Origin of the sequence: Streptomyces sp. NPDC047022 (assembly GCF_040644155.1) — a bacterium.
GTDB lineage: Bacteria > Actinomycetota > Actinomycetes > Streptomycetales > Streptomycetaceae > Streptomyces.
In genome coordinates this window covers 1-57,393 of the sequence record NZ_JBEYVV010000017.1, presented here as the reverse complement: position 1 = coordinate 57,393, position 57,393 = coordinate 1, and the positions used below count along the sequence as shown (strand labels likewise).

The window sequence follows — 57,393 nt, the reverse complement described above, 5'->3', positions numbered from 1 at the left end:
AACCGTACCGGTTGCCCTGACTACCGTGGCTGGACTCCGATTCGTTCCGTTGTCCCTGCCCCATCCGATTTGGATCCCGACACTCCCGCGACCACACGTTCGTGGGACCTGTGAGAGAGCGTGCCCTGTGGCTGACGTACCCGCCGATCTTGCCGCAGTGTGGCCGCGAGTACTCGAGCAGCTTCTCGGTGAGGGGCGGGGACCGGGGGTCGAGGCCAAGGACGAGCACTGGATCAAGCGCTGCCAGCCTCTCGCGCTGGTGGCGGACACCGCCCTGCTCGCGGTGCCGAACGAATTCGCGAAGGGCGTCCTCGAGGGCCGGCTCGCACCGGTCGTCAGCGACACGCTGAGCCGTGAGTGCGGCCGTCCCATCCGTATCGCGATCACCGTCGACGAATCGGCGGGCGAGCCCCCGGCCGCGTCCCCGCCGGCCCAGCCGCGCTACGAGGAACCTCAACTTCCGCCCCATCAGAGCCGCGACCCGTACGACGGCCAGGGCGGCTACGAGGGATACGGCCGCCATCGTGTCGAGGGCCACCGCGTCGGGCGCCCGGAACAGCTCCCCACCAACCCCGGCGACCAGCTGCCCACCGCGCGTCCGGCCTACCCGGGCGAGTACCAGCGTCCCGAGCCCGGTGCCTGGCCGCGTCCCGGTCAGGACGACTACGGCTGGCAGCAGCAGCGTCTCGGCTTCCCCGAGCGCGACCCCTACGCGTCGCCCGCACCGGACTACCGCACGCAGTCGCTGGACCGGCCGCCCTATGAACAGCAGCGCCCGGAATACGAGCAGCCGCGACCCGACTACGACGGCGCACGTCCCGACTACGACCAGCCACGGCCCGACCGGCGCGAGCTGCCGGACTCCTCCTCCGGCAACGGCCAGGTACACAGGGGCGGTCCGGTCGGGCGGGGCCCCACCACCGGCGCCCCGGGTCCACTGGCCGCACAGCCGGCTCCGGCCACCGGACCGGGCGAGCCCACTGCGCGCCTCAACCCGAAGTACCTCTTCGACACATTCGTCATCGGCGCCTCCAACCGGTTCGCGCATGCCGCCGCTGTCGCCGTCGCCGAGGCACCCGCGAAGGCGTACAACCCCCTTTTCATCTACGGCGAGTCGGGGCTCGGCAAGACGCACCTGCTGCACGCGATCGGGCACTACGCGCGCAGCCTCTACCCGGGCACGCGCGTGCGCTATGTGAGCTCCGAGGAGTTCACCAACGAGTTCATCAACTCCATCCGCGACGGCAAGGCGGACGCGTTCCGCAAGCGCTACCGCGACATGGACATCCTGCTGGTCGACGACATCCAGTTCCTGGCGCAGAAGGAGTCGACCCAGGAGGAGTTCTTCCACACCTTCAACACGCTGCACAACGCCAACAAGCAGATCGTGCTGTCCTCGGACCGGCCGCCCAAGCAGCTGGTCACCCTGGAGGACCGGCTGCGCAACCGCTTCGAGTGGGGACTGATCACCGATGTCCAGCCGCCCGAGCTGGAGACGCGGATCGCGATCCTGCGCAAGAAGGCGGTGCAGGAGCAGCTCAACGCCCCGCCGGAGGTGCTGGAGTTCATCGCCTCCCGCATCTCGCGCAACATCCGTGAGCTGGAGGGCGCGCTGATCCGGGTGACGGCGTTCGCGTCGCTCAACCGCCAGCCCGTGGACCTCGGTCTGACGGAGATCGTCCTCAAGGACCTCATCCCCGGAGGCGAGGACTCGGCTCCCGAGATCACCGCGACCGCGATCATGGCGGCCACCGCGGACTACTTCGGGCTCACGGTGGAGGACCTGTGCGGCACCTCCCGCGGCCGTGCGCTCGTGACCGCCCGCCAGATCGCGATGTACCTGTGCCGCGAACTGACGGATCTGTCGCTGCCGAAGATCGGCGCGCAGTTCGGTGGCCGCGACCACACGACGGTGATGCACGCCGATCGCAAGATCCGCGCGCTGATGGCCGAGCGGCGCTCCATCTACAACCAGGTGACCGAGCTGACGAACCGCATCAAGAACGGCTGACGGCCGCACCCGCGCGACACCGAGGGCGCCCCGGGACTCTCCCGAGGGCGCCTTTCCGCGTTCTGGTGCTCAAGGCGCCGGACGCACTCCGCGCTTCCGCGGGACACCCGGTGTTCGAATACTCGCCGGGTTACGGCCACTCTCCACAGATCTGCCGACTTTCTTCCGTCCACACCCTGGGGACTGCGGAGTTGTCCAGATCGTGTCCACAGGCAGCAGGGTCGGCGAACTGTCCGCCCAGCTCAGCGGGTTGTGGATTCGTGGATGGACGATCTCCACAGGTTGTGGACGAAACGGAGATCCACAGGCTGTGCATGAAGTTGTCCACCGGCAACCCACAGGCTGCGGCCGGTTGTCCCCAGTGTTCCCCAGCTTCTCCACATGCCTGTCCACTGTTCGGCAACGAGACGCGCCCTCTCACCGGCGCGAGTGAAAGCCGTCACACCAAGGTGCTGGGTTGGCCTGTGGGAAAGGTGGGTAAAGCTGGGGACGACACTGGGGAGAAGTGACCCCAGGCTGTGCACGGGGTGTGCAGAACTTTCTGTTCTCCACAGAAACCCCGGGTTGTCCACGGGCTCCACCCACAGGACCAGTGGACAAAATTTCGCCTCTGACCTGCGACAACGCGGTTATCCACGGTATCCACAGGCCCTACTACTACTCCCAACTAGAGATAGCTGGGATTTCGCTTCGAAGCGGGCCCTGTGCACAACTCGCTCTCCGGCTCCCGACTGCCCCTCGTCACGACTTGACCCCGAGAGGCACCTACTGTCAGTGCCGTGCGTCAGACTGTTCCCCGGTGTCCTTCCCCTCACAGGGATCCCCGACACCGAGTCAGACGACGAAGGCCAGGCAGGGCGAGAACGCCGGCAACAGCAGGAGGCGGCTTACGGTGAAGATCCGGGTGGAACGCGACGTACTCGCGGAGGCAGTGGCCTGGGCGGCGCGCAGCCTTCCGGCTCGTCCGCCGGCGCCTGTCCTCGCCGGCCTGCTGCTGAAGGCCGAGGACGGCCAGCTGAGCCTGTCCAGCTTCGACTACGAGGTCTCGGCGCGTGTGTCCGTGGAGGCGGAGGTCGACGAGGAGGGCACGGTGCTCGTCTCCGGCCGCCTGCTCGCCGACATCTCCCGCGCCCTCCCCAACCGCCCGGTGGAGATTTCCACAGACGGTGTACGGGCGACGGTGGTCTGCGGCTCCTCGCGGTTCACACTCCACACCCTGCCTGTGGAGGAATACCCCTCCCTGCCCCAGATGCCGAACGCGACGGGCACGGTCCCCGGCGAGGTCTTCGCCTCCGCCGTCCAGCAGGTCGCCATCGCCGCCGGCCGTGACGACACGCTGCCCGTCCTGACCGGTGTGCGGATCGAGATCGAGGGCGACACTGTCACCCTGGCCTCCACCGACCGCTACCGCTTCGCGGTCCGTGAGTTCCTGTGGAAGCCGGAGAACCCGGACGCGTCCGCCGTCGCCCTGGTGCCCGCCAAGACCCTCCTGGACACCGCCAAGGCGCTCACGAGCGGCGACAGCGTCACCCTGGCGCTTTCGGGCTCGGGTTCGGGCGAGGGCCTGATCGGCTTCGAGGGCGCCGGACGCCGGACGACGACCCGTCTGCTGGAGGGCGACCTCCCGAAGTACCGCACGCTGTTCCCGACAGAGTTCAACTCGGTCGCCACCATCGAGACCGCCCCCTTCGTGGAGGCCGTCAAGCGCGTGGCCCTGGTCGCCGAGCGCAACACACCGGTGCGCCTCAGCTTCGAGCAGGGCGTGCTGATCCTGGAGGCCGGTTCCAGCGACGACGCACAGGCTGTGGAAAGGGTCGACGCCAACCTGGAGGGCGACGACATCTCGATCGCCTTCAACCCGACCTTCCTGCTGGACGGTCTGAGCGCGATCGACTCCCCGGTCGCCCAGCTGTCCTTCACGACGTCCACGAAGCCCGCTCTGCTCAGCGGCAAGCCGGCCATGGACGCCGAGGCGGACGTGGCGTACAAGTACCTGATCATGCCGGTGCGGCTGAGCGGCTGAGGGCCGCGCACAGGCGAGGGGCCGCCATCCGCGGCCCACGTCTGAGCGCTTATGCCCACAGATGTGCGTGAGCGTCCGGGTCTAGGCTCGGACACAGGTACGAAAGTGCCCCTCATGCCACATCGCACCCTAAGGAACACCTGATGGAGCTCGGTCTCGTCGGCCTCGGCAAGATGGGCGGCAATATGCGCGAGCGGATCCGCCGCGCAGGCCACACCGTCGTCGGATACGACCGCAACCCGGACCTCGCCGATGTCCAGGGCCTCGAAGAGCTTGTGGACAAGCTCGCGGCACCCCGGGTGGTGTGGGTGATGGTCCCGGCCGGCGCCCCGACCCAGTCCACGATCGACGAGCTCGCCGAACTCCTGGAGCCCGGCGACATCGTCGTGGACGGCGGCAACTCCCGCTGGACGGACGACGAGAAGCACGCCGCCGAGCTGGCGGCCAAGGGCATAGGTTTCGTCGACTGCGGCGTCTCCGGCGGCGTCTGGGGCCTGCAGAACGGCTACGCGCTGATGTACGGCGGCGACGCCCGCGATGTCGCCAAGGTGCAGCCGGTCTTCGACGCCCTCAAGCCCGAGGGCGACTTCGGCGCGGTGCACGCGGGCAAGGTCGGCGCGGGCCACTTCGCGAAAATGGTCCACAACGGCATCGAGTACGCCATGATGCAGGCCTACGCCGAGGGCTGGGAGCTGCTGGAGAAGGTCGACTCCGTGGAGAACGTCCGCGAGGTCTTCCGCTCCTGGCAGGAGGGCACGGTCATCCGCTCCTGGCTTCTGGACCTCGCGGTCAACGCCCTCGACGAGGACGAGCACCTGGACAAGCTGCGCGGCTGGGCGGCCGACTCCGGCGAGGGTCGCTGGACCGTGGAGGCGGCCATCGACAACGCCGTACCGCTCCCGGCGATCACGGCCTCGCTGTTCGCCCGCTTCAGCTCGCGGCAGGACGACTCGCCGCAGATGAAGATGATCGCCGCGCTGCGCAACCAGTTCGGCGGCCACGCCGTCGCGAAGAAGTGATCGTCGCGAAGAAGTTATCCACGGACACGAACACGTGATCCACAGCGAGAAGAAGTAGTCCACAGGACCGCCCGGCGGTCCACAACCACTGGGGGAGGTCGGCGAACGACCATGCACGTCACGCATCTGTCGCTGGCCGACTTCCGCTCCTACGCCCGGGTCGAAGTCCCGCTCGACCCGGGCGTCACGGTGTTCGTCGGTCCCAACGGACAGGGCAAGACGAACCTGGTCGAGGCCGTCGGATATCTGTCCACACTCGGCAGCCACCGGGTCTCCTCCGACGCCCCCCTGGTCCGCATGGGCGCCGAGCGCGCGATCATCCGCGCGCAGGTCAGACAGGGCGAGCGGCAGCAGCTGATCGAGCTGGAACTGAACCCGGGCAAGGCCAACCGCGCCCGTATCAACAGGTCCTCGCAGGTCAGACCGCGTGATGTGCTCGGCATCGTACGGACCGTCCTGTTCGCCCCCGAGGACCTCGCACTGGTCAAGGGCGACCCAGGCGAACGGCGCCGATTCCTGGACGAACTGATCACCGCGCGCTCCCCGCGCATGGCGGGCGTGCGCTCCGACTACGAGCGGGTCCTCAAGCAGCGCAACACCCTGCTCAAGTCGGCCGCGCTGGCGCGCCGCCACGGCGGGCGCTCCCTCGACCTGTCCACCCTCGACATCTGGGACCAGCACCTCGCCCGCGCCGGCGCCGAGCTGTTCGCTCAGCGGCTCGACCTGATCGCCGCCCTTCAGCCGCTCGCCGACAAGGCGTACGAGCAGCTGGCACCCGGCGGCGGCCCGGTGGCCCTGGAGTACAAGCCCTCCGCCCCGGGCGAGGCCCATACGCGCGAGGCCCTCTACGAGCAGCTGATGGACGCGCTCGCCGGGGCCCGCAAACAGGAGATCGAGCGCGGCGTCACCCTTGTGGGACCCCACAGGGACGAACTGCTGCTCAAGCTGGGGCAGCTGCCCGCCAAGGGGTACGCGTCCCACGGCGAGTGCTGGTCCTACGCGCTGGCGCTGCGCCTGGCCTCGTACGACCTGCTGCGCGCGGAGGGCAATGAGCCCGTGCTCGTCCTCGACGACGTCTTCGCCGAGCTGGACGCCCGCCGCCGCGAACGCCTGGCCGAACTGGTCGCGCCGGGGGAGCAGGTCCTGGTGACCGCCGCGGTCGAGGACGACGTACCGCATGTTCTGTCGGGGGCGCGGTATTCCGTGTCCGACGGCACCGTGGAGCGCTCATGAGCACCGACCAGCCCGCACCCGAGCCCGCCCCGAAGAAGACCCCCGAGCTCTCCGGGGTGGACCTCGCGCGTGTGGCGCTCAGGGCCGCGAAGGAACAGGCACGCGCGCGCGGGGACGCGGCGCAGCAGAAGAAGCAGGCACGGCGAGGAGGCTTGCGCTCCGGCGCCCGCGCCGACGGCCGTGACCCGATGGCGCTCGGCGCGGCCATCAACCGGCTGATCACCGAGCGCGGCTGGGAGACCCCCGCCGCGGTGGGCGGAGTGATGGGCCGCTGGCCGCAGATCGTCGGCGAGGGCCTCGCGGGGCACTGCGTACCCCAGCGGTACGACGAGGACGAGCGCGTCCTGACGGTGCGGTGCGACTCCACGGCGTGGGCCACGCAGCTGCGGCTGCTGGCCCCGCAGCTGGTCGCGCGTCTCAACGAGGACCTCGGGCATGGCACGGTCCGGCTGATCAAGGTCCAGGGTCCTGGTGGCCCGGTCCAGCGCTACGGGCCCCTGCGCGCCCCCGGAAGCACCGGTCCCGGCGACACGTACGGGTGACGTACTTCACGCTCAGGGCCTGTCCGGCGACCTCTCAGGCCGCCGGTGGCAAGGCTCCGGCGGCCCTTTCGCCGTACCCGCGTGCGGTCGCGAACACGGACGTGACTCCTCGGTAGCCAAGGGTTGACAGTCGAAGGCGCTGAGTGCCTCTTAGAGCCTCTTGGAGCCCCGTTCCGTATATGGGGAGTCGGGCGAGACCGGTTGAGGGCGGCACATGCGGACTCAGGTACCCGCAAACCCCCATCACTGTCGGCGCTACCGGTAGACTGGGAGACAATCCCGCCCCACTACTGGGGACCGTCCGGGAAAAGCTGAGCAACGCTGATCAAGGCTTACCAACGCAACATGCCGCAGCCGCTCCGGCAACCCGCCGACGAGCCCGGCTCGTGCTGTGCCAGAAAGGGCGCTTCGTGGCCGATTCCGGCAACCCCAACGAGAACATCCCGTCCACCGACGCCGACCCCAGCGGCGCGGACACCACCTCGAGCGGCGAGGCCACCGCGTCGTACGACGCGAGCGCCATCACCGTCCTCGAGGGTCTGGACGCGGTCCGCAAGCGACCCGGCATGTACATCGGCTCGACCGGTGAGCGCGGTCTGCACCACCTCGTGTACGAGGTCGTCGACAACTCCGTGGACGAGGCGCTCGCCGGCCACGCGGACACCATCGACGTGACGATCCTGGCCGACGGCGGGGTGCGCGTCATCGACAACGGCCGAGGCATCCCGGTGGGCATCGTGCCCTCCGAGGGCAAGCCGGCCGTCGAGGTCGTGCTGACCGTGCTGCACGCGGGCGGCAAGTTCGGCGGCGGCGGCTACGCGGTCTCCGGTGGTCTGCACGGCGTCGGCGTCTCCGTGGTGAACGCCCTGTCCAGCAAGGTGTCGGTCGAGGTCAAGACCGACGGCTACCGCTGGACGCAGGACTACAAGATGGGCGTCCCGACGGCTCCGCTCGCTCAGCACGAGGAGACGGCCGAGACGGGCACGTCCGTCACGTTCTGGGCCGACCCGGACATCTTCGAGACCACCGAGTACTCCTTCGAGACGCTCTCGCGGCGCTTCCAGGAGATGGCGTTCCTCAACAAGGGCCTGACGATCAGGCTCACCGACGAGCGCGAGTCGGCGAAGGCCACGGCCAAGGCGGACGAGGCGGGTGCGGACGAGACCCCCGAGGTCAAGACCGTCACGTACCACTACGAGGGCGGCATCGTCGACTTCGTGAAGTACCTCAACTCCCGCAAGGGAGACGCGGTGCACCCCTCCGTGATCGACCTTGAGGCCGAGGACAAGGAGAAGAGCCTCTCCCTCGAGGTCGCGATGCAGTGGAACAGCGGCTACAGCGAGGGCGTGTACTCGTTCGCCAACATCATCCACACCCACGAGGGCGGCACGCACGAGGAGGGTTTCCGCGCGGCGCTGACCTCGCTCATCAACAAGTACGCGCGCGACAAGAAGCTGCTGCGCGAAAAGGACGACAACCTCACCGGCGACGACATCCGCGAGGGCCTGACGGCGATCATCTCGCTCAAGCTGAGCGAGCCCCAGTTCGAGGGTCAGACCAAGACCAAGCTCGGCAACACCGAGGCGAAGACCTTCGTCCAGAAGGCGGTCTACGAGCACCTCGCGGACTGGCTGGACCGCAACCCGAACGAGTCCGCGGACATCATCCGCAAGTCCATCCAGGCGGCCACCGCGCGTGTCGCGGCCCGCAAGGCACGCGACCTCACGCGGCGCAAGGGACTCCTGGAGACCGCGTCGCTGCCGGGCAAGCTGTCCGACTGCCAGTCGAACGACCCCACCAAGTGCGAGATCTTCATCGTCGAGGGTGACTCGGCCGGCGGCTCGGCCAAGTCCGGCCGCAACCCGCAGTACCAGGCGATCCTCCCGATCCGAGGCAAGATCCTCAACGTCGAGAAGGCGCGGATCGACAAGATCCTGCAGAACCAGGAGATCCAGGCGCTGATCTCCGCCTTCGGCACCGGTGTGCACGAGGACTTCGACATCTCCAAGCTCCGCTATCACAAGATCATCCTGATGGCGGACGCCGACGTCGACGGCCAGCACATCAACACGCTGCTCCTGACGTTCCTGTTCCGCTTCATGCGGCCCCTGGTCGAGGCCGGACACGTGTTCCTCTCCCGCCCGCCGCTCTACAAGATCAAGTGGGGCCGTGACGACTTCGAGTACGCGTACTCGGACCGCGAGCGCGACGCGCTGATCGACCTGGGCCGTCAGGGCGGCAAGCGCATCAAGGACGACTCGGTGCAGCGCTTCAAGGGTCTCGGCGAGATGAACGCCGAGGAACTGCGCGTCACGACCATGGACGTCGACCACCGTGTCCTCGGCCAGGTCACCCTCGACGACGCAGCCCAGGCCGACGACCTCTTCTCGGTGCTGATGGGCGAGGACGTCGAGGCGCGCCGCGCGTTCATCCAGCGCAACGCCAAGGACGTCCGCTTCCTCGACATCTGAGTCGGTCTCAGCTGACCGCACCAGGAAGGATCTTCACCAGCAATGGCCGACGAGAACACTCCCGTGACGCCTGAAGAGGGCGGCGAAACCACCCTGCGCATCGAGCCCGTCGGGCTCGAGACGGAGATGCAGCGCTCGTATCTCGACTACGCGATGTCCGTCATCGTCTCGCGCGCGCTGCCCGATGTGCGGGACGGTCTCAAGCCCGTGCACCGCCGCGTCCTGTACGCGATGTACGACGGCGGCTACCGGCCCGAGAAGGGCTTCTACAAGTGCGCCCGTGTCGTCGGCGACGTCATGGGCAACTACCACCCGCACGGCGACTCCTCGATCTACGACGCGCTGGTCCGCCTCGCGCAGCCGTGGTCGATGCGGATGCCGCTGGTGGACTCCAACGGCAACTTCGGTTCTCCGGGCAACGACCCCGCCGCCGCCATGCGCTACACCGAGTGCAAGATGGCGCCGCTGTCCATGGAGATGGTCCGCGACATCGACGAGGACACCGTCGACTTCACGGACAACTACGACGGCCGCTCCCAGGAGCCCACCGTCCTGCCGTCCCGCTTCCCGAACCTGCTGATCAACGGATCGGCCGGTATCGCGGTCGGTATGGCGACCAACATCCCGCCGCACAACCTCCGCGAGGTCGCGGCGGGTGCCCAGTGGTACCTGGAGAACCCGGAGGCCTCCCACGAGGAGCTGCTGGACGCCCTGATCGAGCGCATCAAGGGCCCCGACTTCCCGACCGGCGCTCTGGTCGTCGGCCGCAAGGGCATCGAGGAGGCGTACCGCACGGGCCGCGGCTCGATCACCATGCGCGCGGTGGTCGAGGTCGAGGAGATCCAGAACCGCCAGTGCCTGGTGGTCACGGAGCTGCCCTACCAGGTCAACCCGGACAACCTCGCGCAGAAGATCGCCGACCTGGTGAAGGACGGCAAGGTCGGCGGTATCGCGGACGTCCGCGACGAGACCTCCTCCCGTACGGGACAGCGCCTGGTCATCGTGCTCAAGCGGGACGCGGTCGCCAAGGTCGTCCTGAACAACCTCTACAAGCACACAGACCTGCAGACGAACTTCGGCGCCAACATGCTGGCTCTGGTCGACGGCGTTCCGCGCACCCTGTCCCTGGACGCGTTCATCCGCCACTGGGTGACGCACCAGATCGAGGTCATCGTCCGCCGTACGCGCTTCAGGCTGCGCAAGGCCGAGGAGCGCGCGCACATCCTGCGCGGCCTGCTGAAGGCCCTGGACGCCATCGACGAGGTCATCGCTCTCATCCGGCGCAGCGACACCGTCGAGATCGCGCGCGAGGGCCTGATCAGCCTTCTGGAGATCGACGACATCCAGGCGAACGCCATCCTCGAGATGCAGCTGCGCCGTCTCGCGGCCCTGGAGCGGCAGAAGATCGTCCAGGAGCACGACGAGCTGCAGGCGAAGATCCGCGAGTACAACGAGATCCTCGCGTCTCCGGTGCGCCAGCGCGGTATCATCAGCGAGGAGCTGGCCGCGATCGTGGAGAAGTTCGGCGACGACCGCCGCAGCCAGCTGATCCCCTTCGACGGTGACATGTCCATCGAGGACCTCATCGCCGAGGAGGACATCGTCGTCACGGTCAGCCGCGGCGGCTACGTCAAGCGCACCAAGACCGACGACTACCGGGCGCAGAAGCGCGGCGGCAAGGGGGTGCGCGGCACAAAGCTGAAGGAGGACGACATCGTCGACCACTTCTTCGTGTCCACGACGCACCACTGGCTGCTGTTCTTCACCAACAAGGGCCGCGTCTACCGCGCGAAGGCGTACGAGCTGCCCGACGCCGGCCGGGACGCGCGCGGCCAGCATGTCGCGAACCTGCTCGCCTTCCAGCCGGACGAGGCGATCGCCGAGATCCTCGCCATCCGCGACTACGAGGCCGCGCCGCACCTGGTGCTCGCCACCAAGGGCGGTCTGGTGAAGAAGACGCCTCTGAAGGATTACGATTCGCCGCGCTCCGGCGGTGTCATCGCGATCAACCTCCGGGAGATGGAGGACGGATCGGACGACGAACTGATCGGTGCCGAGCTGGTCTCGCCCGATGACGATCTGCTTCTGATCAGCCGGAAGGCGCAGTCGATCCGCTTCACGGCGACCGATGAATCGCTGCGTCCGATGGGCCGTGCCACCTCGGGCGTCAAGGGTATGAGTTTCCGTGAAGGCGACGAGCTTCTCTCGATGAATGTTGTACGGCCGGGTACGTTCGTGTTCACTGCCACCGACGGCGGGTACGCGAAGCGGACCGCTGTCGACGAGTACCGCGTCCAGGGGCGTGGCGGCCTCGGTATCAAGGCCGCCAAGATCGTCGAGGACCGCGGCTCGCTCGTCGGCGCGCTGGTGGTCGAGGAGAGCGACGAGATCCTCGCCATCACGCTGTCGGGCGGTGTGATCCGTACGCGGGTCAACGAGGTCAGGGAGACGGGCCGTGACACCATGGGCGTCCAACTGATCAACCTGGGCAAACGCGATGCCGTGGTCGGTATCGCCCGTAACGCCGAGGCGGGGCGCGAGGCGGAGGAAGTCGACGGTGACGAGACCGGGGACGAGACCGCCGAGGGCACCACGGCCACCGGCACGGACGAGGGTGAGGCGCCCTCGTCCGAGTAAGCACGAGGAGTGAGTGAGCGTGAGCGGAGCCACGGACACCGGACCGGCCGGCATGGAATCGGACGGCGGCGGCCATGGCTCCGCCATCGGCTCGGAGCACTCCCAGGACACGCAGGGATCCCAGGGGGGAACTGTGACGGAGACGCGGGGCCAGGGAGCCCGGCAGCAGATGTCCGGCTCCGCGCCCGCGGCAGGCATGGGCGAGCCGGCGGCCTCCCCCATGCCGGGTGAGCGCCCGTCCCCGCAGGCGGCGGGTCCCTACCACCCGCCGCAGGCGTACCCCGCGCAGCCGCCGGCGGGCGCGGTACGCCGTCCCCGGACCGGTGCGCGGACCACTCCGCAGGTCCGCAAGGCGCGGTTGAGGGTGGCGAAGGCCGACCCATGGTCGGTGATGAAGGTCAGCTTCCTGCTGTCCATCGCGCTCGGCATCTGCACGATCGTGGCGTCGGCGGTGCTGTGGATGGTCATGAACGCCATGGGCGTCTTCTCGACGGTCGGCGGCTCGATTTCGGAGGCCACGGGCTCGAACGATTCGAACGGCTTCGACCTCCAGTCGTTCCTGTCCCTGCCGCACGTCCTGATCTTCACGACGGTCATCGCGGTCATCGACGTGGTCCTGGCGACCGCTCTGGCGACCCTCGGGGCGTTCATCTACAACATCTCCGCGGGCTTCGTGGGCGGCGTCGAGCTGACGCTGGCCGAGGACGAGTAGAAGCCGCTCCAGGCGCCCTGGGCGCCCCACGCCGTCCGGTGGAGCCGGACCTGAGAGCGCACCCCGGACGGGGTGCGCTCTTGCGCTCCCGGGACAGCCGCGACCGCGTCCTGGAGCGGGGCAGCGCGAGGCCCTCGATATCGATTTTGGGACTTCCCACCTCGTGCGCTAATCTTCAGGGGTCAGCGCGCGGGACACACACCGCAGAGCGCGGCGGGGCTATAGCTCAGTTGGTTAGAGCGCATCCCTGATAAGGATGAGGCCACAGGTTCAAATCCTGTTAGCCCCACCAGTGAAAAGACCCCCAGCCGATACCGACTGGGGGTCTTTGACATCCATGGCTGACATCAGCCGATGAGTGGATCTTCCAAAAGCTCCGCGAGCATGCCGACCGCTTCCCGCTCACTGTCGCCGACCACGTGCGTGCAGACGTCCATGGCATGCTGATCTGGCTGTGCCGAAGGATCGCCTGAGCGCCACCTTGGGGTGCACCTTCAGAAAGGCCAGCAGGGTGCCGCAGGTGTGCCGGGCGAGGCGAACCGTGATCCGGCTTCAGAATGTGGACACGGCGTCATCTGAGGGCGCCCGGCCCGTGCCGCGCGCTCGCCGCCTCGGCTGTGAAAATCACTGTCCGGTTGTCGGAACACGGTGATAGAGAGTCCATGTGACAACGACACTTACGTTCCCGTTCTGTTGCGACTGATCGACGAACGGTCGAGCGCCTTCCGCGCCGCGGTCGCCTCCGCGCCCAGCCTCGACGTACAGGTGCCCGCACCGGAGAGCGCCCCGGCTGGGCCTCGGGAACGCGAGGCCCTGCTGGCCTGGTTGGCGGAGTCCACGGAGCAACTGCTCGACGCACTGCGGGAGGCCGGCCCGGATCGCGGTTGCTGGACGTGGTGGGGTGCGTCCAGTCGCCGCAGACCTGTGGCGCCGTCGCCCGGCACCAGCTCCAGCAGATCGCGGTGCACACCTACGACGCCCAGGTCACTGTGGGTGCCCCGGAGCCGCTGCCGGATGAGGTGGCACTCGACGGTGTCGAGGAGTTCCTGTTCACCTGCGTCGCAACGACGAGTGCCTGGCCGCACAAGCCCACTGCCTTCGACTTCCACGCCGTCGAGGGCCACTCCTGGCGCCTCACGGTCGACGGCGACGGCGCACGCTCCACCCGTATCTCCGCGCCCGGCACGACGCCTGTCGCCGCTGCCGACGAGGGCCCGAACGCGGCTGGCGTCTCCGTTCGCGGCACGGCCAGTGAGCTGGTTCTCTTCGTGTACGACCGTATCCCGGCGGACTCCCTGCAGATCGAGGGAGACGCAGGCTTGTTCGACCTGCTCCGCGCGTGGGACCCGGAGGAGTAGTCAGCCCCACCAGTGAGAAGACCCCCGGACCATCTGGTCCGGGGGTCTTTTGGTATCACCGGCGGCCGAGGACTTCGCTGTGGCGGATGCCGAGCACCAGGACTCGGACAGGCCGCGTGGAAGCGGTGTGCAGGGGAGGGGACTGCATGAGCGGCTGATAGGTCGGCAGTCAGGCGGACACGGCGACCTACCCGGTCACCGAGGTGACCGGGACGACGGGCACCCGGTCAGGGGTGATCGTGAGGGAGCCGCCGTCGTTGTGCCTCCCGGCGTGGACCTCGGCGCGAGAAGCGGGCGGACTCCTCAGTTCCGTGCGGGCGGCTTCCGGATGAGACCCCGTTTCGCCGCTTCCTCCGGCGAGGTGCTGGAATGTCGACTGTGCGTCCCGGTGCTCTGCAAATTACTTCAGGGTCATATTCTGAGAGTCTCAGGGGGAATTAAGAAATCCTGCCACCCTTGCGGGCGGCGCACGCCCCCGGGTGATGCCACACCGGATGTTCGGCGGCGACTCCCCGCGACACGAGGGTTTCAAACCCCGCTGATCGCGATTTCAAGCCGCTTCGACCGTATATGGTCATGCTCGCTCGCGTCGCAGTAAGTATCACCGTCCGAAAGGAAACGGCTATGTCCATTTCAAGGCGTTGCCTGGCTGTGGCTTTGATGATCTCACTATCGGCAATCGGAGGCTCCGCCTCTGCGACCTCGAAATCCCGGTCCGGGAATCATGAGGAAGCGGCCACGGGCTACGAAGTGATCAAACTGCACGGGAAGATGACGCATTTCAAGTCGAGCCGTAGTGCAGGCAAAGCGGTCGGGGTGGGCGATCAGGTTCTCATCACGGAAAAACTCTTCCGCAACGGGCGTAAGTACGGCTTCTCCGCAACCATGTGCACGCAGGTCGGAGGGCCCGTGAATCCCACCCCGGCTAATCCGTCCACCCAGCTGTGCACGGGTGTCTACAGTCTCCGTGACGGGGAGGTGACCTGGGAAAATACGCTCGCTTCCACGCGGCAAGGGACTCCGCCGCCATGGAAGACGGCTATCACCGGCGGCACGGGCGCGTACGCAAATGCGCGTGGCTATATTCTTGTTGACGGGACTAAGCACAACTATATGGTCTATCTCGTACGCTGAAGTTGAGATGCCTTGAAGGCCTGCCGGCGTTCCGCCTTCGGGTCTCGCTCCCGAATCCGAGGTGGCGACCTTCAAGGCATTGATGGAGTCGGTTCCCGGTGGAAGGGCATGTTCCGCACGGAGTCGGCGAAGGTACGGCCGAAGCGCGGCAGGGCGATGTACTCGTCGATCAATCCTGTTGCGACGGTGCGGTGTTACCGATTCCATCCTCGAACTGCAGAAATCACAGAGCCCTGGGGGCTCAGTGTGCTCGGCGCAGGGAACGTGTCGGCGGAGTCCCGACCGGCCCAGGCAAGGCTTGCGGTCGACCTCCTGGCACCGACACCCAAAGAAGCCTTTGAACAGGCTGGAGCTGCGGTTGTCAGGCCGCGGACCGTGCTGCGCGAGCATGGGGTACCCGACTCCGAAATATCGGGGTCGCGCCTCGCTCTCAAGTCGGATTTCAAGGGCTACGACGCGGAGCGGACGTTCCTCGGCTATCGCTGCGAGGCGACGTACATCGTGCAGACCGAAGACCTCGATCGGCTCGGACTTCTGATAGAGGACGCCGTCAGGGCCGGTGCGAACCGAGTCGACGAGGTGTCCTTCGACGTACTCGACAAGCCCGCGCTCCGGGACGAGGCTCGCCGCAGGGCGGTCCGGGCCGCACGGCGCAAGGCCGAGGTCTACGCGGATGCCTGCGGTGTGCGGCTCGGCCTGTCATACACATTCAGGACGTCGACCCGGAGCCGCTCGGGCTGCGCAGTCATGGGACTCGCATCGGAGGGGACCCCGAATCCGCCGGTGACACGCCCTACCGCCTGTCGTGCTTGCTTCCGCATGCCGGGCAGGGACCGGGCTTACCGCATCCCATGAAATTATGTGCCGGTATATCGGCTTGCTTCCGGTATGCCCTGGCCGGGTTCAGTGCTGCCGTGCCGCACCTGGACCGACGGCTCATCAGTCCCCCGGGGTCCATGCCGCGAGCTCGTTGCCACCCGGCTCCCGGAAATGGAAGCGCCTGCCGCCGGGGAAGCCGAACGCCTCGACCGTGATGGTGCCGCCCGCCTTGAGTACCGCGCTCCGCGTCGCCTCCAGGTCGTTCACCCGGATCACGGCGAGCGGCCCTGCCGGGGCCTCCGAGCGGTCCTGCTGGAATCCGAGGCTGACTCCGTTGCCGCAGTCCACATCGGTGTACTCCGGGCCGTAGGCAGTGGCCGCCCAGCCGAAAACGGACTGGAGGAACTCCGCGGACTCCCGGGCCGAGGTAGTGGGGAACTCGACCATCGAGAAATTCTCCATACCTTCGATCTTAGGGAGGGCGAGGGGCTGTTGAGGCCCTGTCGGCCGGACGGGAGCGTGCCGGATCCGGCACGAAGCGGCCCTGACCGCTTGAGGGTTGCCGTGCGTCAGTTCGGGACGTGGGCGACACCGATGGCCCGGCGCCTGTGGGGCAGGTGCCGGGCCGTTCGCCGGGAGGGCGTTGTACGCAGATCGCCCGTGGTGGTGCCGCAGTACCCCTGCGAGGGGCGGTGGTGCTGGAGAAGAGGGGCTCTGGATCCTCTGGATCAGTGAGTCAGCGCTGGAGCCTTGTGCCCGGCTCCACGAGCGGGGGCACGGGATCGGCGCGGGGCCGGAGGGCGGAGCGGGCGAGTGGGGTCGTGAGGGCGGTGGCCGCCGTGATGCCCAGCGCGGGCTGGTGCTGGCGGGAGCCTGGAGAGGAGCCGTGGGCCTCGGCGCTGATGCGTTGCTTCATCGTGGGGGGTAGTGACGGATCGCGGGTCCAGGTCCCCCGTGACTGTGTCGGCAGCGTCACGCGAGGGATGCTGTCGGGTTCCGCCAGAGACTGGCCGCTTTGGAGCTCCGGCTCGGGCCGGCTGCTGTTGCGCTCCGGGTCGGGCTGGGGTACCGCGGCGGTGGCGGTCGTGGTGATGAGTCCGAGCGCGGTGCACAGGGCGAGGAAGGCGGTGACGACCGCGTTCCACAGCTTCGAGACCTTGTTCAGGGCCATGTCCCCTCACATTCGGGTCGAGCGATTTGCGTACTTTCCTCATGATGTGTATGAGAGCGAGGAAGTGGTGGACCGACGCCCGCGGCGCCGCGATCTTCGGATGAACACCACTCGTATGGACGCAAGAGGTCCGGAAAGTCATGGAAGGCGAGGGTGGGTGGCCAAAGTCACCTTCTGTGAGGAGTGGTCACCCCGAGGCGACGGTGGCGGTCACCCTTCGTACTGCGTTGTGCCGGGCCCGAGTTGAGGGCCGACTCAGGTCACCGATCGGTATCGATCGGTGTGTATAGTCGGGCGCCAGAGGTCCCCTACGTCAAGGAAAGACGAGGTCGCGCGGTGAAGAAGCTTCTCCTGGTCGCACTGGCCGCCATCGGCGGGCTCCTCGTGTACCGCCAGATCCAGGCGGATCGCGCCGAGCAGGATCTGTGGACGGAGGCGACTGACTCCGTGCCCACGGGTTCGTGAGGTCCCACAGACAACAGATTCGGAGCAAACCCCGGCCGCTGGTGCGGTCGGGGTTTTGTGTTGTACGGGCCGTGGGTCCCCCGCCCGTTCGTGGTGCCGAAGGAGGGGGACGGGGCCGGGCAAGGGAAGCCTTTCGGCCGCTTGTACGGAAATCGCGGGTGCGGCTGTGGCGCGCGAGGCAGGATGGCCGTCCGGGCTGGGTACGGCGAGGGGGCGCGTGATGGGCAGGCGCACGGGGGCGCGGCAAGGAGTGCCCGGATGTGCTCGTACAACGGTGCGTACGGCGCTGAGCTTGTGTGCGACCGTGGTGCTCACGGCGCTCACGGCGACCGCCGGGGCGCCTGCGGCGGGGGACGCGCCTGTATCCGAGACTGTCTCCACGCTCTACAGCGGCGCCTCGGCCTCGGCCGCGTCTTCGCCGCCTCCGTATGCCTTCGCCCGTGACGCCAGGAGCGTCGAGGGCGCCACGGGCACCACTGCCGCGGCACTTCTGGAAGCCGGACGCGCCTACAGAAGTTCCCTGCCCGCCGTGGGCAAGCGCTACTACCGCCTGGAGCTCGATTCCGCGGAGAACGCCTATGTCTCCGCGACGGCCGTTCCCGGTGCGGGCGCGCAGGTCACGTCCTCCGACGGGCTGAAGGTGTCCGTCCAGGACGCCGACGGCACCACCTGCTCCACCGGAATCGCACACTTCGGCCCCACCCAGAGCCCCCATCCGATCGTCGCCTCGGCCTCACGCGAGACCGGTCCGGACACCTACGGCTGCGCGGTGGGCGCAGGGGTGTATTACGTCGTCGTGGAACGGCGCGCCACGGCGGGTTCCCCGGCCGCGTCCGGCGACTGGAGCCTTGAGCTCGGCTATGTGTCCGAACCAGCCCCACGGGGGGCCGGTGCGACGGCCCCGCCCGGGTCCTGGAACTCCGCGAGCCCGGAGCCCGTCCTGGGAGACGCCCGGCGCCGGGCGGGAGGGGCGGGCTTCGCCACGGCCGGCGCCCTGGGGCAGGGCGTCTGGCAGGACGCGATCAAGCCCGGGCAGACCGTCTTCTACAAGGTGCCCGTCGACTGGGGGCAGCAGCTCTCGGCCGTCGCCGAGCTCGGCAGCTCCACAGGCGGGGACGGCGGCGGCTATGTGGGCACCGCCCTCGCCATGTCGCTGTACAACCCGGTGCGCGCCCACGTCGACGACGCCGGAGCCGGTTACAGCGGCGCCCAGGCCTCGGCGGCCCTCGATCCGCTGCCCCCCGTCGCCTACGCCAACCGGCGGGCCGTCAGCGACCGCGTGGGCGCGATGCGGTTCGCGGGCTGGTACTACCTCGCGGTGCACCTCGGCGCACCCGTCGCGGGCAGGTTCGGGGACGGGCCCTTCGGGCTGACGCTGCGCGTGCGCGTGAGCGGGACGCCGGCCGCTGCGCCGCAGTACGCCGGGCGGTCGGTGCCCCGCGATGTCTTCGAGGTCACGGCCGCGGACCGGGAGGAAGCCGCGCCGAGGCCGGGGGAGACGGTCGGCGCGGGTGGCGGCTCGGCGGCATCCGGTGCGGATGCGCCGAGAAGAGGCGGTACGCCTGGAGGCGGCGCCCCGGCGGGCGGCGGAGTGGCCGCCGGACGGGCGGACAAGCCCCGCGGCGCGATGGAGCTGGTCGCCGCGGGGGGAATCGGTACCGGCGGCGTCCTGGTCCTGTGGCTCGGACTGTGGACGGTGGTCGCCCGTCGGCGGGCGCGAGGCGGGTGGGCCGGATGACCGTCGTCCAGATGTCTCGTATGCCTTGAACGTGTGTGATCCGACAGGTGCGACGTCGTACGGGTCAGATGCGCGCCAGGGCCCAGAAGCCCACCGCGAAGCACAGTAAGGCGAGCAGCAGGACCGGTACGGCGACCTTCGCCGGGGGGCCCGGGCGCCGGGCCGGCCTCCTGGCGTGCCGCACCGTCTCACGCGGCCGGGGGGGTGTGTGCGGCGACACGTCGGCGTACGTCTGGGCGGACTGCCGGACGGCGAGCGCCGGGACAGCGGTCTGACCGGTCGCGGGCATGGACGTGCGGGCGAGGTGCGGAGCCTGGACGGGAAGGGCGTGGGCCGGGGCCGGAAGCACAGGTGATGCGGGCGGTCCCTGAGGCTCGCGCGGCAGTGGCAGCGGAGGCGGGAGGTGGAAGCTCCCGGTGTCCGACATCCCGGGCGACCGCGGCGGTGGCGTCGGGTCGGACGCCGGTCTGGGCGGTACGACGAGCGGCGCGGACGGGGGCCGGTGCGTCGGCGGAGTGGGATGAGCCGAGGCGGCAGAATCCGGCGGCACCGCGACCGGTCCGGGGACGGCTGACCCGTTCGTGCCGGGTGCGGAGAGCGCGGAGGGTTCGGAGGGTGCGGTCGTGCCGGAGGCTGCGGGCGCGGTCGTGGGCGGCGGCGGTATCAGACCGGTCGAGGGCCGCAACGGTCCGCTGCCCGTCCCGGTGCCGCCCGTTCTTCCCGCGGTGCCGCCCGCAGGTGTTCGTGTTCCCGAGGATGTGCCTGCCCCTGCCCCTGCCCCTGCCCCGTCGGCCACCGTGCCCGTGACGGAGGGCGGCGTGCGCAGCGGACCCCCGGGGCCGAACCCCTCCGGGAGCGGCCCGAGCTGGTCGAAGATCTCCACCTGCTCGACGTCGTCCTCCGGCTCGGGCAGTAGTTCCCTCGCCGCCGCCAGGGCCTTGCGCGCCCCCGTGGCGCTGCGGAACCGTGCGGCCGGGTCCGGCTGGAGGAGGGTCGCCACGACCTCCCACAGCGGCTCGGGCACACCGAGCGGCGCTCCTGGTGTGCCGTTGGCCGTGAAGTACTCGACCAGCGCCTTCGTATCCGGCTTCGCGCCCTGCAGCAGATACAGCGCGACCAGTCCGACGCCGAACAGATCGGCGGTGAAGTCCGGGTCCGACCCCATCAGTTGCTCGGGGGCGAGATAGCCGGGCGTGCCCACCACATAGTCGGTCTCCGTCAGACGCGGCTCGCCCAGGCGCATGGCGATGCCGAAGTCCGAGAGCCTGAGGCGCGGCCGGGCGGTGCCGGTGGCGTCGAGCAGCACGTTGGCGGGTTTGATGTCGCGGTGCACCACCCTCTCCGCGTGCACGGCTGCCAGCCCGGACAGCAGTTGGTCCAGCAGGGTGCACACGACGGCCGGCGGCAGCGGGCCGTAGTCCTGGACGAGATGGACCAGTGAGCCTCCGGCGACGAGATCCATGGTGAACAGGACCTTGTCGTCGTCCGCGGCCCAGCTGGCGGGCGCGAGCACATGCGGGTGGTCGATGCGCAGCGCCTGCTCCCGCACGAACCTGAGGAGCGTGTGGGCATCGCTCTGCTGCAGGACCTTGGCCGCCACATACCGGCGCCTGCGGTGGTCCCACGCGCGCCAGACCGCCCCGACTCCCCCGCGCCCGATGGGGTCGACCAGCTCGTACCGTCCGGCGAAGACCTCACCCATGGTCGTGCGTCGCTCCCCCTTCCGTACGGCGGTCAGGACTCCCGCGCACCCCCCGGCGCGAGAGTCCCCTGCGGCAGGTGCCGGCTCAGTTCTGGTGGGACTGGTAGTGGGCGACCGCGTCGGAGGTGCGGCCGGCCCCGTACACCCGGAGGAACTCTGCCAGTTCCGGGTGGCTCGAGGCGAGGGTGTCCGCCGCCTCGATGATGTCCCCCGCCGCGGCGACCGAGCGCAGCAGCGACTGAATCTCACGGACCACCCGTTTGACCGTGGGTACGCCCGAACTGTTCGTCGTCTGCGTGGTGTTGCTGAGCACGGATCCCCCCTGCGACTTCCTGATCTCGTCCATCCGATCCGTCGCCTCGGCAGCGCTCACGCTGCCGTCCGCGACCTGCCCTGCGAGGTCCTGCAGCAGCTGCACCCGCTGAACCACCGCGGGATTGCCGATCTTGGCACGTTGACCGCTCATCAGCTGTGACAGCATCGGTGCGGACAGGCCCAGCACCCCGGCGAGCCGGGCCTGGTTGAGCCCGAGATCCTCGATGAGCCTACGGAACAGGGCTCCGAGCGGCTCTCCATACCAGTTCCGCTGCAGCTCCCGCGCTCTTGCGGTGGCTTCTTGCTGTGCGGCGTCCATTGCGTCTCCCCAGCGCTTCCCCAAATACCGTGGTTCGCTCCAGCGAACCACGACGAGCATCTTACGGAGAGTGGTCGCCCACCGGGACCCCCCAATCTTTTGTGAGATACGGGGGGTGACCCGGTACTCTAGTCCGCAGCGCCCGTCGGCAGCTGGTTCTGCCGGGCGGACGCATCCCTTTCGGGGCCTTAGCTCAGTTGGTAGAGCGCTGTCTTTGCATGGCAGATGTCAGGGGTTCGACTCCCCTAGGCTCCACTTGGTAAATGCCCTTTGATCTGCGGAAACGTGGTTTCGGAGGGCTTTTTTCATGGCTGCCGCATGCCCGGCCGTGCCCACCGCGTGCCCAGCGTGGGTGCATCCGGTTCATCGGGAGCGGGGCCCTTGAACTCAAGGGTTTTCCCGATGGCTCCCTCGTCCTCCGGGTCGCCTCGGCACTTCTCGTCTCGTCTCGCCCGTGCCTGGACTCGAAGTGATCGCGCCGTGCGCGTAGTTGTGGCCGCTTGGTCGGGGGGCCTGGCCCGTACGCAAGGGCTGCGACGACCGCGCCGACGGTCGGCCCGCCTTTGGTGACGTGGGTCGTGTCACACCCTGGCGCCTCCCTGGTGCGTTTGGGGCACATCAAGAGATTTGCAGTCGTTGCATTCGTTTGCACGGGCTCCTGGGCGAGGTAGCGGTCCGTGGCGTGCCGTACCGGTGATCGGTGTGGTTCGCGGGGCGTGTGGCGTGAAATGGGCAGATTCGAGGTGACTTGAGTAGGGTGCGGCACTCGAGGTGCGTAAATGGAAAACTGCGCTCCGTAAGTGAAGTCTCCACGGAACTTGCACAGATAGTGCGTTGCAAATGTCATCACAGGGGAAGAAGCGAACGCCGTGCGGTGGATGAGCGGTGTGTCTGAGAGCCTGCGGCGTTCCACGTGAAACATCACCGCGGGGCGGGAGACCACACGTCTCCCGCCCCGCGGGTGGTCGCTGACCGGTGAGGTGGAGGTTGGAGGGCCGGCCGGGGCTCAGGGGCGGTTGTCGTCGTCGGTGGAGTCGTCCTCGGCCTGCTTCGCCTCCACGTCGGGGTCCAGGACGCTCGGCCCGGTGCCGTCCACCGACGCCAGACGGTCGCCCGGCGGGACGTCGGTCGCGGCGGGAGGCTCGACAAGCCAGTCCGGGTTCGCCTGCTTGTCCCACCACTTCCAGGCGGCGAAGGCGCCGCCCGCCAGGACGCCCACCATCGCCAGGCCCTTGGCGATGCGGCCCGCCTTGGCCCGCCGCTGCTGCTTGCGCACCAGCTTCTGGATCTGCCGCGGTGAGACCTGGCCGCGCAGTGCGGCCAGCGCCGCCGCTCCTCGTGCGGTCGCCTCCTCGCGCGCCGGGCCGGCCGCGGCGACCGCCTGCTCGATGCGGGGGCGGGAGTACTCGGCCGCCTGACGGGCCGCCTTGCGGGTGATGGCGGCGGCGTCCTGGGCCGCCTGGTCCACCCGGGGCGGCACATGAGTCCGGGCCTGTTCCAGGCGCGGCGCGAGGTGGGCGTCGTACTGGACGCGGGCCTGCTCGGCGGCCTGCGACATCTTGGGTGCGAGGCGGATACGCGCCTCTTCAGCGGCCTGCGACACCCTGGGTGCGAGGCGGACGCGCGCCTCATGTGCGTAGTGGGCTGCCTTGTCCTTGGCCGTGTCGGCGTAGGGCGCCACCACTTCCGCGGCATGCAGCACGCTGTCCTTCGCCGAACCGGACGCGGCACGCACGCTGTCGATGCGGGTCACGGGTTCCTCCTCCTCGGTGGCGTACGGTAATTCGACTTTCCCGCCTTTTACGGATCATGCCTCTCGCCGAGCCCTCGAGCATGCGACGACGGGCATCCGGGTCACATCCGGGTCATGGGCGCTCGGTGGACGACGCCGACGGTTGCGAAAGCGGTTGAATACGGGGCAACAGGAGCTTGTCGACGACAATGCCACGGATCGCCGCCCGCCGCTTCCGTGACGGGATGACTCGTCCGGTTTTCCTCGCGTCCTGAGCGGGTCCTGAATGGGTCCTGACCGCGTCGTGAATGTGCCTTGAGCGCGTCTTGAGCGCGCACAGCTCCGCCGACGGTGCGCCGCTCCGGTGCTCCCGCGAGCGGGCCGCGTGCCGTGCGAGGATCAGGGAATCACAGAGGACAACGGAAGGCAGATCGTGGCTGAGCAGCTGTACGCCACCCTGAAGACCAACCACGGCGACATCGAGGTCCGGCTCCTGCCGAACCACGCGCCCAAGACGGTCCGTAACTTCGTCGAGCTCGCCAGGGGCGAGCGTGAGTGGACCCACCCCGCCACCGGTGAGAAGTCCACGAAGAAGCTCTACGACGGCACGGTCTTCCACCGGGTGATCAGCGGGTTCATGATCCAGGGCGGTGACCCGCTGGGCAACGGCACCGGCGGCCCTGGCTACCAGTTCGAGGACGAGTTCCACCCGGACCTCGCTTTCGACAAGCCGTACCTGCTGGCCATGGCCAACGCGGGGCCGGGCACCAACGGCTCGCAGTTCTTCATCACGGTCGCGTCCACGGCCTGGCTGAACCGCAAGCACACGATCTTCGGCGAGGTCGCCGACGCGGCCAGCCAGAAGGTCGTTGACGCGATCGCCGCCACCCAGACCACGCGTACGGACCGCCCGGTCAACGACGTCGTGATCGAGTCGGTCGTGGTCGAGACCCGCGAGGGCTGAGCCCCGCGGGGCACCCCGCACGAGGGAACAAAAGCGCCCCGCCCGTCCGTCCAAGGAAGGGCGGGGCACCCCGTCGTACGGAGAGTGAGGGGACCGCATGGACCAGGCTCCCGGCAGCCCGCCGCAGGGCCCGCCGAACGAGGAACCGCACGGAGCGCGCGAGCTTCCGGGCTGCTACCGGCACCCGGATCGCGAGACCGGTATCCGCTGCACCCGCTGCGAGCGCCCCATCTGCCCGGAGTGCATGGTCAACGCCTCGGTCGGCTTCCAGTGCCCGGACTGCGCCCGTACGGGAGGCTCTGGCGGCACGGCGCGCTCAGCGGCCGCCTCCCGGCCGCGCACGCTCGCGGGCGGCACCATGACCGCCGACCCCCGGCTGGTCACCAAGATCCTGATCGGGATCAACCTCGCCTTCTTCCTGGTCCAGCTCTCCATGGGCAGCGACTTCACCAACCGTTTCGAGCTGGTCGGACAGGCCCGGTTCTCCGGCTTCGGCCCGCTCGAGGGCATCGCGGAGGGCCAGTGGTACCGGCTGCTGACCTCGATGTTCCTGCACGCCAACTACGTCCACATCCTGTTCAACATGCTCAGCCTGTGGTGGATCGGCGGCCCGCTGGAGGCGGCCCTCGGCCGGGCCCGCTACACCGCGCTCTACTTCGCCTCAGGGCTGGCCGGCAGCGCGCTCACCTATCTGCTCGCCGACCCGGTCCAGCCCTCGCTCGGCGCGTCCGGGGCCATCTTCGGGCTCTTCGGGGCCACCGCCGTGCTGATGCGACGGCTCCGCTACGACATGCGTCCCGTCATCGCGCTGCTGGTGATCAACCTGATCTTCACCTTCAGCTGGGGCAACATCGCCTGGCAGGCCCATATCGGCGGGCTCGTCGGCGGCGTCGTCGTCGGCTACGCCATGGTCCACGCCCCGCGTGAACGGCGGGCCCTGGTGCAGTACGGGGTGTGCGCGCTGGTGCTCGCCCTCGTCGTGGTCATGACGGTGCTCAGAACGGCCCAGCTCACCTGATCGGCCGATGTGCACAGGCCGTAGCCCGAGGTTGTACCCAGCGTTGTCCACAGTCCTCGGCGGATCGTGCACACGCAGGTGAGAATAACCGCGCCCCCTGTCACCGACCGGAGTTTTCCCAGGTGGGACAGGGGGCGAACAGGTTTGCGGAGGCTGGTGATTCCGTCATACCAGCGTCAATGCTCAGCGGGTTATCCACAGATCGTCGTTCTTTTTCCACCGACCGACGCCTCTGTGGACAAGGCTGTGGATAACTTAGCGCAGGGGCATGGGCAGAGCCGGCCGCCAACGGGCGGAGGGCCCTACTTCCACTGGGTGGAGACGCCGAACCCCGCCGCGATGAACCCGAAGCCCACCACGATGTTCCAGTTGCGCAGGGCGTGGATCGGCAGCGAGCCGTCGGTCACATAGAAGACGACGATCCAGGCGAGCCCGATGACGAACATGGCCAGCATCACGGGCGCGACCCAGCCGCGGTTGTTCAGCTTGATGGCCGTCGCCTGCTTGGACGGCGGCGGCGTGTAGTCGGCCTTCTTGCGGATACGTGACTTCGGCACGAGGGTCTCTCCTGTCGATGCGCTGCGTGGCCGCGCAGGGAACTGGGTCGGGCTCCGGGGCAGGGTACAAGGGGACACTGAGCACTCCCCCGGGCGTCCGTTAGCGTAGTGCTTCCGCGGCGCCGAAGGAGATAAGGGTACGTTGAGCAATACTGCCGACTCCCCCGAAAAGGGTCCCGGTACCCCGCAGACGGAGTCCCCTTCCCCCCGTACGGGCCGGTTCAGGCCCGGCCGTGTCCTCACCGCGGGCGTCTTCGCCCTGGCAGGTCTCCTTTTCATCACGAGCTTCAACACGGCCAGGGGCACCAACATCCGCACGGACTCCTCGCTGCTGAAGCTCTCCGACCTCATCCAGGACCGCAGCCACAAGAACGCCCGGCTCGACGCGTCCGACGCCGCGCTGCGCGACCAGGTAGAGGCTCTCGCCAAACGCACCGGCGGCGGCATCAGCAAGGCCGACGAGGCCCGCCTGACGGCCCTGGAGGGCAACGCGGGCACCCAGAAGCTCACCGGCAGGGCCGTCACCGTCACCCTCAACGACGCCCCGCCGAACGCCACCGCCAAGCTGCCCGGCTACCCCGAGCCGCAGCCCGACTACCTGGTCATCCACCAGCAGGACCTGCAAGCCGTGGTGAACGCCCTGTGGCAGGGCGGCGCCCAGGGGATCAAGGTCATGGACCAGCGGCTGATCGCCACCAGCGCCGTGCGCTGCGTCGGCAACACCCTGATCCTCCAGGGCCGCGTCTACTCGCCGCCGTACAAGATCACCGCGATCGGGGACCCGGACAAGCTGCAGCAGGCGCTCGCCGCCTCCCCCGCGATCCAGAACTACATGGTGTACGTCAACGTCTACGGGCTCGGCTGGAAGGTCACCGACGACGGGACGGTGACTCTTCCCGGCTACTCGGGCACAGTGGATCTGCACTACGCGAAGCCCGTGGAGTAGACCCCGGGAACAGCTGCCGCTGGGGGGCCGTGCCTGTGCGCGTGATCGTCAGGACCGTCAGCGAACTGTGCATCACCGTCGGCGCCCTGATCGTGCTCTTCGTCGTCTACATCCTGTTCTGGACCGGGGTGAAGGCCGACAGCGCGATGAGCGACCAGATCGACCAGCTCCAGCGGCAGTGGTCCCAGGGGACGGTGCGGCAGGCGGCCCCGTCCCAGGGCCCGGCGAGCCCCCCGAAACCCGCGCCGTACGCCGCCGGCAAGCCGTTCGCCGTCATGTACATCCCGCGCCTCGGTTTCACGTGGAACAAGCCGGTCCTCGAGGACACGGCCGTGGGCACCCTCCAGAAGGGGCTCGGTCACTACACGGGCACCGCCCAGCTCGGGCAGGAGGGCAACTTCGCGGTCGCAGGCCACCGGCGCACCTACGGCGATCCCTTCAAGGACTTCCCCGAGCTGAGGCCCGGTGACGCGGTCGTCCTCACGGACGGGACCACCTGGTACACGTATCGGATCGACAAAGGCCCATACAAAACCGTGCCCACGGACGTTGAAGTAATCGACGCTGTGCCACGTAAGTCCGGGTATACGCGCCCAGGCCGCTATCTGACGCTGACCACGTGCGATCCCGAATGGGGGCACAGTCACCGGCTGATCGTCTGGGGGCACCTCGATTCCACAGGGCCCGTGGAGGCAGGAAAACCCGCGGCGCTGCGCCGTTAGTCTGGTGGTGTACGGCGGGAGTCTGTGCCGTGGTGAGACGGAAGGGACAGCATGTACGGCTGGATCTGGCGGCATCTGCCGGGCAACGTGTGGGTGAGGGCGCTGATTTCCGTCTTCCTGGTGCTGGCCGTGGTCTACGCCCTGTTCCAGTACGTCTTCCCCTGGGCCGAACCGCTGCTCCCCTTCAACGATGTGACGGTGGACAACCAGTGAGCGCGCGCATTCTCGTCGTCGACAACTACGACAGCTTCGTCTTCAACCTGGTCCAGTATCTGTACCAGCTGGGCGCCGAGTGCGAGGTGCTGCGCAACGACGAGGTGTCCACGGCGCACGCTCAGGACGGCTTCGACGGCGTGCTCCTCTCGCCCGGTCCCGGCGCCCCCGAGCAGGCCGGCGTCTGCATCGAGATGGTGCGCCACTGCGCCGCCACCGGCGTCCCGATCTTCGGCGTCTGCCTGGGTATGCAGTCGATGCAGGTGGCTTACGGGGGCGTGGTCGACCGCGCGCCCGAGCTGCTGCACGGCAAGACCTCCCTGGTCGAGCACGAGGGCAAGGGCGTCTTCACCGGACTGCCGTCCCCCTTCACCGCGACCCGCTACCACTCCCTGGCGGCCGAGCCCGCAACCGTGCCGGCCGAGCTGGAGGTCACGGCACGCACGCACGACGGCATCATCATGGGCATCAGGCACCGAGAACTCCCCGTCGAGGGCGTTCAGTTCCACCCCGAGTCGGTGCTCACCGAGCACGGCCACCGCATGCTGGCCAACTGGCTGACGGAGTGCGGTGACCAGGGGGCCGTGGCGAGGTCGGCGGGGCTCGCCACGGTGGTGGGCAGGTCCTCGGCGTGACCGCGCTGCGCCCCGAGCGCGAGAGCGGCGCCGCCTACCGGGGCGCCGCGCCAGCCGGATCCCCGTACGGGCAGCAGCCGCACGGGGACCCGGGCGTGTGGCAGCAGGGGCAGCAGTGGTCCGAAAACGGCCCGTACCCCGCGGACAGCGGTGGCGCCGGGCACGCGGGGCAGCCCTACGGGCATCTGCCGCGGCCACGGCAACCGCAGCAGCAGCCGCCGTACGACGCGACGGCTGCCGTCCCGTACGACGGCGGCTACGGCGGCTACAACGAGTACAGCGAGTACAGCGAGTACGGTGAGTACGGAGCCCACACCGGCGCCTCCTACCGCGAACCGGGCCTCGTGGACAACGAGACCGTCGCACTGCGCGTCCCGGAGGCCGAGGAGGCCAGGCAGGCGCCTCACACCACCGATTCCACGCCCGGCGGCCGTGCCGCGCGACGCAAGGCGGCCCGCAAGCACGGAGGACGGCGGGGGAACGGGCCAGGGACGGCCGGGAAGCCCGCTGGAAGGGCCCAGGAGGCCCCCAGATCACGTATGGAGGCCAGGCGGGCGGCACGCGCCCAAAAGCCCAGCGCGGGCGTCCTGGTGAGCCGGGTGATCGGTGAGCTGTTCATCACCACCGGCGTGGTGATGCTGCTGTTCGTGACGTACCAGCTGTGGTGGTCGAATGTGCGGGCGCACGCGGAGGCGGGCAGCGCCGCGCGGCACCTGCAGCAGGACTGGGCGAACGGCAAGCGGGCACCGGGTGCGTTCGCACCCGGCCAGGGTTTCGCCATCCTGCACATCCCGAAGCTGGACGTGGTCGCGCCGATCGCGGAGGGCACCAGCAAGACGCAGGTTCTCGACAAGGGCATGGTCGGGCACTACGGAGAGGGCAGCCTGAAGACGGCGATGCCGGACGCCAGGACGGGCAACTTCGGACTCGCGGCCCACCGCAACACCCATGGCGAGCCGTTCCGGTACATCAACCTTCTCAAGCCGGGCGACCCGATCGTGGTGGAGACGCAGGACGACTACTACGTCTACAAGATGACGTCCACCCTTCCGGTGACGTCGCCGTCGAACACGAAGGTGCTCGACCCCATTCCCCAGGGGTCCGGCTTCACCGAGCCGGGCCGTTACATCACACTGACCACCTGTACCCCCGAATTCACCAGCAAGTACCGGTTGATCGTCTGGGGCAAGATGGTCGAGGAGCGCCCGCGCAGCAAGGGCAAGCCGGACGCGCTCCTTTAATCGCGCAAGGTACCTGGAACAGACAGGCAGAAGCAGTGGGAGTGACCACCGACCGGGAAGAGTGGACCGACGCGCCGTCGCCGGGCTCCCACTCCTCGTCCGTACCCCGAGGTCGCGGACGCGGCCGGATCGCGCAGGCGGTCAGCGTCCTCGGGGAACTGCTCATCACGGCGGGGCTGGTGCTCGGCCTGTTCGTCGTGTACTCGCTGTGGTGGACGAACGTGATAGCGGACCGCAAGGCCGACCGGCAGGGCGACAAGGTGCGCCACCACTGGGCGGCGCAGAAGGACACCGGGCCGGGCGCGCTGGACACCAAGGACGGCATCGGCTTCCTGCATGTGCCGTCGATGCACAACGGCGATGTGCTGGTCGAGAAGGGCACGTCCACGGACGTGCTCAACGACGGCGTGGCCGGCTACTACACGGACCCCGTGAAGGCCACGCTTCCGATGACGGGCAAGGCAGGCAACTTCGCGCTGGCCGCGCACCGCGACGGGCACGGGGCGAAGTTCCACAACATCGACAAGGTGGAGAAGGGCGATCCGGTCGTCTTCGAGACCAAGGACGACTGGTACGTCTACAAGGTCTTCGCGATCCTCCCCCAGACGTCGAAGTACGACGTGAAGGTGCTCACCGCGGTGCCGAAGGAGGCGGGCGTGACGAAGCCGGGCCACTACATCACGCTCACGACCTGCACCCCCGTCTACACATCGGAATACCGCTACATCGTGTGGGGCGAGCTGGTACGTGTGCAGAAGGTGGACAGCGAGCGGACGCCTCCGCCGGAGCTGCGCTGAACCGGAACCAGCCCCCGAGCCCGTGATCCCACGACTGAGCCCCGGCCCCCCTGCGCAGGGGGGCCGGGGCTCAGTCGTGGAACGGCTCGGTTCCCTCAGCCGCCGGTCAGCCCGCCGAACACGCCGCCGTTGTTCCCGCCGTTGTTCCCACCGCCGTTGTTCCCTCCGCCCCCGGCGGTCAGCAGGTTCACCTGGGTGCCCTGCGGGACCTGCGAGCCCGGGACCGGGTTCGACCCCACGACGGTCGCGTTGGGGTCCTGGGAGCCGGTGATGTTGCCGACCTGGAGACCCACCTGCTGGAGCATGTTCCTGACGTCCGAGAGCTTCTGCCCCACGATGGCCGGGACCTGCACCTGGCTGTTCTGGGCCTGCTTGCCGACCTGGATCGCGACCGGTGAACCCTTCTTGACCTGGCTGTTCGCCGCTGGTGAGGTCCCGATGACCTTGCCGACCTGGTTCGGGTCGCTGGTGTCCGCGTCGATGCAGTTGCCCGTCAGACCGTTCGCTTGCATCTGCTGCTTGGCCGCGTCGCAGGTCTGACCGGTCACGTCCGGCACGGGCACCGTCTCCACGGCCTTGGAGACCGTGAGGGTGATGGTGGAGCCCTTCTCCACCTCCGTGCCGAACTTGGGATCCGTGTCCAGCACCGTGTTCGGTGCCTGCGAGGACTCCTGGGTCTTAGTCACGACCTTGAACTGGTAGTCGTCGCCCTCGAGCTTCCGCGTGGCGTCGTCCACGTTCTGGTTCACCACATCCGGAACCGACACCTTCGGCGCACCCGTCGACACCACCAGGTTGACCGCGCTGCCCTTGGCGACCTGGGCCTGCGCGGCCGGGTCCTGGGAGCAGACATTGCCCTTCTGCTGGTTGTCGCAGGGCTTCCTGGTGACCGTGCCGATCTTGAGCTCGGCATTGGTCAGTTGCTGCCGCGCGTCGCTCAGACTCTGCCCCACGAGGCCCGGCACGGAGGCCGTGCCGTTGTTGGCGCCGCCGTGGCCGCTGAACATCCACTTGCCGATGAGGATCGCGCCGACCAGCACCAGCACACCGGCGACGACCAGCAGGATCGTCGAGGTGTTCGACTTCTTCTGGCGGCGGCGGTCCGGGCGGTCGTCGTAGCCGTAGCCGCCGTCGTCCGGGTTCATGGGCGGCAGCATCGTGGTGGCGCCGCCGCCGTCCGCGCGCAGGGCGGTCGTGGGCTGGTCGTCCGGGTAGCCGCCGTAGCCGACCGAGCTCATGGCCGCCGTGGCGGCGACCGGCTGGCCGTCGAGGCACGCCTCGATGTCGGCGCGCATCTCGTCGGCGCTCTGGTAGCGGTAGTCCGGGTCCTTGACCAGTGCTCTCAGCACGATCGCGTCCATCTCGGGCGTGATCTCGGGGTCGAAGAGGCTCGGAGGCTGGGGCTCCTCACGCACGTGCTGGTAGGCGACCGCCACGGGGGAGTCCCCCACGAACGGCGGGCGCACCGTCAGCAGCTCGTACAGCAGGCAACCCGTCGAGTACAGGTCCGACCGGGCGTCGACCTGCTCGCCCTTCGCCTGCTCGGGCGAGAGGTACTGGGCCGTGCCGATGACCGCCGCGGTCTGCGTCATCGTCATGCCGGAATCACCCATGGCGCGGGCGATGCCGAAGTCCATCACCTTGACCTGGCCGTTGCGCGTCAGCATGACGTTCGCGGGCTTGATGTCGCGGTGGACGATTCCGTTGCGGTGGGCGTACTCCAGGCCCTGGAGGATGCCGATGGTCATCTCCATGGCCCGCTCCGGCAGCAGCTTGCGGCCGCTGTGAAGAAGCTCACGCAGTGTGGACCCGTCGACGTACTCCATCACGATGTACGGGATCGAGACCCCGTCGATGTAGTCCTCGCCCGTGTCGTACACCGCGACGATCGCGGGATGGTTGAGCGAGGCGGCCGACTGGGCCTCCCGGCGGAACCGGGCCTGGAACGACGGGTCGCGTGCGAGGTCCGCCCGCAGCGTCTTCACCGCCACGGTGCGGCCGAGCCGGGTGTCATGCGCGAGGTAGACCTCCGCCATGCCACCACGGCCGAGCACCTGGCCCAGCTCGTACCGGCCGCCGAGGCGACGCGGCTCTTCCATAGCTTCCTACCAGCCCTCTCCGTCGTTCCGGATCACATCCGCGTGTGGTCCGGCGGTGTGCTGTCCGGGCATACGGTACCCGGATTGCTCTGTGTGACCTGGTCGCATCCGTCACCCGATACAGGACCGGTATCGCAACGTGCACCGATGTGAAGGAGGCGTGACAGGCGTCACTTCTTGCTGTTGAGGACCGCCTCCATGACGTTCTTCGCGATGGGGGCCGCGAGACCGCCACCGGAGATGTCCTCACGGTGTGCGTTGTCGTCCTCGACCACCACGGCGACGGCGACCGGCGAGCTGCCGTCGGGAAGCTTGGCGAACGAGATGAACCAGGCGAACGGCTTTCCGCTGTTGTTCTCACCGTGCTGGGCGGTACCCGTCTTGCCGCCCACGTTGACGTTCGGGATCTGCGCCTTCGTGCCCGTGCCCTGCGTGACGACCGTCTCCATCATCGACTGGAGGATCTGGGCGTTCTTCTCGGACAGCGGCCGGCTCAGCTCCTGCGGCTGGGTCTGCGTGAGGGTGTCCAGGCTCGACGACTCCAGCTTGTCGACCATGTACGGCTTCATCAGCTTGCCGTCGTTGGCGACCGCCGAGGCGACCATCGCCATCTGCAGCGGGGTGGTGGCCGTCTCGAACTGCCCGATCGAACTGAGCGCCGTCGACGCCTGGTCCATCTTCTCGGGGAAGTTGGAGGCGACGGCGCGCACCGGCACGAACTGCTCGGAGTCGAAGCCGAACTTCTTCGCTTCCGCCAGCATCTTGTCCTTGCCGAGATCGGCGCCGATCTTGCCGAAGACGCTGTTGCAGGAGACCCTCAGCGCTTCACGCATGTTCACGTTCTTGCACTGGATGCTGCCTTCGTTCTTCAGCGGCGTCGTGCTCTGCGGAAGGATGAACGGCACCGGCGAGTTGGTGGGCTGGTCGGCGCTGGTGTACAGCCCGTTCTCCAGCGCCGCCGCAGCGGTGACCACCTTGAACGTGGAGCCCGGCGGGTAGGTCTCGCGCAGCGCCCGGTTCAGCATCGGGTCGCTCGGGTCGTTCTGCTTCTGCAGCTTCGTCCAGGCCTTGGAGTCGATCGTCGTGGAGTTGCCCGCGAAGGACGAGGGGTCGTACGACGGGTAGGACGCCAGCGCCAGGATCGCTCCGGTCTGCGGGTTGAGCGCCACCGCCGCGCCCTTGCCGCCGACCTGCTTGAGACCGTCGAACGCGGCCTTCTGCGCGGCGCCGTTCAGCGTGGTGACGACATTGCCGCCCTGCCGTTCCTTGCCGGTCAGCATGTCGAGGGTGTTGCGGAAGAACAGCTGGTCGTCGTTGCCGGTGAGGATGCCGTCCTCGATGCTCTCCAGCTGGGTGGCGCCGAACGCCTGCGACGCGTAGCCGGTGACCGGCGACCACATCTCGCCGTCCTTGTACGTGCGCTTGTACGCGAAGTCGTTGAGGCTGTCGGGCGACGTCTTCTTCGACCCGGTGATCGGGCTGCCGTCGACGATGATGTCGCCGCGCGGCGTCGCGTAGCGGGTGATCAGGACACGGCGGTTCTTCGGATCGGTCCGCAGACTGTCGGCCTTGACGTACTGGAGCCAGTTGTCGCGGATGAGCAGCGCGAGGACGAGCAGCCCGCAGAAGATCGCGATCCGGCGCAGGGGCTTGTTCACGGGCGGACCACCTGGGTCATCTCGGCGTCGGGGTTGGAGGCGGGGGTGGGAGCGGGCCTTCTCGCGGTGTCGCTGATGCGGATCAGGATGCCGATCAGGGCCCAGTTGGCGATGACGGACGAACCGCCGTACGCCAGGAAGGGCATCGTCATACCGGTCAGCGGGATGAGCCCCATGACACCGCCGGCGACCACGAAGACCTGGAGCGCGAAGGCCCCGGACAGGCCGACGGCGAGGAGCTTGCCGAACGGGTCGCGGGCGGCGAGGGCGGTGCGTACGCCGCGCTCGGTGATCAGCGCGTAGATCAGCAGCAGCGCCATGAGGCCCGCGAGGCCCATCTCCTCGCCGAACGTGGCCAGGATGAAGTCGGAGTTGGCGGCGAACCGGATCAGGTCCGAGTGGCCCTGGCCGAGGCCGGTGCCCAGGGTGCCGCCGGAGCCGAAGGCCCACAGGGCCTGCATGGCCTGCTCGGAGTGCCCCGCGATGCCCTTCTGGCTGAGCGTGTACTCCTTCATCGGGTCCATCCAGGCCTGCACACGCTGCTGCACATGCGGCTCGAAGGACGCCACACCGACGGCGCCGACCGCGGACATCAGCAGACCGAAGACGATCCAGCTGGTCCGCTCGGTGGCGACGTACAGCATGATGACGAACATTCCGAAGAACAGCAGCGACGTACCGAGGTCGGTCTCGAAGACCAGGATGAGGATCGAGATCGCCCAGACGACGAGGATCGGGCCGAGGTCCCGGCCGCGCGGCAGGTACAGGCCCATGAAGCGGCGGCTCGCCAGGGCCAGCGCGTCGCGCTTCACCATCAGGTAGCCGGCGAAGAAGATCGCGAGGACGATCTTCGCGAACTCACCGGGCTGGATGGAGAAGCTGCCCACGTGGATCCAGATCTTGGCGCCGTAGATGTTGGCGCCGAGGCCCGGGACCAGCGGCAGCAGCAGCAGGATCAGCGCGCCGACCATGGAGATGTAGGTGTAGCGCTGCAGGACGCGGTGGTCCTTGAGGAAGATCAGTACGGCGACGAAGAGCGCGATGCCCAAGGCGGTGTACAGCAGCTGGCGGGGCGCCGCGGCGCCGGCCTGCTTGATGTGCTGGAGCAGCTTGGACTGGTCCAGGCGCCAGATGACCACCAGGCCGAGCCCGTTGAGCAGGGTGGCCAGCGGCAGCAGCAGTGGGTCGGCGTACGGGGCGAACTTCCGGACGACGAGATGCGCCACACCGGCCAGCAGCCCGAGCCCGAAGCCGTAGCTCAGCAGCCCGGGTGGCACCTTGCTGTTGATGGCGAGGCCCACGTTGGCGTAGGCGAAGACCGGGATGATGACGGCGAACACCAGAAGCGCCAGCTCGGTGTTGCGGCGGCTCGGTGCGCCGATCGCGCCGATCGTGGACGTGTGATGCGTCGACGTGTTCGTACTGCTGCTCATGGTGTGACAGGGCCCCTCACGGCTTGCTTACTGCTTACCGCACAGTGGGACGACCTTTTGCTCTTCCTCCGAGAGGCTGGGGCCGGGCGCGGGAGTGGGTGCGGTCTGTGACTTGGACGCCGAGGGGTTCGGCGCCGGTGTGGCCTTGGACGTCGATGGGGTCTTCGTGGTTCCCGTGGCGGGCTTGGAGCCGTTCTTGCTCTCCGCCTGCTGGCGCTCGCCCTCCTTCTTGCACGCGGACGCCTGCAAGGCCAGCTCCGAGACCTTCGCCTGGGCCGCCACGAGACCGCCCTCCGCGATGGTGGCCTTGACCTGCTTCTGCTGGTACGCGGGCAGGTACTTGAGTTCGATCTCGGGGTGGTCCTTCTCCACCTTCGACAGCGAAACCCAGGCCAGGTCCTGGCTGATGCCGCGGTACAGCGCCACGTGCTCGCCGTTCGCGCCGACGTAGTACTGCGTCTGGGTCCACTGGTAGGCGCCGTAGCAGCCGCCGCCGATCAGGGCGAGCACCAGGACGGTGAAGAACGATCTCTTCAGCCACCTGCGCCCCTGGCGCGGCTTGACGAAGTCCTCGTCGGTGTAGGTGTCGAAGCTGCCCGCAGGGACATATCCGGTGGTGTCGCCGCTGCCGGGCGGGCCGAACTCGCCCCCGCCGCCCTGTCCCGGCACCTGGCGTCCGAGGCTGGAGGCGCGGCCGGCGGGCGTCTGCATGATGCCGTTGTCGTGCAGGTGGTGCTGGTTCTCGGCGACCGCACCCACCACGACCGGGGTGTCGGACAGCTGGGCGGCGAGCGTGTCCCCGGTGTCCAGGTCGAGCACGTCGGCCACGATGACCGTGATGTTGTCGGGCCCGCCGCCGCGCAGCGCGAGCTGGATCAGCTCCTGCACCGTCTCCTGCGGCCCCTGGTAGCTGGCGAGGGTGTCTTCCATCGTCTGGTGGGAGACGACCCCGGACAGTCCGTCGGAGCAGATCAGATACCGGTCCCCGGCGCGCACCTCGCGGATCGACAGATCGGGCTCCACATGGTCCCCGCTGCCCAGCGCCCGCATCAGCAGGGAGCGCTGCGGGTGGGTGGTGGCCTCTTCCTCGGTGATGCGGCCCTCGTCGACGAGTCGCTGCACCCAGGTGTGGTCCTGGGTGATCTGCGTCAGGACGCCGTCCCGCAGCAGATACGCGCGGGAGTCGCCGACGTGGACGAGGCCGAGCCGCTGGCCGGTCCACAGCAGGGCGGTGAGCGTGGTGCCCATGCCCTCGAGCTGGGGGTCCTCCTCGACCATGGCCCGCAGCTGGTCGTTGGCGCGCTGCACCGCGGTGCCGAGCGAGGTGAGGATGTCGGAGCCGGGGACGTCGTCGTCGAGCGGGACGATGGTGGAGATCACCTCGGAGGAGGCGACCTCGCCGGCGGCCTGGCCGCCCATCCCGTCGGCGATCGCGAGCAGGCGCGGACCGGCGTAACCGGAGTCCTCGTTGCCCTCGCGGATCATGCCTTTGTGCGATCCGGCGGCGAAGCGCAGTGACAGACTCATGCGCACCTCGCCTGTCGGCTCCGGGTACATCCGCACGGTGCCCACCCTCCGGTCGGGAGCGCGCCGGGGCCCGGGCTGTGGGCCGCCGCTGCGTGCTCGCTCCGCTCGCTCATTGTCGTACTACTTCCGCAGCTCGATGACGGTCTTGCCGATGCGGATCGGCGCACCCAGCGGTACCGGTGTGGGAGTGGTCAGCCGGGTCCGGTCCAGATATGTGCCGTTGGTGGACCCGAGGTCCTCGACGATCCACTGACCGTCCCGGTCGGGGTAGATCCTGGCGTGCCTGCTGGAGGCGTAGTCGTCGTCCAGCACGATCGTGCTGTCGTGGGCGCGGCCCAGCGTGATGGTCTGGCCCTGGAGCGCGACCGTCGTGCCGGTGAGGGAGCCCTCGGAGACGACCAGTTTCGTGGGCGCGCCGCGGCGCTGACGGCCGCCGCCCGATTGCTGGCGCTGCGGCGGGGGCGCGGCCTGGCGGGCCGTCTGCTGCGGCCGGCCGCCCTCCCGGCGCGACCCGCGCTGTGTGACACGCGTACCGAACAGGTCGCTGCGGATGACCTGCACGGCCACGATCACGAACAGCCACAGGACGGCCAGGAAACCCAGCCGCATGACCGTGAGGGTCAGCTCTGACATTGCCCCCGCTTCACCCTTCGGCTTGCCGGAAAATGATGGTGGTGCTGCCCACGACGATCCGCGAGCCGTCGCGGAGCGTAGCGCGGGTGGTGTGCTGCCCGTCCACCACGATGCCGTTGGTGGACCCGAGATCCTGGATCGTCGAAGGCGTCCCGGGCCGGATCTCGCAGTGCCGGCGCGAGACGCCGGGGTCGTCGATCCGCACGTCGGCCTCGGTGCTGCGGCCCAGCACCAGCGTCGGGCGGGAGATCTGGTGGCGGGTGCCGTTGATCTCGATCCAGGAGCGGGTGCGCCCGCCGGCCGCGGCCGGTCCCGAGGAGCGCTGGCCGTAGGGCGAGACCCCGCCGGGGCCGCCGGCCGGGGGCGCGGACGGCATGGGAGGGGCGCCTGCGGGTGCGGCGTCCGGCGGGTAGCCGTAGCCGCCGCCGGGGCCGCCCTGCCGCCCTGCCGGGGCGGAGGCGGGCGCCTGCTGGTTCGCGGAAGAGGCGAGCGTACGGCTGCGCACCCGGTACAGACCGGTGTCGAGGTCGTCCGCCTTCTCCAGGTGGACCTTGATGGACCCCATGAACGTGTAGCGCTGCTGCTTCGCGTAGTCGCGCACCATGCCGGCGAGCTCGTCACCGAGCTGCCCGGAGTAGGGGCTCAGGCGCTCGAAGTCGGGCGCGCTGAGTTCCACGATGAAGTCGTTGGGGACGACCGTCCGGTCGCGGTTCCAGATGGTCGCGTTGTTGTCGCACTCACGCTGGAGCGCGCCGGCGATCTCCACGGGCTGGACCTCGGACTTGAACACCTTGGCGAAGGTGCCGTTGACCAGACCTTCGAGACGCTGCTCGAACTTCTTCAGGACTCCCATGGGGCACCTCCTCCTTCGCTGCCGTCCTGCGTACTGCTCTTCGTACTGCTCGCCCGGTACTGCTTACTGATCGTATCCACGTGCCGGAAAATCGGCTGGTTCCCCCTGTCGGCCCTGTCGACGGGTGTCGACGCCTGCGGAGTTCCCTGCGGACGGCCCCTTCGAACGCATCCCCGGCGTACTCCTTGGTCGTAGTCCTGGCATGGATCGTAGAGGCGGCTGCAGACCAGTGTCCCGCACCTGGCTGTGGACCCTGCCTTCTCCTGGAGAGATGAGCGGGACCGGTACGAGGTTGATACGTGAACAGAGACACGTCGAGACGTTGTGGGAAGGGACACGTACCGGGGTATGTACGGGCAGGGAGACGGGCGTGGCGATGGGCGCGGGACGGGGACCGGCCCGTGCTGCCCACGGCCGCCCCGCTGCGGGTCCTGGCCGGTCGGCGGGGGTTCCCGGGAGTCGGCCCCCGGGCCTGGGAAAAGGGATGTGAAGGCACCCTCCGGCCCGTGCTAATGTTCTGCATGTCGGAAGGCGTCGGCACCGCAAGGGGCCGGGAGCCGGAGGACACACCCAATGCGCGGGTGGCGGAATAGGCAGACGCGCTGGATTCAGGTTCCAGTGCCCGCAAGGGCGTGGGGGTTCAACTCCCCCCTCGCGCACTCTGAGAAGCCGACGAAACGGGTCTCTACCGGTGACGGAAGTCACGGTGGGGCCCGTTTCTCGTTGTGTCCCGGGTTTGTGGGGACCGCACAACCTGCAGATGAGTACAGCCGGCTCGGTCCGTGAGTGATGTCACGGACCGAGCCGGCTGTGTTTCTCGCGGATGGCGTGCTGCTGGGGGTGTTCCGGTCAGGCGGCGGGTGCGAGGTGCCCGGTCGGGGTCCAGGCCTTCGGTTCCTTCGTCCGGCGGCGGTGGTGAGTGCGCCGTCGTGGGCGCTCGCCGCCCAGCGACAGGGTGTCCAGCCATTTGTTGATCTTGCGGCGGTTGGCGTGGGCCAGTTGGAAGGCGAGCAGGATCGTCTGTGCCGCGATGCCGCGGATGCGGCGGGTGCCGGCGGACTCGATGCCTTCGGCGAGGGGGTTCTTGGCGTAGCCGTTGTACCCCTCGATGCTGTTGCGGAGCCGGAAGCAGACCTTCTGCCATTCCGGGCCGCCGTACTCCAGGGACTGCCAGTGTTTGGCGCCGGTCTCGGGGCTGATGGTGATGGTGCGCTGGCGGCAGACCTTGAGCGGGCCGACCGGGCTGAGCTCCGGGTCGACCAAGGGGAGGTGGATGCCGCGGCCCAGGGTGCGGGGCTTGATGGGGCACTGGGCCTTGCCTGCCTCGGCGGGGCACATCATTCGCTGGTAGCCGTCGGCGTCGGCGTTCTCCTTGGGCATCAGCCGGTAGCCGCGGCGGGCTGCGATGAGCCGGACCCAGGTGTCGCGGTCGATGCGGTCGGCGTGCAGGTCGATGGTGGCGTCGATGAGGGGCTGGGGCATGGACGGGCAGTACCAGCGGCCTTCGACGAGGATCGCGCCGTGCGTTCCGCCTTGGCGGGTGGACGGTCGGGCGGTCACCTTGACGGGCACTTCACCACACGGGTTCGCCCGGGCCAGAGGGTTGCTGTGCGTGGCGCATCGGCTGACCGGAGGCACCGGCGTCACGGCAGGGGGCTTGGCCGCCCCCTCGCGGCCGCGGCCGGAGCCGCATACCTCCATTGGGGTGACGTTGAATCAGTCACGGATCGGTTGCACCGGCAAGCTCATAGTCGCAGGTCGCAGGCACTTTGGCGGAGCGATTTGCACCGCCGTACCGGGAGATTTTGCGGGAACCGAGTGTTTAGCTAGACCTAAAGGTGGCATCCTTGAAGCAGCGGCAACACCCGCTGTAGTGACGTGAGTTGGGGGTCATATCATGAGCTTCTTTGCTCGTAGTGAGAGTAACGCCGAGTTAGCCGGCGCTCAGCTGGCGCGGCAGGCAACGGCTTCTCTGGCGGGCTTGTTGGCAGGGCTGGGGAAGTCGCGTTCGGATCTTGCCAAGGCCATGGGGGTCAGCCCTGGTCGGGTCAGTCAGATCATGTCGGGTGACGCAAACCTGACGGTGCGCACGTTGGCTGCGGCAGCGGAGGCGTTGGGGGCCGACGTTGAGATCAGGTTTTCTCCCCGCCGCCCAAACACCGCAGAGGGGCCGACAACGGGCAGCGGAGAGTCATCGCCTTTGCGTGGAAGCGGCATCCCCGCGCATCGATGAGCGCGTCCCGCTGACGACCCGTATCACGAAACCGCGGGCGCCTGGTGGGTCTGCTTCCGCGGCTAGGGGCGGATTCGGCGGAGGCTGAACCGTTGCCGTTGCTGAGGCAGTGCTGAACCGTGGAACGCGTCGTTGGACAGTGCTTTGGCGCGCATTGTCTCAAGTTCGTCCTGTTCTGTTCGGCGGCCGTGCAGGTAGGCGTACAACAACAGGTCTCCGCAGCGGTTGCGGGCTTCACCCAAGGCGCTGCGGCACTGATAGACCTCTTCGTCGGTCGGCGCCCGCATCCACGAGATGTGGATTTCACGGCGGGCCTCATCAGTCTTCGTCTGCACCTCAAGGGCTTTGATCATGCCCTTGTCCGCTGCGTCGAAGAGGCCGTTGATCGCTTTGGTGAGCGAGGGATGCCGGTCCACCAGGTAGTTCTTGAGTTCGTGTACGAACACACGGAGCTGCGTTGACTTCTCGAAGCCGTCCATGAACTCGTCGCACCAGCTGCGAGCATCGAGCTGCATGCGGTACTCGAGTCGTTCCCTGAACCAGGCGATCCCGAGCGTCATGAACTTGACGTAGGGCTGAATCGTATCGTCTTGCCTCTTGCGAGGCATGGTGGTGACACCGGTGGCCAGGCCCGCGGCGAGCGGAGGCAGTTTGGCCAGGTGAGGAAGTGCCAGTCCGGCGGCGATCCCGACTGCGCCTGTCAGAGCGAGAACCAGCAACGTCAGACCGGCAGATCTCCAGCTGCCCAGCAGTCGGCCCTTGCCAACGGAATTGCGGGCTAAGCCGACCCACGCAAGGCCGGCGCTGAGGGCGGCCGGTAACGCATATCCGGCGAGCCAGCCGTGGTGATACCAGGTCATGAACGGCCCCAAGTCGTGCATGGACAGGTAGGGCCGTTGCAGGCGAGCAGAGGTGAGGCGGGCTCCCCCTCGGCGTGTGCGCCCAGCCCTCTCGCGGCGGGCCGACAGCGGGAGGGCTGCCGCGAGTACCGCAGATGATGTCACCTGCCGTTGCCGTTCGGGATTACTTTGAGCAACAAGTGACCACAGGCTGCGGTGATCCAGCCACTTTCGCCTCGCAATGGCCGAGGTCCAGGCCTACACGCCCGACTCGGACTGTGCGGCCGTAGCGAGGATCGTCGATGGTGCGTCGAGCGCTGTCTCGTAGTTGGTCGGGCCATGCTGTTCGAGGCGGCTGTGCCGACGCAGGAGTACGCCGACATGTATGCGGAGACGGCGAAGAGGGGCGGCTGAGCGCGCCGGAGCGGGTTGACCTCAAGTTTGCTTGAGCTTTTAGCGTCGTTGCCTGCCGGTCGACCGATCGGCGCGGTCACGCCGTTGGGAGCGTCCATGTCCGAGAAGCCGCTGCGTATTGCCGTCATCCTGGGAAGCGACCGTGAGGGCCGGTTCGGGCCCGTCGTCGCCAGGTGGTTCACCGAGCGCGTGCGCGAACACACCGGTGGCGAGCCGGATCTGATCGATCTCAAAGAGGCGGGCCTGCCGACGTCCCTGCCCGCGTACGGCACCCGGCCTCAGGGGGAGGTCGCCGCCGCCGTCGCGGCGGTGCGCGAACGGCTGCGGGCGGCCGACGCCTTCGTGGTCGTCACCCCCGAGTACAACCACAGCTATCCGGCCTCGGTGAAGAACGTCATCGACTGGTACAACGCCGAATGGCACGCAAAGCCCGTCGCCTTCGTCTCCTACGGCGGTCTGTCCGGTGGATTGCGCGCGGTCGAGCATCTGCGCCCGGTCTTCTCCGAGGTGCACGCCACCACCGTCCGGGACACGGTCAGCTTCCACAACGCGTGGGGCGCGTTCGACGGCGACGGACAGCCCCTCGACCCGGAGGGCCCCCGCCTCGCGGCCAAGCTGATGATCGACCGTTTGCTGTGGTGGGGCCACGCGCTCCAGGAGGCGCGCGCCAAGGCCCCCTACGCGGCCTGAGTGCTCATCACATGATGCTGCCCCAGGCACACATGGCGTCCGGTGTGCCTGGGGCAGGCCTTCGAATGGCTCAGTGGAAGGCGGGCAGGTTGCGGGTGACCCACTCGGTGAAGGGGCGCGCCGGGCGCCCCAGGACCTTCTCGACGTCCAGGCTGATCTCCTGCTCCTCGGGCAGCGGCTCGCCCAGGATGTCCAGGGTGCCGTCGACGACGGCCTCGGGCATGAAGCGGGACAGGTGGGCGCGGGCCTGCTCGCGGGTGAGCTCGGTGAACGCCACCTCCTCGCCCAGGGCCTCGGCGATGGCGGCGCTCTGCGTCCGCGGGCTGATCACCTCGGGGCCGGTGAGGACGTAGGTGCGGCCCGAGTGGCCGTCCTCGCGCAGCGCCGCCGCGGCGACCTCGGCGACGTCGGCCGGGTCGACGACGGGCAACGCCACATCGCCGAAGGGTGCCATCACCGCGCGCTGGGAGCGGACCGACTCCGCCCAGGCGAAGGCGTTGGAGGCGAAGCCGGTGGGTCGCAGGACGGTGTGGTCGAGGCCGGAGGTGCGGACGGCCTCCTCGAACTCGCGCAGCCGGAAGTGCGCGGGGGAATCCGGGCGGGTCTCGTTGATGTGGGTGGACAGCAGCACGACCCGCTTGACCCCGGCGTCCCGGGCGACGTCCAGCAGGGTGGACGCGCTCTCCCCGGGGCCGTTGAGCTCGCCGGCCAGGAGGATGAAGAACGCGTCGGCACCCTTCAGGACGGGTCCCAAGCTCGTGAAGTCGCCCAGGTCGGCCTGAGCGTGGCGCACGCCCTCCGGGTAGCTGGAGGACAGCGGGCGCCGCGAGACGGCCACGACCTCCTCGCCCGCGGCGGCGAGCGCGGCGATCAGCGGACGGCCGACGTTTCCGGTGGCTCCGGTGACAACGATCATGATCAGCTCCTCAGCAGTGCACCGGTGTAGGCGTGCGCCGGTGCGTCAGTGGCAGGTTCGAAGCCAGTGGCGGGGTCAAAGCCAGTGGCAAGGTCAAAGTCAGTGGTCGATCGAGCGGTCGGGTGCGCTGTCGAAGCCGTTTCCCCCGTTCCGCGATGGACGCTAGCATCCTTGGAATAGTAGGTACCTAGAAGAAAGTGACTCTCCTCGTGGTACTCGCTGTCGTACGTGGCGGCCAGCGCACGCCCGAGGCGCCCGAGCGACTGCCTGGCCTCGGGCGGGTCGAGCACCTCCACCTGGTCGCCGAGACCGGCCAGCTGCCCCACCAGGGCCTGGAGGGACGGACCCTCGGCGATGAACTCCACCTGGTCACCAGGTAGTTCCGAACCCGTGCGCAGACGTCCGCCGAACAGCCGCCGCAGCAGGGGCAGCGCGTCCCGGCCGGCCCGGGCGCGCACCGTGGACGCCGACATCCGCCGCTCCCTGCGCGCCACCAGCTCCCGCCAGGCGGCGGCCAGTTCGAAGCCCTCGGGGCGGTCCACCGGATCCCCGGTCGGCGTCACCCCTGAGATACGGCTCAGCCGGTAGGCGCGCAGGTCGCCGTCTTGCGTACCGGCGACGAGGTACCAGCGGCCCGCCTTGTCGGCCAGACCGAGCGGATGCACCGTCCGTTCGGCGGCGGGCTGCCCGTCAAGGGTGTAGCACAGGCGGACCTGCTCGCCGTCCAGCACCGCCCGCTCCAGTACGTGCCGGTGCGGACCGCTGTCCTCCTCGGTGCGCGACCAGTCCAGCGGGTCGACCACCACCGCCTTGGCCGCCGCCTCCGCGTGCGGGCGCATCGGGGCGGGCACCGCCCTGGTCAGCTTGCGTAACGCCGAGCGCAGTTCGGGGGAGGCCGAGAGCGGGCCCGCGGCCAGGAACAACGCCCCGATCTCGCGGGAGGTGAAGCCCGTCAGATCGGTGCGCGCACCGCCGACCAGACTCCAGCCGCCGCCGCGCCCCCGCTGGGAGTACACGGGCACCCCGGCGGTGGCCAGGGCCTGCATGTCCCGGCGGGCGGTCCGCTCGGACACCTCCAGCTCCCGCGCCACCTCACGCACCGTCACCCGTCCGCGCGCCTGGATCAGCAGCAGGGCCGCAACCAGCCTGTCAGCCTTCATTTTTCGTCGTTCTCTCTAATAGGCCACAGGATGACCTCTTTGATCGGGATGCTGGGGACATGACTGCGAATGAGAACATCGCCTCTCCCGGACCTGCCGGAAACGACCCCCGCGGTGGCCTGTTCAAGGCCGTGGAACTCGTCGGCACGACCCTCGCCGGGGTGCGCCCCGACCAGTACGACGCCACCACACCCTGCCCCGAGTACTCGGTCCGCGACCTGTCCAACCACCTGGTGTCGGTGCTGCGCCGGCTCACTGTGCTGGGCGCGGGCGGCTCCTTCATGAGCGTTCCGCACCTCGCCGCGGACGTCGCCGACGGAGACTGGGCCACGGTCTGGGCGGAGGCGACGAAGGAGTTCGACGCCGTGTGGTCGGACCCCGCGGTCCTCGGCCGCATGATCCAGCTGCCCTGGGGCCCGGTCCCGGGCGCCGTCGGATCCGTGATCTACACCAATGAGTTCGTGCTCCACACCTGGGACCTGGCCAAGGCCACCGGCCAGTCCCCCGAGTGGGACTCCGAGATGCTCGCGGCGCCGCTGGCCGGCATGAAGCGGGCCGTGCCCGCCGAACCCCGCGGCGGACAGGTGCCGTTCGGGCCCGTGGTCGAGGTTCCCGAGGACGCCCCGGCGATCGACCGGCTCGTGGGCTGGTACGGCCGCCGTCCCTGACGGCCGCCGGGCAAGGGGCCGCCTGCGCTCGGCGCGGCGGCCCCTCGGTGTGTCGACGGCCATGGCGTCAGGCGCCGATGCCCTGGGCGAAGCGGAAGTAGCGGTGCGGGTCGTACTTCGCCTTGACCGCGAGCAGCCGCGGGTAGTTCTCGGCGTAGTACGCCTTGCGCCAGTCGGCCAGCCGCGGGTCCATCCAGTTCTGGTACGTCTCCCCGTTGGACAGCGGGTCGACGACCGAGAAGCCGTTGTCCACCCAGCTCGTCGCGACCGCCTTGGCGTCCGCGGTGACCTGCGCCGGATCGTTGATCAGGACGCGGTAGTTCACCGAGAACAGCGAGTCGCGGTGGACGTAGGCGGTGTCGGTGCGGGCGGGGTCGTTGGCGGCGCCGCCGAAGAAGTGGAAGTCGAGGTAGCGGGCCTGGCCCGCCTTGCGTGAGGCGTCGAAGGCCGTCATCACGTCCGCCCAGCCGCTCGCCGAGTACGGCAGGCTGCCCAGCCGGGTGCGCTCCAGGCCGAAGGCGGGGCGGGTCAGCACCCCGCTCGGGGACTTGCCCTCGCGCTGGCACTGGTCCGCGGTCAGGGTGCTGCAGCCGAAGATCATCATCATGAGCTGCTGATACGTCAGCACCGCGTCCTGGCGGGCACTGGCAGCGCCCGTCAGCGCGAGCAGCCGCGCGGCCTCCGCGTCCCGTTCGGCGGGGGTTCCGTGGGAGGCCAGCATGACGTTGAGCGCCGGCACGGTGCCGGGGGCCGCGTCGGGCTGGACGAGGTAGGCGCCGCCGCCGATGGTGCGAGGGGCGTCCACCAGCCACTGGTTTACCCCGTGGAACACGTCGGCCGCACGGTCGTAGGGGAAGATCAGGTTGGTGATGGCCATCTGGTCGCCCGTGTGCGGGGTGACCGTGTAGCGGGTGACGATGCCGAAGTTGCCGCCGCCCCCACCGCGCAGCGCCCAGAACAGGTCGCAGTTGGAGTTCGCCGAGGCGGTGACCACCCGGCCGTCGGCCAGCACGACCTCCGCGGAGGTGAGCGCGTCGCAGGCCATGCCGAGCGGGCGGGTGAGGAAGCCGAAGCCGCCGCCCTGGATGAAGCCGCCCGCCGACACGGTCGGGCAGCCGCCCTCGCTGACCACGAGCCCGTGCGGCGCGAGCGCGTTCAGGATCTCCACGTTCTTGGCGCCCGGACCTATGTCCACGGTGCCGTCGCCCACGGTCACGGCGTTGAGCCGGGAGACGTCGATGACCAGGCCGGAGGTGGTGGAGTAGCCGGCGTAGCTGTGGCCGCCGCTGCGCACCGCCATGCGTACGCCGTTGTCCTGGGCGAAGCGCAGGGCCGTGGCGACATCGGCGGAGCTGGTGCAGTAGGCGATGGCGCGCGGGTCGGCGGAGTCGAACTGGCCGAGCTCCAGCTGCTTGGCCACGTCGTAGCCCGCGTCGCTGGGCTGCACCAGCTGCCCCTGGAGACTGCCGGCCAGCCTGCTCCAGGGAACGTTCGCCGCCGCGGCCGAGGCGTCGGCCGAGGTGTCGGCCGCGACGGGGGTGGTGCGCATGACGGCCGCGCCGACGGCCGCGGTGCCTGCGCCGATCAGGGTTCTGCGAGTAATCACGGTTGTCCCAGGGTCAGGAGGTGGTGGGTGGAACCGGGCGGAACGGGGACTGAGCGGAAACGGGACCGAGCGGGAAGGCACGGTGCCGGGCCCGGAGGGGCGGGCCCGGCACCGTGTCCGGGAGGAGAGGAAGGGAGCGCGGGCTAGGACACCTTGCGGCCCTGCAGGCCCTGCTTGACCGCGCCTTTGAGGAAGGCCCGGCCCAGGTCGCGCATCTCCTTGGGGCCTGTGGTGTTGGCCCACAACATGAACTTCATCATCGTGGGGGTCGTGGCCCGGTAGAAGCGGTGGTCCTCGTCGTCCTTCCAGCCGAAGGGCGTGTTCACGGACTCGCAGTCACGGATGGCGTCGAAGACGATGTCCGCGGCCTTGTCGCCGTCGATCTCGCCCGCCTCGTAGCGCTCGCAGGTCTCCGCGGTGAGCTCGAAGAGGTGCTTGAAGCTGTGGCTGTCGGGCCACCACAGGCCCGGGTAGGGGGCGTTCTCCATCTCCTTGAAGTGGCGGTCGTCCCCGTCGATCTGGAAGTTCTGCCGGGCCATGATCTGCCGCATGGTGGCCGGGGTGGTGAAGCAGGCCCAGACCCTGAACACCGCGTTCCACAGCCGGAAGTGGCTGAAGGCGATGTACGAGCTGTTGACGATCTTGTCGTTGTGGTCCAGCAGGCCCTGCTCCAGCTGCTCGACGTAGGAGAAGCGCTCCTCGGAGAAGTCGTTCTCGCGCAGTGCGTCCAGCAGCCGCCAGGCCAGCGCGTCCACGACCTCGAAGGTGTTGGACAGCCCGCGGGAGTACAGCGGGTCGACGAATCCCGCGGCGTGCGACATCAGGCACCAGCGGGCGCCGACGGTGCGCTTGGAGGAGTACTGGATACGGTCGGTCGACACCCACTCGCGGACGCGCTTGGCGCCCTCGAACTGGCGTTTCACGGCCGGGTACATGTCGAGGTACTTGTTGAACTCCTCGTCCGGCGTCATGTCCTTCGGCTTGGGGTACAGCCGCTCGTCGAAGGTGAGGCCGACGCTGCAGACCGGGTTCCTGGAGTCCTTGTAGTTGTCGAAGGGGATGATCCAGAACCAGCCGCGCTCGATGCAGTGGTGCAGGGTGCCGCCGTGGAAGGGCGACTCGGCCGGGGGCTTGAGCGCCTCCGGGTAGTTGCACACCTCGTCGTACGGCTTGATGCCGACGTAGTGCGTGAACAGCGAGCGCGCGTGGTGCTTGAGCCGCGACGGGCTCTCCCGCAGGTCGAACTTCTGGGCGAGCGGGGAGCGGAAGCCGCTGGCGTCGATCAGGTACTTGCCGCGGAACACCTCGCCGTTCTTGCCGGTGACCGTGACGCCGTCGTCGTCGAAGTCGAGGTCGGTCGCGAACCAGTTCTGGCGCAGCGTGCACCCGTACTTGGCGGCGACGTTCAGGTAGTACGAGTCGGTGTCCTGGCGGTAGAGGTGGATGGCCTCCGTGAGCATCTTCGGGATGACGAACATCGTCGCCTCCCTCGGGTCCGGCTCGCGACCCGGCCGGTGGGTGACGAAGCCGAAGCTCTGCTTGCGGCCGTGGTGCGGTCCCATGTGCTCGGTGATCGCCTTGACGTCCAGCATGTGCTTGATCTCGGGGACGTCGTAGCGGACCGCCAGGATGTGCAGCCACTCCACGAGCTGCGGGTTCTGGGACTCGCCGACCGCGAACCGCGGGTGCTGGCCGGCGTCTATGAGCACCACGTCGACGCCCTGGCGGGCCAGGATCGATCCCATGATCGAGCCGGCGAGGCCCGATCCGAGGATGACGACGTCGCATTCGGTCCGTTCAGCGGCCTTGGGGGCCTCTTTCACTGCCTCAGCCTTGGTGGACAAGACCGCGCTCCTTTGAGTTCGGACGGGCTTTCGGACGGGCGGGCAGGTCCGGTGCGCCCGCCTTTCTTCGGAGGGGTGGGTGGTGCCGGTGCCGGTGCCGGAGATCCGGCGGTCAGCGGTCCTGACGCGGGGCGCCGAACCACTGGGCGAGGGCCTCGGCCACACCGGTGGGGGAGCCGTCGGGGCTCACCCAGGCGACATAGCCGTCGGGGCGGACCAGGAGGGAGGCCGCGGGGGCGTCCTGGTCGGCGCGGCGGGCGGTGACGATGTCGACGCGGTCCGCCCAGTCGGCCGCCGCGGCACGCAGTGCGGCGTTGTCGTGCAGGTCGAGCAGGACGGGACGGCCGGTGTGGAGCAGTTCGTACGTCGTGGTCTTCGCGTCGCCGGCGACGAGCTCCTGGTCGGGCAGCCGGTGGCCGAGCAGGGGGTGGTCTCCGGGGGCGGCACCGTAGGTGATGTCGAGGCCGGTGACCAGGCCGACCAGGTGCAGCCGCACCTCCTCGATCCGCACCAGTTCGCTGAACAGGTCGCGCAGCGGCTGGGCCTCGGGGCCGCCGAGGTACAGCGTGCGCTGGACGAGGGTGTTCCACACGATGCGGGCGCCGACCGGGTGGCGTTCGGTGTGGTAGGTGTCCAGCAGGCCCTCGGGTGCGTGGCCCTGGATCGTGGCGGCGAGCTTCCAGCCGAGGTTGACCACGTCGCCGACGCCCGCGCTGATGCCCTGCGCGCCGATCGGCAGGTGGATGTGGGCGGCGTCGCCTGCGAGGAAGACCCGGCCCGCGCGGTAGGAGGCGGCCTGGCGGCTGGCGTCGGTGAAGTAGCTGGTCCACAGCGGTGTGGCGCCGGAGATGTCCTCGCCGGTCACGCGCTGGAAGGCGGACGCGACCTCCTCGAAGGTGGGCGGCTCCTGGGTGGGGCGGACCCCGGCGCCGCGTTCGAAGACCACGACGCGGGTGGCGCCCGGGCCGAGCGGCAGCACGACCACCATGCCGGACTCGCCGACCTCGCCGGTCGGGCGCAGCCGCAGCTGGACCCCGCTGACGTCGGCCATCTTCATCTCGATGGTGGCGCTGACCCCGGGGAAGTCGATGCCGGCCAGGCGGCGCACGGTGCTGCGCGCGCCGTCGCAGCCGACCAGGTAGGCGGCGCGCAGGGTGCGGATGCCGTCGGGCTCGGCGACCTCGACCCGCACACCGTTCTCGTCCTGGGACATGCCCACGAGCTCATGGCCGCGGCGTATGTCGGCGCCCAGACCCAGGGCCCACTTGTCGATGATGGCCTCGGTCCGCGACTGAGGGACACCGCGGACACCGAAATTGCCGCCCTCGATGATTTGGTAGTCGATGGGCAGTCCGCCGAAATGACCGATCGGAATCGTCTCCATTTCGCCGAATTCCGAGAGCAGCCCGCGCTGCCCGAATTCCTCGATGGTGCGGGCCGAGAATCCGAGGGCGCGTGACTGCTGCATCGGCTCGGCGAGCCGGTCGAGTACGATGACGGAAATACCGTGGAGGCGGAGTTCTCCGGCGAGCATAAGCCCCGAGGGGCCCGCCCCGGAAATAATCACATCGGCGTCGAACGTGTCCATATTCCCTCTCCCGCTGGTGTTTCTCTCATTATTCCGAGGGGCTGGGGGATACTGAATGGCCGCGAATACAGGACTCTGACAAGTTCGTCAATGCTTGGGTGGCTGCGGCAGGCGCAGTGCAAAGAGGGTGCCGGAAGCGTTCCGGCACCCTCTTTGCGGACGGCCTCGGCACATGGCCTGGGCCGCCGGGCTCAGTACAGGCCCATGGCCCGTTCGACGCTGATCTCGATGACGGCGAGACCGGGCGGCTGGGGCGGCTGGGACCAGTACCGCTTGGCGTAGCGGCGGATTCCCTCCACCACCCGGGCCGGGTCGGTGGAGACGGCCGCCGGTCCCTCCAGGGTGATCCAGCGGCCGCCGGCCACCTGGCAGACGGCGGCCCGTGCGCCGCTCCCGGCCAGCAGGTTGCGCGCCTTGCGGCGCGTCACCGTGGTCATCACCCGGGCAAGACCCGACTCGCCGTCCCAGGTGAAGCGGACGGGCGCGACGTGCGGTGAACCGTCCGGGCGCAGGGTGGTCAGGGTGCACAGGTGGTTCTCGGCGAGGAAGTCCTCGGCCGCGGAGGACAGGAGCAGCGGCTGGGTCATGACCGGATCCGTTCTCTTACGCGTCCGCCGGGGCGGCCGCGGGCTGCTCGGCGGGCTTGGTCATCGGCAGCAGGATCAGGGTGACCAGGAAGGCCGCCGCGGCGAACAGACCGCCGGTGAGGAAGGCGTCGTGGAACACCTTGGTGCGGGCGATCGGGACCAGGTGCGGGTCACCGTGCGCCCAGGCGGTGAGCTCCGGGATGCGGCGGAAGGCGTAGGTGGCCGCGACGGCGAGGCCGAGAGCGCCGCCCATCTCCTGTGCGGTGTTGATGAGACCGGCCGCGAGTCCCTGCTCCCGCTCCTCGCTGCCCGCGAACGCGGACACCTGCACGGGCACGAACGAGGCGCCGAGGCCGAGGCCCATCAGAGCGAAGGCGGGCAGCACCTCGGTGAGGTAGGAGGCGTCGTGCGGGGCTTGCCACAGCAGCAGCATGCCGGCCGTGGCGAGCGCGAGGCCGACCATCAGCACCGGCTTGGCGGCGACCTTGGTGACGACCTGGGAGGCGACACCGGCGCCCACGGCCGTGAGCACGGCCAGCGGCACATAGGCGAAGCCGGTCTTCACCGCGGAGTAGCCCAGCACCTGCTGCATGAAGAGGCTGGCGAAGAAGAACAGGGTGACGCAGGTGCCCAGCAGCAGCACGGCGATGACGTTCGCGGCCCGCAGCGAGGGGCGGCGGAAGATACCGAGCGGGATCAGCGGGTTCTTGGCGCGGCGCTCGATCAGGATGAACGAGGCGAACAGCACGGCGGCCAGGGCGAAGCCCCCGTAGACCCGGAAGGCGGGGATGTCGCCGTCGGAGACGGTCTCGCCGAGGCTGAAGATCAGCAGGACGAGGCCCGCGGTGAGGACGATGGCACCGGCGACGTCGAAGGAGCGGCGCTCCTCGGCGGCGCGGGACTCGGCGACGACGAGCGGGGCGGTCAGCGCGAGGACCAGGCCGATCGGGACGTTGATGAAGAAGATCCAGCGCCAGCCGGGTCCGTCGGTGAGCAGACCGCCGAGGGTGACACCGGCGACGGCGGCGAGACCGCTGAGCGCGCCCCAGGCACCGAGCGCCTTGTTGCGGGCGGCGCCCTCCTCGAAGTTGTTGGTCAGCAGGCTGAGCGCGGCGGTGGCGATGAAGGCCGCGCCCAGGCCCTGGGCGCCACGGGTGACGATCAGCATGGTCGCGCTCTGGGCCACACCGGCGACCAGGGACGACAGGGCGAACAGGACCAGGCCGGTCTGGAGCATCCGGCGACGGCCGAAGGAGTCGGCGAGCCGGCCGGTCAGCAGCAGGAAGCCGCCCAGGATCATGCCGTAGGTGGTGACCACGTACTGCAGGGCGGTCTGGGAGATGCCGAGTTCGTTCTCGATCGTCGGCAGGGCGACGTTCACGATCGAGACATCGAGGAAGGTCATGAAGCCGGCCAGGCACAGGAAGGCCAGGATGAGCCCGGGCCGCTTGGGGGCGGCCGACGGTGTGCCGGCCGCCTGGCTCTGCAGGGACTCTTGGATGGACATGCCACTCCTATGAGCACGAGGTGGGAGAAGAGGGGTGGAACGGGATGGAGCGGATCAGCAGGTGGAGCGGATCGGCGGGTGGAGCGGATGGAACGGGTGGAGCGGATCGAACCGTTCGTGCTGGCTTTCTGGAAGCTAGCATCCTGGGTAAAGTAGGTACCTAGAGGAAAGTGACTATCGGGAAGGGGAGCGCGCTGATGACGAGTGCTGTGGAGACGGACAGGAAACCGGCCTCGGAGGGGGGTCCGGCGCCCGCTCACACGGCGGGTGCCGAGCAGGCGTGCCCGATCGCGCCCGTCCTGGACATCGTGTTCAGCCGCTGGACGACGCCGATCCTGTGGACCCTCAACGAGTTCGGCAGGCAGCGCTTCGTCGAGCTGCACCGCAACATCGGCACCATCACGGCCAAGGTGCTGACGCAGCGTCTGCGCCAGCTGGAGCGGGACGGTCTGGTGGTCCGCACGTACTACCCCGAGGTGCCGCCAAGGGTGGAGTACGAGATCAGCGAGCTGGGCCGCAGCCTGGCGCCGATCTTCGCCCAGCTCTCCGAGTGGTCGCTGGGGCACCTTCCCCTGGTGGAGGAGGCCCGCCAGGCGTTCGACGCCGCGGAGGACCAGGCCGCCGCCGGCCGCCGGGCCTGACGCCACGTCGCGTCAGCCACGGCGGCCGGCCCGGCCCTCGCCGAGTTCGCGCATGGCGCCCTGGAAGAAGATCAGAGGGTGCTCCTCGCTCTCCGGGGTGCCCAGCCCGACGACCTCGCCGAGCAGGATGCTGTGGTCCCCGCCGTCGTACTCGGCGGACAGCCGGCACTCCAGATGGGCCAGGGCCTCGCTGAGCACCGGCAGGCCATGGGCGGAGCGGTGGTGCGGTATCTCCTCCAGGCGCGCGGTCTGCCGGCCGGAGAACGCCCAGGCGACGGACTCCTGTTGCTTCGTCAGGAAGTTCACGACGAACCCGCGCGCGTCCTGCACCACCGGCAGCAGCCGGGATTTCTCATGCAGGCAGATCAGCACCAGGGGCGGCTCGAGGGAGACCGAGGTGAAGGAGTTCACCGTGGTGCCCGCGTCCTCCACGCCGTTGCCTGAGGTGATGACGGTGACCCCGGTGGCGAAGTAACCGCACGCGGTGCGCAGGGCGCGTCCGTCTATCGGGGTGTGCCGTACGTCCATGGGTGTGTGCCGGCTGCGGCCGGCCTGTGATGTGGGGAGCACGAGGGCCCTCCTGGTCAGGTGCCCGGCCGGGCGGCGCCGGCGACGGGTCCGGTGGTCTGCGTGGTCGGCTCGGTGCCTGGTCCGGTGGTCCCCGTGGCCGCCTCGGTGCCGGGTCCGGCGGTCTGCTCGGCCGAGTCGGCGCCGGACGTGCCGTCGGCGGCCGGTGTGCGCGGGGACAGCAGCGGGCCCGCCATCGCCGTGGTGACCAGCGCCATGATCACCAGCATGGTGAACATGCGGCCGTCGAGGACGCCCAGGCTGACCGCGGCGTTGAGGATGATCAGCTCGGTCAGGCCCCGGGTGTTCATCAGCAGCCCCAGGTCCTTGGCCTCACGCCAGCTCAGCCCCGACAGACGGGCGGGCAGGATGGCGCCGACCAGCTTTCCGGCGCAGGCGACGACGACGATCGCGCCGAGGGCCAGGTAGTCGCCGCCGGTGAGCGAACCGAGGTCCACCCCGAGCCCGGTGATGATGAAGAAGACCGGCAGCAGCACGATGCTGACGTTGTCCAGGGGCTTGCGCACATGCTGGGCCAGCACCAGGGCCGGCTCCCGGGGCATGACGAACCCGAAGAGGAACGCGCCGAAGATGGCGTGGATGCCGATCCACGTGGTCAGCCAGGCCGAGGCCAGGGCGCCCGCGCACAGCACGGACAGCAGCGCGGACCAGCGCTCCGCGGCGGCCCACCGCCACATCAGCCTGGCCACCAGCGGCCGTACGACCAGGAACATCCCGGCGACGTAGAGCGCGCTCAGGGCGCCGATACGGGCGAGGTCGGAGTAGTCGCCGTGCGAGCTGACCAGGGCCGACACATAGGCCAGCAGACACCAGGCGAGCAGGTCGTCGATGGCGGCGCTGGCCAGGGACAGCGAGCCGAGACGGCTGCCGACCAGCTTGTGCTCGCTCAGGATCCGGGCCAGTACCGGGAAGGCGGTCACCGACATCGCGGTGCCCAGGAAGGTGGCGAACGCCGAGAACGGGATCTCGTGGCCGCCGACGGAGGAGTGGTGGGGGTAGAGGACGACGGCGAGGGCGATGCCGAGGCCGAAGGCCACCGCGATCGAGGACAGGGAGACACTCGCGGCGAGCCGGGCGTGCGGACGGACCAGCCGCTTCTCGAACTCCCAGCCGACCACGAACATGAACAGGACGAGACCGACCTGCGAGACCGCGGACAGCAGTGTCCTGACCTCGGCGGGGAAGATTCGCGTCGTCAGGTGGCCCGGCAGCAGGCCGAGGACGCTGGGTCCGAGCAGGATGCCCGCGAGGATCTCGCCGACCACGGCGGGCTGCTTCAGACGCTGGGCGAGTCTGCCGAGCCCGGCGCCGACGAGGAGCACCAGACCGATGTCGGCGAACATCACCGCCAGGTTCATGTCCTGCGGCGAGACCACGGCGAGCGTTGTCATGAGGTTTCCCCGGGCCGGGGCGGCGTGCCGCGGGTCCACAGAACGCGGAAGGTGAGGGACGACAGCCGCCAGCCCTCGCCGGTGCGCCTGGCCTCGCCGGTGGCGAGGGTGCCGGCCTGGAAGAGCGGGTCACCGGCCGTGCCGGGGTGGTGGACGTGCGTGGAGACGAGGTTGGCGCGCAGCACGGCGCGCTCGCCGTCCGCGTCGAGGTCGATGACGGCCGGTGAGCCCAGGTGCTGGGTGGTGGCAAAGGCGGACAGCGCCTCGCGGTGGTAGTCGGCGAGCCCGTCGAGGCCGTCGTGCCCGCTCATGGGGAACTCGACCCGGGCGTCCTTGGTGAACAGGGCCCGCGCCCAGGCGTCGTTGATTTCGTCGTCGTCGAGACCGACGAGATAACGATCCAGCAGGGCGCTTATCTCAAGTGGTTCCGGTACTGGATGCATTCCTTGAGCATGCGTTCGCTCGGGCTCCTGCCCATAGGCGCTTTTCACATCCCTGACAAAGTTTGCGGGAGGCTCTGACGCGCCCCTCGAATCCTTGTCGAACGCGCCATAAGTCATGAACAGCGGGGGTCTTCATATCGCCGTATCCCGGGGCCATGATCCTTGGGTATCGCACTTTCCCTCAATGGAAGAGACGACGAAATGCCGAAGATCGCAGCCGACGGCGAGCACCTGACCGTCCTCAACCTGTTCACGACCGACGCCCCCGAGAAGCAGGAAAAGCTGCTGGGGGCCATGCGCGAGATCGTCGACGCCGCGGCCTACGAGGGCTGGATCTCCAGCACCGTGCACGCCGGACAGGACAAGCCGGGCACCGCCAACTTCATCCAGTGGCGCAGCACCGAGGACCTCGAGGCCCGCTACGCCGGCGAGGAGTTCAAGCACCGCACGCTCCCGCTGTTCGGCGAGATCACCACCTCCATCCGGCTGCTGCAGAACGAGATCGCGTTCACCCAGCACAAGGACGCCGATGGCACCGAGATCTCGCCAAAGCGCGACGACTACACCTCCATCGAGCTCTTCGGCGTCCAGGAGGCGGACCAGGAGGACCTGATCGACGCGCTCGGCGCCTCCCAGGAGTGGCTGCTGGACGTCCCCGGCTACCGCACCCACACCGTCCTGCGCGGACTGCGCGCCCGCGGCATCGAGGGCAAGTTCGTCGTCGTCTACTCCCAGTGGGACAGCAAGGAGGCGTACGACGCCTTCCGCGGCCTGCCGGAGTCCGAGCGCAGCGAGGAGCGCCGCAAGGTGGACGCCCGCGTCGCCGCCCTGGGGACCTGGCAGGACGAGAACACCTACCGCGTGGTGCACACGCGGGCCGCGGGCGAGTGAACTCCCGGCGGACATGACGACACCCGCGCGGTGACGCCCGCGCGGTCGGACGGTCGGTCCCCCCACGTACAAGACGGCCGCTGCCGGGATTCCCCCACCGGCAGCGGCTCTTTTGTCCCATTTTTCTGGGTTCTTCAGCGCTCTCCAGCGCTTTCCAGCAGGACTAGGAGACAGCAGACATGCGAGATTCCGGGATGCGCCAGGTCGCGCACGAGACAGAGGTCAAGGCCCCGGCGGACACGGTCCACCGGTTGCTCGCGGAGGTGGACAACTGGCCGCGCGTCTTCGGCTCCGTCATCGCGGTGGAGCACGAGGAGGCCCCCGAGGGCGAGCAGCGGCTGCGGATCCGGTACGTCGAGGGGGACGTGCCGCGCAGCCGGCCGCTGCGCCGGATCGTGGAACCGGCCGCGCTGCGCATCAACTTCCAGGAACTGGTGACCGAGCCGCCCCTCGCCGGTCTGGGCGGCGCCTGGGTGGTCGAGCCGCTCGGCGAGGAATCCTCCCGGGTGCGGCTGCTGCACGAGTACCGGGTGGTGGGCGACGACCCCGGGGCGCTGGACCGCATCGGGGAGTGGGTGGACGCGAGCAGCCGCAGGGAGCTGGCGGCGCTGAAGGAGAACGTGGAGTTCGCGCACGCCGCGGCCGAGCGGACCTTCTCCTTCGAGGACACCGTCCGCATCGACGGCGCCG

At 68.9% G+C, this 57,393-nt stretch carries 50 protein-coding genes, 3 tRNA genes and 1 pseudogene; 30 read left to right on the top strand and 24 right to left on the bottom strand.

The annotated features are described in order from the left end of the window. Positions 1–127 precede the first annotated feature (127 nt). From dnaA to ABZ845_RS19165, 12 genes and pseudogenes are all read left to right on the top strand, one after another. Positions 128–2,011: a chromosomal replication initiator protein DnaA gene (dnaA, locus tag ABZ845_RS19220; RefSeq protein WP_360980862.1), complete on the top strand. Its 1,884-nt coding sequence runs from the start codon at positions 128–130 to the stop codon at positions 2,009–2,011. Positions 2,012–2,903: 892 nt separating this feature from the next. Beyond that, on the top strand, positions 2,904–4,034 hold the full coding sequence (gene dnaN, locus ABZ845_RS19215; RefSeq protein WP_360980859.1) for a DNA polymerase III subunit beta: 1,131 nt from the start codon (positions 2,904–2,906) through the stop codon (positions 4,032–4,034). Positions 4,035–4,177: 143 nt separating this feature from the next. Then, positions 4,178–5,053: a phosphogluconate dehydrogenase (NAD(+)-dependent, decarboxylating) gene (gnd, locus tag ABZ845_RS19210; protein ID WP_360980856.1), complete on the top strand. Its 876-nt coding sequence runs from the start codon at positions 4,178–4,180 to the stop codon at positions 5,051–5,053. A gap of 111 nt (positions 5,054–5,164) precedes the next feature. Further along, entirely contained in the window at positions 5,165–6,286 is a 1,122-nt protein-coding gene (gene recF, locus ABZ845_RS19205; protein WP_360980853.1) for a DNA replication/repair protein RecF, read from the top strand. After that, the gene (locus ABZ845_RS19200; protein WP_360980850.1) at positions 6,283–6,828 is read left to right on the top strand and encodes a DciA family protein; all 546 of its coding nucleotides are present in this window, start codon (positions 6,283–6,285) and stop codon (positions 6,826–6,828) included. Before recF ends, ABZ845_RS19200 begins: the two co-directional genes overlap by 4 nt. 386 nt (positions 6,829–7,214) lie before the next feature. Beyond that, positions 7,215–9,299: a DNA topoisomerase (ATP-hydrolyzing) subunit B gene (gene gyrB, locus ABZ845_RS19195; protein ID WP_360980847.1), complete on the top strand. Its 2,085-nt coding sequence runs from the start codon at positions 7,215–7,217 to the stop codon at positions 9,297–9,299. Positions 9,300–9,341: 42 nt separating this feature from the next. Continuing rightward, a complete protein-coding gene (gyrA, locus tag ABZ845_RS19190; RefSeq protein ID WP_360980844.1) occupies positions 9,342–11,936 on the top strand; it encodes a DNA gyrase subunit A in 2,595 nt (864 codons plus the stop codon). A 19-nt stretch (positions 11,937–11,955) separates the two neighbouring features. Then, a complete protein-coding gene (locus tag ABZ845_RS19185; protein ID WP_360980841.1) occupies positions 11,956–12,648 on the top strand; it encodes a DUF3566 domain-containing protein in 693 nt (230 codons plus the stop codon). A gap of 215 nt (positions 12,649–12,863) precedes the next feature. Continuing rightward, positions 12,864–12,940 (top strand) — tRNA-Ile (locus ABZ845_RS19180). A gap of 401 nt (positions 12,941–13,341) precedes the next feature. After that, a pseudogene (locus tag ABZ845_RS19175) lies at positions 13,342–14,006 on the top strand (maleylpyruvate isomerase N-terminal domain-containing protein). 624 nt (positions 14,007–14,630) lie between these two features. Continuing rightward, the gene (locus tag ABZ845_RS19170) at positions 14,631–15,140 is read left to right on the top strand and encodes a hypothetical protein (protein ID WP_360980838.1); all 510 of its coding nucleotides are present in this window, start codon (positions 14,631–14,633) and stop codon (positions 15,138–15,140) included. A 108-nt stretch (positions 15,141–15,248) separates the two neighbouring features. Continuing rightward, positions 15,249–15,995, top strand: a complete 747-nt coding sequence (locus ABZ845_RS19165; protein ID WP_360980835.1) for an SIMPL domain-containing protein — start codon at positions 15,249–15,251, stop codon at positions 15,993–15,995. A gap of 84 nt (positions 15,996–16,079) precedes the next feature. On the opposite strand, the gene ABZ845_RS19160 is transcribed toward ABZ845_RS19165, so the two are convergent. Together ABZ845_RS19160 and ABZ845_RS19155 are read right to left on the bottom strand one after the other, a co-directional pair. After that, the gene (locus ABZ845_RS19160; RefSeq protein ID WP_360980832.1) at positions 16,080–16,421 is read right to left on the bottom strand and encodes a VOC family protein; all 342 of its coding nucleotides are present in this window, start codon (positions 16,419–16,421) and stop codon (positions 16,080–16,082) included. Between the two features lie 274 nt (positions 16,422–16,695). Next, positions 16,696–17,130, bottom strand: a complete 435-nt coding sequence (locus ABZ845_RS19155) for a DUF6344 domain-containing protein (RefSeq protein WP_360980829.1) — start codon at positions 17,128–17,130, stop codon at positions 16,696–16,698. Positions 17,131–17,466: 336 nt separating this feature from the next. Between ABZ845_RS19155 and ABZ845_RS19150 the strand changes: the two genes are divergently transcribed. Both ABZ845_RS19150 and ABZ845_RS19145 read left to right on the top strand, forming a co-directional pair. Further along, the gene (locus tag ABZ845_RS19150; protein WP_003999697.1) at positions 17,467–17,595 is read left to right on the top strand and encodes a DLW-39 family protein; all 129 of its coding nucleotides are present in this window, start codon (positions 17,467–17,469) and stop codon (positions 17,593–17,595) included. Between the two features lie 292 nt (positions 17,596–17,887). Then, positions 17,888–19,333, top strand: a complete 1,446-nt coding sequence (locus ABZ845_RS19145; protein WP_360980826.1) for a hypothetical protein — start codon at positions 17,888–17,890, stop codon at positions 19,331–19,333. A 64-nt stretch (positions 19,334–19,397) separates the two neighbouring features. On the opposite strand, the gene ABZ845_RS19140 is transcribed toward ABZ845_RS19145, so the two are convergent. Together ABZ845_RS19140 and ABZ845_RS19135 are read right to left on the bottom strand one after the other, a co-directional pair. Beyond that, positions 19,398–21,035, bottom strand: coding sequence for a protein kinase (locus ABZ845_RS19140; protein WP_360980823.1), 1,638 nt, complete (start codon positions 21,033–21,035; stop codon positions 19,398–19,400). A gap of 85 nt (positions 21,036–21,120) precedes the next feature. Next, positions 21,121–21,669 carry a helix-turn-helix transcriptional regulator gene (locus tag ABZ845_RS19135; RefSeq protein ID WP_360980820.1) on the bottom strand — a complete coding sequence of 183 codons (549 nt, stop codon included), beginning with the start codon at positions 21,667–21,669 and terminating at the stop codon, positions 21,121–21,123. Positions 21,670–21,851: 182 nt separating this feature from the next. Between ABZ845_RS19135 and ABZ845_RS19130 the strand changes: the two genes are divergently transcribed. Further along, positions 21,852–21,924: transfer RNA gene (locus tag ABZ845_RS19130), tRNA-Ala, on the top strand. A gap of 751 nt (positions 21,925–22,675) precedes the next feature. On the opposite strand, the gene ABZ845_RS19125 is transcribed toward ABZ845_RS19130, so the two are convergent. Further along, the gene (locus ABZ845_RS19125; protein WP_360980818.1) at positions 22,676–23,422 is read right to left on the bottom strand and encodes a DUF5324 family protein; all 747 of its coding nucleotides are present in this window, start codon (positions 23,420–23,422) and stop codon (positions 22,676–22,678) included. Positions 23,423–23,834: 412 nt separating this feature from the next. On the opposite strand from ABZ845_RS19125, the gene ABZ845_RS19120 reads away from it, so the two are divergent. Continuing rightward, on the top strand, positions 23,835–24,365 hold the full coding sequence (locus tag ABZ845_RS19120; protein ID WP_360980815.1) for a peptidylprolyl isomerase: 531 nt from the start codon (positions 23,835–23,837) through the stop codon (positions 24,363–24,365). A 97-nt stretch (positions 24,366–24,462) separates the two neighbouring features. Continuing rightward, positions 24,463–25,383 (top strand): rhomboid family intramembrane serine protease, encoded by a 921-nt coding sequence (locus ABZ845_RS19115; RefSeq protein ID WP_360980812.1) that lies wholly within the window; start codon positions 24,463–24,465, stop codon positions 25,381–25,383. Positions 25,384–25,685: 302 nt separating this feature from the next. Here ABZ845_RS19115 and crgA read toward each other — a convergent pair whose 3' ends face one another. After that, on the bottom strand, positions 25,686–25,940 hold the full coding sequence (gene crgA, locus ABZ845_RS19110; RefSeq protein ID WP_360980809.1) for a cell division protein CrgA: 255 nt from the start codon (positions 25,938–25,940) through the stop codon (positions 25,686–25,688). A 142-nt stretch (positions 25,941–26,082) separates the two neighbouring features. Between crgA and ABZ845_RS19105 the strand changes: the two genes are divergently transcribed. The 6 genes from ABZ845_RS19105 to ABZ845_RS19080 are packed head-to-tail and all read left to right on the top strand — an operon-like array spanning position 26,083 to position 30,494. Beyond that, entirely contained in the window at positions 26,083–26,886 is an 804-nt protein-coding gene (locus ABZ845_RS19105; protein WP_360980806.1) for a DUF881 domain-containing protein, read from the top strand. 35 nt (positions 26,887–26,921) lie between these two features. Next, the gene (locus ABZ845_RS19100) at positions 26,922–27,608 is read left to right on the top strand and encodes a class E sortase (RefSeq protein ID WP_360980803.1); all 687 of its coding nucleotides are present in this window, start codon (positions 26,922–26,924) and stop codon (positions 27,606–27,608) included. Positions 27,609–27,659: 51 nt separating this feature from the next. Beyond that, the gene (locus ABZ845_RS19095; protein ID WP_360980800.1) at positions 27,660–27,821 is read left to right on the top strand and encodes a hypothetical protein; all 162 of its coding nucleotides are present in this window, start codon (positions 27,660–27,662) and stop codon (positions 27,819–27,821) included. Then, positions 27,818–28,456, top strand: a complete 639-nt coding sequence (locus ABZ845_RS19090) for an aminodeoxychorismate/anthranilate synthase component II (protein ID WP_360980797.1) — start codon at positions 27,818–27,820, stop codon at positions 28,454–28,456. Before ABZ845_RS19095 ends, ABZ845_RS19090 begins: the two co-directional genes overlap by 4 nt. After that, positions 28,453–29,697 (top strand): class E sortase, encoded by a 1,245-nt coding sequence (locus ABZ845_RS19085; RefSeq protein ID WP_360980794.1) that lies wholly within the window; start codon positions 28,453–28,455, stop codon positions 29,695–29,697. The genes ABZ845_RS19090 and ABZ845_RS19085 overlap by 4 nt, the downstream gene beginning before the upstream one ends. Positions 29,698–29,732: 35 nt before the next feature. Further along, positions 29,733–30,494, top strand: a complete 762-nt coding sequence (locus ABZ845_RS19080; RefSeq protein WP_360980791.1) for a class E sortase — start codon at positions 29,733–29,735, stop codon at positions 30,492–30,494. A gap of 95 nt (positions 30,495–30,589) precedes the next feature. Here the strand turns inward: ABZ845_RS19080 and pknB are convergent, their stop codons facing one another. The 6 genes from pknB to ABZ845_RS19050 all read right to left on the bottom strand — a co-directional run bounded on the left by pknB (position 30,590) and on the right by ABZ845_RS19050 (position 38,697). After that, complete coding sequence (gene pknB / locus ABZ845_RS19075; RefSeq protein ID WP_360980788.1) at positions 30,590–32,593, bottom strand: Stk1 family PASTA domain-containing Ser/Thr kinase; 2,004 nt, start codon at positions 32,591–32,593, stop codon at positions 30,590–30,592. Between the two features lie 170 nt (positions 32,594–32,763). Next, a complete protein-coding gene (locus ABZ845_RS19070) occupies positions 32,764–34,251 on the bottom strand; it encodes a penicillin-binding protein 2 (protein ID WP_360980785.1) in 1,488 nt (495 codons plus the stop codon). Then, positions 34,248–35,684 (bottom strand): FtsW/RodA/SpoVE family cell cycle protein, encoded by a 1,437-nt coding sequence (locus ABZ845_RS19065; RefSeq protein WP_360980783.1) that lies wholly within the window; start codon positions 35,682–35,684, stop codon positions 34,248–34,250. Before ABZ845_RS19065 ends, ABZ845_RS19070 begins: the two co-directional genes overlap by 4 nt. A gap of 27 nt (positions 35,685–35,711) precedes the next feature. Continuing rightward, on the bottom strand, positions 35,712–37,211 hold the full coding sequence (locus ABZ845_RS19060) for a Stp1/IreP family PP2C-type Ser/Thr phosphatase (RefSeq protein WP_360980782.1): 1,500 nt from the start codon (positions 37,209–37,211) through the stop codon (positions 35,712–35,714). Between the two features lie 120 nt (positions 37,212–37,331). Continuing rightward, a complete protein-coding gene (locus tag ABZ845_RS19055; RefSeq protein ID WP_360980780.1) occupies positions 37,332–37,844 on the bottom strand; it encodes an FHA domain-containing protein in 513 nt (170 codons plus the stop codon). Between the two features lie 10 nt (positions 37,845–37,854). Beyond that, complete coding sequence (locus ABZ845_RS19050; protein ID WP_360980777.1) at positions 37,855–38,697, bottom strand: DUF3662 and FHA domain-containing protein; 843 nt, start codon at positions 38,695–38,697, stop codon at positions 37,855–37,857. A 575-nt stretch (positions 38,698–39,272) separates the two neighbouring features. Between ABZ845_RS19050 and ABZ845_RS19045 the strand changes: the two genes are divergently transcribed. Beyond that, a tRNA-Leu gene (locus tag ABZ845_RS19045) sits at positions 39,273–39,356 on the top strand. A gap of 190 nt (positions 39,357–39,546) precedes the next feature. Here the strand turns inward: ABZ845_RS19045 and ABZ845_RS19040 are convergent. Then, a complete protein-coding gene (locus ABZ845_RS19040) occupies positions 39,547–40,257 on the bottom strand; it encodes a hypothetical protein (protein ID WP_360980774.1) in 711 nt (236 codons plus the stop codon). Positions 40,258–40,594: 337 nt separating this feature from the next. On the opposite strand from ABZ845_RS19040, the gene ABZ845_RS19035 reads away from it, so the two are divergent. Then, a complete protein-coding gene (locus tag ABZ845_RS19035) occupies positions 40,595–40,930 on the top strand; it encodes a helix-turn-helix transcriptional regulator (protein WP_360980771.1) in 336 nt (111 codons plus the stop codon). A gap of 62 nt (positions 40,931–40,992) precedes the next feature. Here the strand turns inward: ABZ845_RS19035 and ABZ845_RS19030 are convergent, their stop codons facing one another. After that, a complete protein-coding gene (locus ABZ845_RS19030) occupies positions 40,993–41,790 on the bottom strand; it encodes a hypothetical protein (RefSeq protein ID WP_360980768.1) in 798 nt (265 codons plus the stop codon). A gap of 489 nt (positions 41,791–42,279) precedes the next feature. On the opposite strand from ABZ845_RS19030, the gene ABZ845_RS19025 reads away from it, so the two are divergent. Next, positions 42,280–42,873 (top strand): NAD(P)H-dependent oxidoreductase, encoded by a 594-nt coding sequence (locus ABZ845_RS19025; protein WP_360980765.1) that lies wholly within the window; start codon positions 42,280–42,282, stop codon positions 42,871–42,873. 70 nt (positions 42,874–42,943) lie between these two features. Here the strand turns inward: ABZ845_RS19025 and ABZ845_RS19020 are convergent, their stop codons facing one another. Both ABZ845_RS19020 and ABZ845_RS19015 read right to left on the bottom strand, forming a co-directional pair. Next, positions 42,944–43,789: an NAD(P)H-binding protein gene (locus ABZ845_RS19020; RefSeq protein ID WP_360980762.1), complete on the bottom strand. Its 846-nt coding sequence runs from the start codon at positions 43,787–43,789 to the stop codon at positions 42,944–42,946. 2 nt (positions 43,790–43,791) lie between these two features. After that, the gene (locus ABZ845_RS19015; protein WP_360980759.1) at positions 43,792–44,949 is read right to left on the bottom strand and encodes a YafY family protein; all 1,158 of its coding nucleotides are present in this window, start codon (positions 44,947–44,949) and stop codon (positions 43,792–43,794) included. 59 nt (positions 44,950–45,008) lie between these two features. Between ABZ845_RS19015 and ABZ845_RS19010 the strand changes: the two genes are divergently transcribed. Continuing rightward, positions 45,009–45,617, top strand: a complete 609-nt coding sequence (locus tag ABZ845_RS19010) for a TIGR03086 family metal-binding protein (protein ID WP_360980756.1) — start codon at positions 45,009–45,011, stop codon at positions 45,615–45,617. A gap of 67 nt (positions 45,618–45,684) precedes the next feature. Here the strand turns inward: ABZ845_RS19010 and ABZ845_RS19005 are convergent, their stop codons facing one another. The 5 genes from ABZ845_RS19005 to ABZ845_RS18985 form a co-directional block, all read right to left on the bottom strand. Beyond that, positions 45,685–47,223, bottom strand: a complete 1,539-nt coding sequence (locus tag ABZ845_RS19005) for an FAD-binding oxidoreductase (RefSeq protein WP_360980753.1) — start codon at positions 47,221–47,223, stop codon at positions 45,685–45,687. A gap of 143 nt (positions 47,224–47,366) precedes the next feature. Beyond that, on the bottom strand, positions 47,367–49,067 hold the full coding sequence (locus ABZ845_RS19000; protein WP_360980751.1) for a tryptophan 7-halogenase: 1,701 nt from the start codon (positions 49,065–49,067) through the stop codon (positions 47,367–47,369). Positions 49,068–49,179: 112 nt separating this feature from the next. Beyond that, the gene (locus tag ABZ845_RS18995) at positions 49,180–50,655 is read right to left on the bottom strand and encodes an FAD-dependent monooxygenase (RefSeq protein WP_360980748.1); all 1,476 of its coding nucleotides are present in this window, start codon (positions 50,653–50,655) and stop codon (positions 49,180–49,182) included. Positions 50,656–50,846: 191 nt separating this feature from the next. After that, on the bottom strand, positions 50,847–51,242 hold the full coding sequence (locus tag ABZ845_RS18990) for a TIGR03618 family F420-dependent PPOX class oxidoreductase (protein WP_360980745.1): 396 nt from the start codon (positions 51,240–51,242) through the stop codon (positions 50,847–50,849). A gap of 16 nt (positions 51,243–51,258) precedes the next feature. Then, a complete protein-coding gene (locus ABZ845_RS18985; RefSeq protein WP_360980742.1) occupies positions 51,259–52,749 on the bottom strand; it encodes an MFS transporter in 1,491 nt (496 codons plus the stop codon). 197 nt (positions 52,750–52,946) lie between these two features. Between ABZ845_RS18985 and ABZ845_RS18980 the strand changes: the two genes are divergently transcribed. Continuing rightward, positions 52,947–53,390, top strand: coding sequence for a helix-turn-helix domain-containing protein (locus ABZ845_RS18980; protein WP_360980739.1), 444 nt, complete (start codon positions 52,947–52,949; stop codon positions 53,388–53,390). A gap of 12 nt (positions 53,391–53,402) precedes the next feature. On the opposite strand, the gene ABZ845_RS18975 is transcribed toward ABZ845_RS18980, so the two are convergent. Genes ABZ845_RS18975 through ABZ845_RS18965 form a run of 3 tightly spaced genes read right to left on the bottom strand, consistent with a single transcriptional unit; the run spans position 53,403 to position 55,812 of the window. Next, positions 53,403–53,960, bottom strand: a complete 558-nt coding sequence (locus ABZ845_RS18975) for a flavin reductase family protein (protein WP_360980736.1) — start codon at positions 53,958–53,960, stop codon at positions 53,403–53,405. A 14-nt stretch (positions 53,961–53,974) separates the two neighbouring features. Next, positions 53,975–55,369, bottom strand: a complete 1,395-nt coding sequence (locus ABZ845_RS18970) for a cation:proton antiporter (protein ID WP_360980733.1) — start codon at positions 55,367–55,369, stop codon at positions 53,975–53,977. Then, entirely contained in the window at positions 55,366–55,812 is a 447-nt protein-coding gene (locus ABZ845_RS18965; protein ID WP_360980731.1) for a nuclear transport factor 2 family protein, read from the bottom strand. The genes ABZ845_RS18970 and ABZ845_RS18965 overlap by 4 nt, the downstream gene beginning before the upstream one ends. A gap of 201 nt (positions 55,813–56,013) precedes the next feature. On the opposite strand from ABZ845_RS18965, the gene ABZ845_RS18960 reads away from it, so the two are divergent. Then, entirely contained in the window at positions 56,014–56,703 is a 690-nt protein-coding gene (locus ABZ845_RS18960) for an antibiotic biosynthesis monooxygenase family protein (protein WP_360980728.1), read from the top strand. A 179-nt stretch (positions 56,704–56,882) separates the two neighbouring features. Then, positions 56,883–57,393, top strand: a 511-nt coding sequence (locus ABZ845_RS18955; protein WP_360980725.1) for an aromatase/cyclase, incomplete at its 3' end; no start/stop codon positions are given.

Coding starts and splice junctions, on each gene's coding strand:
- ABZ845_RS18985 (WP_360980742.1), bottom strand. CDS start 52,749: ATGTCCATCCAAGAGTCCCTGCAGAGCCAGGCGGCCGGCACACCGTCG.
- ABZ845_RS19015 (WP_360980759.1), bottom strand. CDS start 44,949: ATGAAGGCTGACAGGCTGGTTGCGGCCCTGCTGCTGATCCAGGCGCGC.
- ABZ845_RS19140 (WP_360980823.1), bottom strand. CDS start 21,035: ATGGGTGAGGTCTTCGCCGGACGGTACGAGCTGGTCGACCCCATCGGG.
- gyrA (WP_360980844.1), top strand. CDS start 9,342: ATGGCCGACGAGAACACTCCCGTGACGCCTGAAGAGGGCGGCGAAACC.
- ABZ845_RS19165 (WP_360980835.1), top strand. CDS start 15,249: ATGTTCCGCACGGAGTCGGCGAAGGTACGGCCGAAGCGCGGCAGGGCG.
- ABZ845_RS19095 (WP_360980800.1), top strand. CDS start 27,660: ATGTACGGCTGGATCTGGCGGCATCTGCCGGGCAACGTGTGGGTGAGG.
- ABZ845_RS18990 (WP_360980745.1), bottom strand. CDS start 51,242: ATGACCCAGCCGCTGCTCCTGTCCTCCGCGGCCGAGGACTTCCTCGCC.
- ABZ845_RS19065 (WP_360980783.1), bottom strand. CDS start 35,684: ATGAGCAGCAGTACGAACACGTCGACGCATCACACGTCCACGATCGGC.
- ABZ845_RS19025 (WP_360980765.1), top strand. CDS start 42,280: ATGTCCGAGAAGCCGCTGCGTATTGCCGTCATCCTGGGAAGCGACCGT.
- ABZ845_RS19160 (WP_360980832.1), bottom strand. CDS start 16,421: ATGGAGAATTTCTCGATGGTCGAGTTCCCCACTACCTCGGCCCGGGAG.
- pknB (WP_360980788.1), bottom strand. CDS start 32,593: ATGGAAGAGCCGCGTCGCCTCGGCGGCCGGTACGAGCTGGGCCAGGTG.
- recF (WP_360980853.1), top strand. CDS start 5,165: ATGCACGTCACGCATCTGTCGCTGGCCGACTTCCGCTCCTACGCCCGG.
- ABZ845_RS19035 (WP_360980771.1), top strand. CDS start 40,595: ATGAGCTTCTTTGCTCGTAGTGAGAGTAACGCCGAGTTAGCCGGCGCT.
- gnd (WP_360980856.1), top strand. CDS start 4,178: ATGGAGCTCGGTCTCGTCGGCCTCGGCAAGATGGGCGGCAATATGCGC.
- ABZ845_RS19010 (WP_360980756.1), top strand. CDS start 45,009: ATGACTGCGAATGAGAACATCGCCTCTCCCGGACCTGCCGGAAACGAC.
- ABZ845_RS19055 (WP_360980780.1), bottom strand. CDS start 37,844: ATGTCAGAGCTGACCCTCACGGTCATGCGGCTGGGTTTCCTGGCCGTC.
- ABZ845_RS19170 (WP_360980838.1), top strand. CDS start 14,631: ATGTCCATTTCAAGGCGTTGCCTGGCTGTGGCTTTGATGATCTCACTA.
- ABZ845_RS19200 (WP_360980850.1), top strand. CDS start 6,283: ATGAGCACCGACCAGCCCGCACCCGAGCCCGCCCCGAAGAAGACCCCC.
- ABZ845_RS19060 (WP_360980782.1), bottom strand. CDS start 37,211: ATGAGTCTGTCACTGCGCTTCGCCGCCGGATCGCACAAAGGCATGATC.
- ABZ845_RS18960 (WP_360980728.1), top strand. CDS start 56,014: ATGCCGAAGATCGCAGCCGACGGCGAGCACCTGACCGTCCTCAACCTG.
- ABZ845_RS18995 (WP_360980748.1), bottom strand. CDS start 50,655: ATGGACACGTTCGACGCCGATGTGATTATTTCCGGGGCGGGCCCCTCG.
- ABZ845_RS18970 (WP_360980733.1), bottom strand. CDS start 55,369: ATGACAACGCTCGCCGTGGTCTCGCCGCAGGACATGAACCTGGCGGTG.
- ABZ845_RS18980 (WP_360980739.1), top strand. CDS start 52,947: ATGACGAGTGCTGTGGAGACGGACAGGAAACCGGCCTCGGAGGGGGGT.
- ABZ845_RS19135 (WP_360980820.1), bottom strand. CDS start 21,669: ATGGACGCCGCACAGCAAGAAGCCACCGCAAGAGCGCGGGAGCTGCAG.
- ABZ845_RS19030 (WP_360980768.1), bottom strand. CDS start 41,790: ATGACCTGGTATCACCACGGCTGGCTCGCCGGATATGCGTTACCGGCC.
- ABZ845_RS18965 (WP_360980731.1), bottom strand. CDS start 55,812: ATGCATCCAGTACCGGAACCACTTGAGATAAGCGCCCTGCTGGATCGT.
- ABZ845_RS19050 (WP_360980777.1), bottom strand. CDS start 38,697: ATGGGAGTCCTGAAGAAGTTCGAGCAGCGTCTCGAAGGTCTGGTCAAC.
- ABZ845_RS19020 (WP_360980762.1), bottom strand. CDS start 43,789: ATGATCGTTGTCACCGGAGCCACCGGAAACGTCGGCCGTCCGCTGATC.
- ABZ845_RS19155 (WP_360980829.1), bottom strand. CDS start 17,130: ATGGCCCTGAACAAGGTCTCGAAGCTGTGGAACGCGGTCGTCACCGCC.
- ABZ845_RS19115 (WP_360980812.1), top strand. CDS start 24,463: ATGGACCAGGCTCCCGGCAGCCCGCCGCAGGGCCCGCCGAACGAGGAA.